The 56287-nt window shown below is 28.0% G+C and carries 62 protein-coding genes and 2 pseudogenes (2 of these 64 only partly in view); 37 read left to right on the forward strand and 27 right to left on the reverse strand.

From position 1 onward, the window contains the following. The 5 genes in view from fabD to recO are tightly spaced (each overlapping or abutting the next) and all read left to right on the forward strand, a layout consistent with a single transcriptional unit that may run on beyond the window. Positions 1-207 carry the end of an ACP S-malonyltransferase gene (fabD, locus tag CVOLT_RS00990; RefSeq protein ID WP_039665044.1) on the forward strand. 714 nt of this gene lie to the left of the window's left edge, so only the last 207 of its 921 coding nucleotides appear in the window; its start codon lies off the left edge, out of view; it ends in the stop codon at positions 205-207. After that, on the forward strand, positions 204-890 hold the full coding sequence (locus tag CVOLT_RS00995) for a 5'-methylthioadenosine / S-adenosylhomocysteine nucleosidase / 6-amino-6-deoxyfutalosine hydrolase (RefSeq protein WP_039665045.1): 687 nt from the start codon (positions 204-206) through the stop codon (positions 888-890). Before fabD ends, CVOLT_RS00995 begins: the two co-directional genes overlap by 4 nt. Further along, positions 887-1639, forward strand: coding sequence for a PP-loop family protein (locus CVOLT_RS01000; RefSeq protein WP_039665046.1), 753 nt, complete (start codon positions 887-889; stop codon positions 1637-1639). Before CVOLT_RS00995 ends, CVOLT_RS01000 begins: the two co-directional genes overlap by 4 nt. Beyond that, entirely contained in the window at positions 1632-2144 is a 513-nt protein-coding gene (locus CVOLT_RS01005; protein WP_039665047.1) for a cysteine hydrolase family protein, read from the forward strand. Before CVOLT_RS01000 ends, CVOLT_RS01005 begins: the two co-directional genes overlap by 8 nt. Beyond that, positions 2144-2758: a recombination protein RecO gene (recO, locus tag CVOLT_RS01010; RefSeq protein ID WP_039665048.1), complete on the forward strand. Its 615-nt coding sequence runs from the start codon at positions 2144-2146 to the stop codon at positions 2756-2758. The genes CVOLT_RS01005 and recO overlap by 1 nt, the downstream gene beginning before the upstream one ends. Here the strand turns inward: recO and CVOLT_RS01015 are convergent. Genes CVOLT_RS01015 through bamA form a run of 7 tightly spaced genes read right to left on the reverse strand, consistent with a single transcriptional unit; the run spans position 2742 to position 8949 of the window. After that, entirely contained in the window at positions 2742-3062 is a 321-nt protein-coding gene (locus tag CVOLT_RS01015; RefSeq protein WP_039665049.1) for a hypothetical protein, read from the reverse strand. The two genes, recO and CVOLT_RS01015, sit on opposite strands and share 17 nt — an antisense overlap. Before the next feature lie 60 nt (positions 3063-3122). Further along, positions 3123-4049 carry a tRNA dihydrouridine synthase gene (locus CVOLT_RS01020; RefSeq protein WP_039665050.1) on the reverse strand — a complete coding sequence of 309 codons (927 nt, stop codon included), beginning with the start codon at positions 4047-4049 and terminating at the stop codon, positions 3123-3125. Continuing rightward, entirely contained in the window at positions 4046-5029 is a 984-nt protein-coding gene (locus CVOLT_RS01025) for a hypothetical protein (protein ID WP_039665051.1), read from the reverse strand. The genes CVOLT_RS01020 and CVOLT_RS01025 overlap by 4 nt, the downstream gene beginning before the upstream one ends. Further along, on the reverse strand, positions 5026-5382 hold the full coding sequence (gene dksA / locus CVOLT_RS01030) for an RNA polymerase-binding protein DksA (protein ID WP_039665052.1): 357 nt from the start codon (positions 5380-5382) through the stop codon (positions 5026-5028). Before dksA ends, CVOLT_RS01025 begins: the two co-directional genes overlap by 4 nt. Before the next feature lie 8 nt (positions 5383-5390). Further along, on the reverse strand, positions 5391-5846 hold the full coding sequence (locus CVOLT_RS01035; protein ID WP_039665053.1) for a 23S rRNA (pseudouridine(1915)-N(3))-methyltransferase RlmH: 456 nt from the start codon (positions 5844-5846) through the stop codon (positions 5391-5393). Positions 5847-5848: 2 nt separating this feature from the next. After that, positions 5849-6691, reverse strand: coding sequence for an acetyl-CoA carboxylase, carboxyltransferase subunit beta (accD, locus tag CVOLT_RS01040; RefSeq protein ID WP_039665054.1), 843 nt, complete (start codon positions 6689-6691; stop codon positions 5849-5851). Positions 6692-6732: 41 nt separating this feature from the next. Next, a complete protein-coding gene (gene bamA, locus CVOLT_RS01045; protein WP_039665055.1) occupies positions 6733-8949 on the reverse strand; it encodes an outer membrane protein assembly factor BamA in 2217 nt (738 codons plus the stop codon). 80 nt (positions 8950-9029) lie between these two features. Here bamA and CVOLT_RS01050 point away from each other — a divergent pair, with 80 nt between their 5' ends. From CVOLT_RS01050 to CVOLT_RS01100, 12 genes and pseudogenes are all read left to right on the forward strand, one after another. Further along, a complete protein-coding gene (locus CVOLT_RS01050) occupies positions 9030-9857 on the forward strand; it encodes a chorismate mutase / prephenate dehydrogenase (RefSeq protein WP_039665056.1) in 828 nt (275 codons plus the stop codon). 84 nt (positions 9858-9941) lie between these two features. Beyond that, positions 9942-11321 (forward strand): peptidoglycan metallopeptidase Pgp6, encoded by a 1380-nt coding sequence (pgp6, locus tag CVOLT_RS01055; RefSeq protein WP_039665057.1) that lies wholly within the window; start codon positions 9942-9944, stop codon positions 11319-11321. A gap of 1 nt (position 11322) precedes the next feature. After that, on the forward strand, positions 11323-12207 hold the full coding sequence (gene lpxC, locus CVOLT_RS01060) for a UDP-3-O-acyl-N-acetylglucosamine deacetylase (RefSeq protein WP_039665058.1): 885 nt from the start codon (positions 11323-11325) through the stop codon (positions 12205-12207). Between the two features lie 41 nt (positions 12208-12248). Next, a complete protein-coding gene (locus CVOLT_RS01065) occupies positions 12249-12656 on the forward strand; it encodes a glycoprotease (RefSeq protein WP_039666220.1) in 408 nt (135 codons plus the stop codon). Between the two features lie 7 nt (positions 12657-12663). Further along, the gene (gene thrB / locus CVOLT_RS01070; protein ID WP_039665059.1) at positions 12664-13542 is read left to right on the forward strand and encodes a homoserine kinase; all 879 of its coding nucleotides are present in this window, start codon (positions 12664-12666) and stop codon (positions 13540-13542) included. Between the two features lie 24 nt (positions 13543-13566). Then, positions 13567-13833, forward strand: a complete 267-nt coding sequence (locus CVOLT_RS01075; protein WP_084059194.1) for a YlxR family protein — start codon at positions 13567-13569, stop codon at positions 13831-13833. Continuing rightward, positions 13814-16438, forward strand: a complete 2625-nt coding sequence (infB, locus tag CVOLT_RS01080) for a translation initiation factor IF-2 (RefSeq protein ID WP_039665061.1) — start codon at positions 13814-13816, stop codon at positions 16436-16438. The genes CVOLT_RS01075 and infB overlap by 20 nt, the downstream gene beginning before the upstream one ends. Then, positions 16435-16797 carry a 30S ribosome-binding factor RbfA gene (rbfA, locus tag CVOLT_RS01085; protein WP_039665062.1) on the forward strand — a complete coding sequence of 121 codons (363 nt, stop codon included), beginning with the start codon at positions 16435-16437 and terminating at the stop codon, positions 16795-16797. The genes infB and rbfA overlap by 4 nt, the downstream gene beginning before the upstream one ends. After that, a complete protein-coding gene (gene rimP, locus CVOLT_RS01090; protein ID WP_039665063.1) occupies positions 16787-17209 on the forward strand; it encodes a ribosome maturation factor RimP in 423 nt (140 codons plus the stop codon). Before rbfA ends, rimP begins: the two co-directional genes overlap by 11 nt. Before the next feature lie 145 nt (positions 17210-17354). Then, positions 17355-17552 (forward strand): annotated as a pseudogene (locus CVOLT_RS08195) (HTH-like domain-containing protein); the annotation flags it as partial. A gap of 111 nt (positions 17553-17663) precedes the next feature. Beyond that, positions 17664-19064, forward strand: a pseudogene (locus CVOLT_RS01095) (McrB family protein); the annotation flags it as partial. Beyond that, a complete protein-coding gene (locus tag CVOLT_RS01100; protein WP_039665064.1) occupies positions 19057-20376 on the forward strand; it encodes an McrBC 5-methylcytosine restriction system, component McrC in 1320 nt (439 codons plus the stop codon). The pseudogene CVOLT_RS01095 and the gene CVOLT_RS01100, both read left to right, overlap by 8 nt. 13 nt (positions 20377-20389) lie before the next feature. On the opposite strand, the gene CVOLT_RS01105 is transcribed toward CVOLT_RS01100, so the two are convergent. Continuing rightward, entirely contained in the window at positions 20390-22318 is a 1929-nt protein-coding gene (locus tag CVOLT_RS01105; protein ID WP_039665065.1) for a motility associated factor glycosyltransferase family protein, read from the reverse strand. A gap of 109 nt (positions 22319-22427) precedes the next feature. On the opposite strand from CVOLT_RS01105, the gene ribD reads away from it, so the two are divergent. Then, on the forward strand, positions 22428-23414 hold the full coding sequence (ribD, locus tag CVOLT_RS01110; RefSeq protein WP_039665066.1) for a bifunctional diaminohydroxyphosphoribosylaminopyrimidine deaminase/5-amino-6-(5-phosphoribosylamino)uracil reductase RibD: 987 nt from the start codon (positions 22428-22430) through the stop codon (positions 23412-23414). A gap of 14 nt (positions 23415-23428) precedes the next feature. On the opposite strand, the gene sppA is transcribed toward ribD, so the two are convergent. Together sppA and mqnF are read right to left on the reverse strand one after the other, a co-directional pair. Continuing rightward, positions 23429-24322 (reverse strand): signal peptide peptidase SppA, encoded by an 894-nt coding sequence (gene sppA / locus CVOLT_RS01115; protein WP_039665067.1) that lies wholly within the window; start codon positions 24320-24322, stop codon positions 23429-23431. Beyond that, positions 24310-25533 carry an aminofutalosine deaminase family hydrolase gene (mqnF, locus tag CVOLT_RS01120; protein ID WP_039665068.1) on the reverse strand — a complete coding sequence of 408 codons (1224 nt, stop codon included), beginning with the start codon at positions 25531-25533 and terminating at the stop codon, positions 24310-24312. Before mqnF ends, sppA begins: the two co-directional genes overlap by 13 nt. Before the next feature lie 88 nt (positions 25534-25621). Here mqnF and aroQ point away from each other — a divergent pair, with 88 nt between their 5' ends. Genes aroQ through mnmA form a run of 11 tightly spaced genes read left to right on the forward strand, consistent with a single transcriptional unit; the run spans position 25622 to position 34425 of the window. Beyond that, on the forward strand, positions 25622-26095 hold the full coding sequence (aroQ, locus tag CVOLT_RS01125; RefSeq protein WP_039665069.1) for a type II 3-dehydroquinate dehydratase: 474 nt from the start codon (positions 25622-25624) through the stop codon (positions 26093-26095). After that, positions 26092-27117: a M24 family metallopeptidase gene (locus CVOLT_RS01130; RefSeq protein WP_039665070.1), complete on the forward strand. Its 1026-nt coding sequence runs from the start codon at positions 26092-26094 to the stop codon at positions 27115-27117. Before aroQ ends, CVOLT_RS01130 begins: the two co-directional genes overlap by 4 nt. 1 nt (position 27118) lies before the next feature. After that, positions 27119-27592, forward strand: a complete 474-nt coding sequence (gene folK / locus CVOLT_RS01135) for a 2-amino-4-hydroxy-6-hydroxymethyldihydropteridine diphosphokinase (RefSeq protein ID WP_039665071.1) — start codon at positions 27119-27121, stop codon at positions 27590-27592. 8 nt (positions 27593-27600) lie between these two features. Next, positions 27601-28986 (forward strand): flagellar biosynthesis GTPase FlhF, encoded by a 1386-nt coding sequence (gene flhF / locus CVOLT_RS01140; protein ID WP_039665072.1) that lies wholly within the window; start codon positions 27601-27603, stop codon positions 28984-28986. Next, complete coding sequence (locus CVOLT_RS01145) at positions 28979-29842, forward strand: P-loop NTPase (RefSeq protein ID WP_039665073.1); 864 nt, start codon at positions 28979-28981, stop codon at positions 29840-29842. The genes flhF and CVOLT_RS01145 overlap by 8 nt, the downstream gene beginning before the upstream one ends. Positions 29843-29857: 15 nt before the next feature. Continuing rightward, positions 29858-30217, forward strand: coding sequence for a membrane protein (locus CVOLT_RS01150; RefSeq protein WP_039665074.1), 360 nt, complete (start codon positions 29858-29860; stop codon positions 30215-30217). Further along, a complete protein-coding gene (locus tag CVOLT_RS01155) occupies positions 30204-30890 on the forward strand; it encodes an RNA polymerase sigma factor FliA (protein ID WP_039665075.1) in 687 nt (228 codons plus the stop codon). Before CVOLT_RS01150 ends, CVOLT_RS01155 begins: the two co-directional genes overlap by 14 nt. Further along, complete coding sequence (fliM, locus tag CVOLT_RS01160; protein WP_039665076.1) at positions 30891-31979, forward strand: flagellar motor switch protein FliM; 1089 nt, start codon at positions 30891-30893, stop codon at positions 31977-31979. Continuing rightward, complete coding sequence (gene fliY, locus CVOLT_RS01165; RefSeq protein ID WP_039665077.1) at positions 31972-32820, forward strand: flagellar motor switch protein FliY; 849 nt, start codon at positions 31972-31974, stop codon at positions 32818-32820. Before fliM ends, fliY begins: the two co-directional genes overlap by 8 nt. Further along, complete coding sequence (locus CVOLT_RS01170) at positions 32817-33449, forward strand: LOG family protein (protein WP_039665078.1); 633 nt, start codon at positions 32817-32819, stop codon at positions 33447-33449. Before fliY ends, CVOLT_RS01170 begins: the two co-directional genes overlap by 4 nt. Continuing rightward, complete coding sequence (gene mnmA, locus CVOLT_RS01175; RefSeq protein WP_039665079.1) at positions 33412-34425, forward strand: tRNA 2-thiouridine(34) synthase MnmA; 1014 nt, start codon at positions 33412-33414, stop codon at positions 34423-34425. Before CVOLT_RS01170 ends, mnmA begins: the two co-directional genes overlap by 38 nt. A gap of 73 nt (positions 34426-34498) precedes the next feature. On the opposite strand, the gene CVOLT_RS01180 is transcribed toward mnmA, so the two are convergent. The 5 genes from CVOLT_RS01180 to CVOLT_RS01200 all read right to left on the reverse strand — a co-directional run bounded on the left by CVOLT_RS01180 (position 34499) and on the right by CVOLT_RS01200 (position 38586). After that, a complete protein-coding gene (locus CVOLT_RS01180) occupies positions 34499-34768 on the reverse strand; it encodes a hypothetical protein (RefSeq protein WP_039665080.1) in 270 nt (89 codons plus the stop codon). 198 nt (positions 34769-34966) lie between these two features. Beyond that, entirely contained in the window at positions 34967-35458 is a 492-nt protein-coding gene (locus CVOLT_RS01185) for a phosphatidylglycerophosphatase A family protein (RefSeq protein WP_039665081.1), read from the reverse strand. 2 nt (positions 35459-35460) lie between these two features. Beyond that, positions 35461-36621, reverse strand: coding sequence for an ATP sulfurylase (sulfate adenylyltransferase) (locus CVOLT_RS01190; RefSeq protein WP_039665082.1), 1161 nt, complete (start codon positions 36619-36621; stop codon positions 35461-35463). Continuing rightward, a complete protein-coding gene (locus CVOLT_RS01195; protein WP_039665083.1) occupies positions 36599-37474 on the reverse strand; it encodes a receiver domain protein in 876 nt (291 codons plus the stop codon). Before CVOLT_RS01195 ends, CVOLT_RS01190 begins: the two co-directional genes overlap by 23 nt. Then, positions 37471-38586 carry a bifunctional 2-C-methyl-D-erythritol 4-phosphate cytidylyltransferase/2-C-methyl-D-erythritol 2,4-cyclodiphosphate synthase gene (locus CVOLT_RS01200; RefSeq protein ID WP_039665084.1) on the reverse strand — a complete coding sequence of 372 codons (1116 nt, stop codon included), beginning with the start codon at positions 38584-38586 and terminating at the stop codon, positions 37471-37473. The genes CVOLT_RS01195 and CVOLT_RS01200 overlap by 4 nt, the downstream gene beginning before the upstream one ends. A 108-nt stretch (positions 38587-38694) precedes the next feature. On the opposite strand from CVOLT_RS01200, the gene CVOLT_RS01205 reads away from it, so the two are divergent. Both CVOLT_RS01205 and CVOLT_RS01210 read left to right on the forward strand, forming a co-directional pair. Continuing rightward, complete coding sequence (locus tag CVOLT_RS01205) at positions 38695-39798, forward strand: Mrp/NBP35 family ATP-binding protein (RefSeq protein ID WP_039665085.1); 1104 nt, start codon at positions 38695-38697, stop codon at positions 39796-39798. A gap of 11 nt (positions 39799-39809) precedes the next feature. Further along, entirely contained in the window at positions 39810-40970 is a 1161-nt protein-coding gene (locus CVOLT_RS01210) for a 2,3,4,5-tetrahydropyridine-2-carboxylate N-succinyltransferase (RefSeq protein ID WP_039665086.1), read from the forward strand. A gap of 10 nt (positions 40971-40980) precedes the next feature. Here the strand turns inward: CVOLT_RS01210 and CVOLT_RS01215 are convergent, their stop codons facing one another. From CVOLT_RS01215 to galU, 4 genes are all read right to left on the reverse strand, one after another. Continuing rightward, on the reverse strand, positions 40981-41550 hold the full coding sequence (locus CVOLT_RS01215; RefSeq protein WP_069106936.1) for an Mbeg1-like protein: 570 nt from the start codon (positions 41548-41550) through the stop codon (positions 40981-40983). A 320-nt stretch (positions 41551-41870) separates the two neighbouring features. Next, positions 41871-42320 (reverse strand): Dps family protein, encoded by a 450-nt coding sequence (locus CVOLT_RS01220; protein ID WP_039665087.1) that lies wholly within the window; start codon positions 42318-42320, stop codon positions 41871-41873. A 130-nt stretch (positions 42321-42450) separates the two neighbouring features. Beyond that, positions 42451-43674: a glucose-6-phosphate isomerase gene (locus CVOLT_RS01225; protein WP_039665088.1), complete on the reverse strand. Its 1224-nt coding sequence runs from the start codon at positions 43672-43674 to the stop codon at positions 42451-42453. After that, complete coding sequence (gene galU / locus CVOLT_RS01230; protein WP_039665089.1) at positions 43668-44492, reverse strand: UTP--glucose-1-phosphate uridylyltransferase GalU; 825 nt, start codon at positions 44490-44492, stop codon at positions 43668-43670. Before galU ends, CVOLT_RS01225 begins: the two co-directional genes overlap by 7 nt. Positions 44493-44566: 74 nt before the next feature. Here galU and CVOLT_RS01235 point away from each other — a divergent pair, with 74 nt between their 5' ends. Then, a complete protein-coding gene (locus CVOLT_RS01235) occupies positions 44567-45142 on the forward strand; it encodes an IMPACT family protein (protein WP_039665090.1) in 576 nt (191 codons plus the stop codon). A gap of 26 nt (positions 45143-45168) precedes the next feature. Here CVOLT_RS01235 and CVOLT_RS01240 read toward each other — a convergent pair whose 3' ends face one another. From CVOLT_RS01240 to CVOLT_RS01250, 3 genes are read right to left on the reverse strand one after another with little or no spacing between them, the layout of a single operon-like run. Further along, entirely contained in the window at positions 45169-45510 is a 342-nt protein-coding gene (locus CVOLT_RS01240) for a hypothetical protein (protein ID WP_039665091.1), read from the reverse strand. 50 nt (positions 45511-45560) lie between these two features. Continuing rightward, positions 45561-45893, reverse strand: coding sequence for a hypothetical protein (locus tag CVOLT_RS01245; protein ID WP_039665092.1), 333 nt, complete (start codon positions 45891-45893; stop codon positions 45561-45563). Then, complete coding sequence (locus CVOLT_RS01250) at positions 45890-47464, reverse strand: ABC-F family ATP-binding cassette domain-containing protein (protein ID WP_039665093.1); 1575 nt, start codon at positions 47462-47464, stop codon at positions 45890-45892. Before CVOLT_RS01250 ends, CVOLT_RS01245 begins: the two co-directional genes overlap by 4 nt. 53 nt (positions 47465-47517) lie before the next feature. Here CVOLT_RS01250 and CVOLT_RS01255 point away from each other — a divergent pair, with 53 nt between their 5' ends. The 4 genes from CVOLT_RS01255 to CVOLT_RS01270 all read left to right on the forward strand — a co-directional run bounded on the left by CVOLT_RS01255 (position 47518) and on the right by CVOLT_RS01270 (position 51153). Continuing rightward, positions 47518-48519 carry a nucleotidyl cyclase domain-containing protein gene (locus tag CVOLT_RS01255; protein WP_039665094.1) on the forward strand — a complete coding sequence of 334 codons (1002 nt, stop codon included), beginning with the start codon at positions 47518-47520 and terminating at the stop codon, positions 48517-48519. A gap of 11 nt (positions 48520-48530) precedes the next feature. After that, positions 48531-49895, forward strand: coding sequence for a phosphomannomutase/phosphoglucomutase (locus tag CVOLT_RS01260; RefSeq protein WP_039665095.1), 1365 nt, complete (start codon positions 48531-48533; stop codon positions 49893-49895). A 108-nt stretch (positions 49896-50003) separates the two neighbouring features. After that, positions 50004-50561, forward strand: a complete 558-nt coding sequence (locus CVOLT_RS01265; protein WP_039665096.1) for a bacteriohemerythrin — start codon at positions 50004-50006, stop codon at positions 50559-50561. 1 nt (position 50562) lies between these two features. Further along, entirely contained in the window at positions 50563-51153 is a 591-nt protein-coding gene (locus tag CVOLT_RS01270) for a bacteriohemerythrin (protein ID WP_039665097.1), read from the forward strand. Here the strand turns inward: CVOLT_RS01270 and tilS are convergent. From tilS to CVOLT_RS01295, 5 genes are all read right to left on the reverse strand, one after another. Continuing rightward, a complete protein-coding gene (gene tilS, locus CVOLT_RS01275; protein ID WP_039665098.1) occupies positions 51145-52119 on the reverse strand; it encodes a tRNA lysidine(34) synthetase TilS in 975 nt (324 codons plus the stop codon). The genes CVOLT_RS01270 and tilS overlap by 9 nt on opposite strands. Positions 52120-52136: 17 nt before the next feature. After that, a complete protein-coding gene (gene rimO, locus CVOLT_RS01280) occupies positions 52137-53453 on the reverse strand; it encodes a 30S ribosomal protein S12 methylthiotransferase RimO (RefSeq protein ID WP_039665099.1) in 1317 nt (438 codons plus the stop codon). 110 nt (positions 53454-53563) lie between these two features. Next, positions 53564-54895 (reverse strand): ANL family adenylate-forming protein, encoded by a 1332-nt coding sequence (locus CVOLT_RS01285; RefSeq protein WP_039665100.1) that lies wholly within the window; start codon positions 54893-54895, stop codon positions 53564-53566. Then, on the reverse strand, positions 54888-55610 hold the full coding sequence (locus CVOLT_RS01290; protein WP_039665101.1) for an SDR family NAD(P)-dependent oxidoreductase: 723 nt from the start codon (positions 55608-55610) through the stop codon (positions 54888-54890). The genes CVOLT_RS01285 and CVOLT_RS01290 overlap by 8 nt, the downstream gene beginning before the upstream one ends. After that, positions 55610-55906 carry a hypothetical protein gene (locus tag CVOLT_RS01295; protein ID WP_039665102.1) on the reverse strand — a complete coding sequence of 99 codons (297 nt, stop codon included), beginning with the start codon at positions 55904-55906 and terminating at the stop codon, positions 55610-55612. The genes CVOLT_RS01290 and CVOLT_RS01295 overlap by 1 nt, the downstream gene beginning before the upstream one ends. A gap of 63 nt (positions 55907-55969) precedes the next feature. Here CVOLT_RS01295 and CVOLT_RS07985 point away from each other — a divergent pair, with 63 nt between their 5' ends. Beyond that, positions 55970-56287, forward strand: partial view of a DUF8374 domain-containing protein gene (locus tag CVOLT_RS07985; RefSeq protein ID WP_052243143.1) — the start only. It continues 1263 nt past the right edge of the window; the window shows 318 of its 1581 coding nt (coding positions 1-318); its start codon is at positions 55970-55972; the stop codon falls past the right edge of the window.

Consider the following 56287-nt stretch of genomic DNA (forward strand, 5'->3'; position numbering starts at 1 on the left):
GATCAAGCTTTGCAATTATTAAGCGATCAACTGATTAAACCTGTGCTTTACAAACAAAGCATACAAAACATAGATGAAAAGATTGATTTTTATATAGAATTTGGTGCTAGTGTTTTAAAAGGATTAAATAAAAAAATTAGCCAAAAAGAAACATATGCTTTAAGTAAAATGCAAGATATAGACGAAGTATTAAAGGTTTTGAAATGAAAATTGCAATTTTAGGCGCTATGCCAGAAGAGATTACCCCTTTATTGGAAACTTTAAAAGATTATGAAACTATAAATTATGCTAATAATACTTATTATTTAGCAAAGTATAAAAATCATGACTTGGTTATTGCTTATTCTAAGATAGGTAAAGTAAATTCCACTCTTAGTGCTAGTATAATGATAGAAAAATTTAAAGCAGAAATCTTGCTTTTTACTGGTGTTGCAGGTGCGTTTAATCCAAATTTAGACATAGGTGATTTAATCTATGCTACAAAGTTAGCTCAATATGATTTAGATATAACTGCTTTTGGACATCCATTGGGTTATGTTCCTGGTAATGAAATTTTTATAAAAACAGATGAGAAATTAAATAATCTAGCTTTAGAAGTTGCAAAAGAATTAAATATTAAAATTCAATCAGGCATTATAGCCACTGGAGATGAATTTATTTGCGATGAAAACAAAAAAGCAAAAATAAGAGAGATTTTTAATGCTGATGCTTGTGAAATGGAAGGAGCTAGTGTAGCCTTAGTTTGTGATGCTTTAAAAATTCCTTGTCTTATATTAAGATCAATGAGCGATAAAGCTGGTGAAAAGGCTGAATTCGATTTTGATGAATTTGTAGAAAAATCAGCAAGAATTTCAGCTAATTTTGTATTAAAAATGTGCGATAAATTATGATAAATCTTAGCAAAAGACTCATTAGAGAAGTAGCTAAGGCTAATGCTAAATTTTCTCTTATAGAAGATAAAGATAAAGTTTTATTAGGGCTTAGTGGGGGTAAAGATTCTTTAGCTTTAGCCCATCTTTTATCGCGTATGCAAAAACATGCTCCTTTTAAATTTGAACTTAAAGCTGTAACTTTAAGCTATGGTATGGGGGAAGATTATACTAAGTTGCATAATCACTGCAAAGAATATGGCATAGATCATGAAGTGATTGATTCTAATATATATGAAATTTCTGGTGATACTATAAGAAAAAATTCTAGCTTTTGTAGTTATTTTTCTAGGATGCGAAGAGGTGCTTTATATACTTATGCGTTAGAAAATGGATACAATAAACTTGCTATAGCCCATCATTTAGATGATGCAGTGGAAAGTTTTTTTATGAATTTTATTTACAATGGATCTTTAAGAAGCCTAGCTCCAAAATACAAAAGCAAAAGAGGTATAGAGGTGATTAGACCTTTGATATTTGTAAGAGAAAGACAGCTTAGAGAAAATGCTATAAATAATGAGCTAGAAGTTATAGGTAATGAGTTTTGTCCTGGTATGAAACTTAGTGAAAAAAATGTTAAATTTCCACACGCTAGAGAAGAAGCAAAACAGCTTTTAGCAAATTTAGAAAAAGAAAACCCAAAATTATTTACTAGTTTAAAGACTGCATTTAGTAATATACATTTAAATAGTTTTTTTATAAATGAGTAAGCTTTTAGTTGTAGTAGATTATCAAAATGATTTTATAGATGGTAGTTTGGGTTTTGCTCAAGCTGCTAAAATCAAAGACAATATACTCTTTCTTTTGCAAAATCACCGAGGTGATATAGTTTTTACTTTCGATACACACGAAAAAGATTATTTAGACACTCAAGAAGGTAAAAATATCCCTGTTTATCATTGTTTAAAAGACACAAATGGCTGGAATATGCCAAAAGAATTTGATATATATTTAAAACATGCCAAACACATTTTTTATAAAAATACTTTTGGAAGTTTAGAATTTGCAAATTTTTTAAGAGCTAATTTTTATGAAAGTATTGAATTTTGCGGCTTGGTTTCGCATATTTGCGTTTTTAGCAATATTATTTTAGCTCAAAGTGCGAGTTGTAATTCTGAAATTTTATTACATCAAAAAGCTTGTGCAGGTTTTGATGAAAAATTAGAGCAAAGTGCTTTTGAAATCTTAAGATCTTATGGTGTGAAGATTGTATAATGCAAGGATATATTTTACACACTCAAAGTGTAAAAGATGAAGATTTAATTGTAAATATATTAAGCCCCAAACAAGTGGTTAAATCCTATCGTTTTTATGGAATGAGACATTCAAATATTTTAAATGGCTATAAGATAGATTTTGAATTAGAAGAAAGCTCAAGATTTTTGCCTAGATTAAAAGATGTTTTACATATTGGTTTTTCTTGGATTTTAGATAGAGAAAAAATGTTTTTTTGGCAAGAATTTATTAGACTTTTTTATTGGCACTTAAAAGATGTAGAAAATTTAGACTCTTTTTATTTTGAGCTTTTGGATGAGTGCGCTAAACGCTTTGAAAAGCAAGATTGTAAAAGAGTAATAGTAGATGCGTATTTGAAAATTTTAAATTATGAAGGTCGTTTACATAAAGAATTTGTCTGTTTTGCTTGTGATGAACAGATAATGCAAGATGTAGTTTTAATTAGAGCTTTTTTGCCAGCTCATAGTAAGTGTGTATTTGGTTATGAATTTAATCCTAGACATTTATGCCATTTTTATGAAAAACAAAATTCATCGCATATGTGCGATGAAGAAATTGATAAATTATATAAGATTATCAAAGAGGGGTTTTAAGAGTAATATCATACATTGTAATCGCCTCTTGTCTTAATCTTGCGATAATATCAACATTATTAGCGCAAGCATCTTTGAAAATATCTTCCTTGCTATTTTCTATACTTTTTAGCAACTTGCTAAGTTGATGTTGTGAATCTTGGATACAAGAACTAATGCATTTTGGCTTTTGTTCTTGTAAAATTTGTTCAAAATTTAAAGTTTGATTGTTGAGTTTTGAAGCATGTGCTGCAAGGTTGTTTGCACTTGTTCTAATCCCTTCTACTGCTTTACAAATTCCTTTTGAACTAATATGAGCTCCCATTAACCTTCCTTGTTTTATGGTATCTCTTCATTATATTGCTTGTCATTAAACAAGCAAAAATCATTCCTTATTGAAAAATTCTCTCATACAATCTCGCATAATTTGAGGGTCGTTAATGCGATTTACTTGATCTCTAAAATTTGAAGCATCTTCAAGTCCTTTGGAGTATTCATGTAAATGCTTTCTAAAAATACTAACACCTTGTTCTTTGTAGTGTTTTAACATTTCTTCAAAATGAGCAAAAATGATTTCATTTTTAGTTTTTTTATCTATTTTTACACCTTGCTTGATTTCATAAAAAATCCAAGGTTTGCCTATACTAGCTCTTCCTATCATTAATGCATCGCATTTAGTTTTGTTAAATACTTCTTGAGCATTTAAAGCATCTATATCGCCATTTGCAACTAAAGGAATTTTGATATTTTCTTTAGCTAGTGCTATGGCTTCATAATCAGCATTTCCGCTATACATTTGCTTTCTTGTTCGACCATGCATACTGATAAAATCAACCCCAGCATTTTCACAAGCTTTGGCTATACAGATAGGATCTTTTTTATCATACCCCAATCTTACTTTAACGCTTGTTGTTTTTTTCTTGCTTGTTTTTTTAATGAGTTCTAAAATTTTTTGCAATTTATCAAGATCTTGCAAAAGAGCACTTCCTGCGCATTGTTTTATGACCTTATTTACAGGGCAACCACAATTAAAATCAATTCCATCTATAAAATCAAAACGATTTAAGATTTCTACAGCTTGTTTAATGATTTTTTCATCTGATCCTGCAATTTGAACTATATAAGGATTTTCAAGTTCGGCTTTTTGTAGCATTTTTAAAGTTTTTTCACTTTCATACACTAAAGCATTCGAGCTGATCATCTCGCTAATTGTAACATCAGCTCCAAATTGCTTTACTAAATTACGCAAAGGTAAGTCAGAAAATCCAGCCATAGGAGCTAAAAATAAAGGTTTTTGCTTAAAATCAATCATTGTATCATTTTATCTAAATCAAATTTTTTATTATGTTCTTTTAAAAATAATACAAGTCTAAAATCTTTAAATTCTTGTTGATCATTGCCTAATTCACTCATTAATTCTTCATACATACCAAATTCAGCCAAAATATAGTAATATGCTCTAAAAGCTTGTGCGTGAGTATCTTTGATCTTTTTAAATAAAACTATTAAATTTTGAGGTTCTATTTTTTTACAAAGAATTTTTGCACTTTGTAAAAATATTTGCTCATTGATTTCATTCATACTTAGTAAAATTTCTATTTCAGCAAGTGAAAGTTCTAAATTTCCCAATTCATAGCGTTGAAAAAGGGTTAAAATATCTTCTTGAGTTTTTTGAATTTTTAAGCTTTTTATTTTACCATAAGGGGCTTGTTTTAAAATTTCTTTATAAGCACTAATGTCTAAATCATTGTTTAATTTTTCTTTATTTTTTAAGTATGAAAATGCATAATCATAGTCTTTGCTGAAGTGATTTTTCTCATTGAGTATGAAAATTTCATTATTATAATCTAATTTATATTTTTTAAGATCTACAAAAGATCCATTATAAATTTCATTTAAAATATCAATAATAATATCAATTTTTTCATTTTGCACTTTTTCTTTAAATACTAAAGTTTTGGTAATTTTTTCTATATCTTGGAATTCTTGGGTTTTAAATTTAACTTTAGCATTTTTTTTGAGTAATAAATTTTCGATTAAATTTTCATAGTTTTTACTATCTTTTATAAGATTTTTAAATTGCAAATGTTTTAAAAAGCCATAAAAACTCATATGTAAAAGTGCTAATATCATTAAAATAAAAGCAGGTAAAATAATCCATATACTAATAGGCAAAGTAAGTTCAAAAGTAGAAAGAGTAAAAGTATAATCACCTAAATTTAAATTATAAGCTAAAGCGGCGATGATTAAAAGATAAATCAAACTTGCAAAGAAAAACAATTTTACTTTCATATTTCTTTCCTTTTTTCTAAATTTTCACGACAATTAATACAATATTTTGCATGAGGTTTGACTTTCAATCTTTCAGGATGAATGTATTCCTCGCAATATTCGCAAATTCCATAGGTGTTGTTGTCTATTTTACTTAATGAAAGCTTAATTTCATTTAATTCTTTTTTTAAATTTTCATTTATAGTAAAATCAATGTGTGAGCTATTGTCAATTTGTTGCATATCTACTTCATCGCGTGGTTCGCTACTGTGGAGATTGTTGATATTAGTTATATTGCCTTGAAGCTCTTGTAAAATTTCTTCTTGTCTTTTTTCAAGAATATTTTTAAATTCTTCAAGTTGTAATTCTTGCATAAATGCTCCTATTTGTGGTATGGATGGTTTGTATTAATGCAAAATGCTCGATAAATTTGTTCTAAAAGCATTGTTTTTGCAAATTTATGTGCTAAGGTCATTTTGCTCAAAGCTATATTTATGTCCATTTGATCAAGAAAAGTTTTTTCAAAGCCATATGCTCCACCTATGAAAAAAGAAATTTCATTTTTATCTTGTAAAAACGAAGCAAATTCAGCACTTGTAAATTCTTTTCCTTTTTCATCCAAGGCTATACAAAAACCTTTCTTGTATGGATTTAAAGCTTGAGTGTAAGCTTTTTTTGCTTCATTGGCATTGGTGTTTTGTGCGTTGGCTATTTTGTTATTAAAAATACATATTTGGTTAAAATTTGCAAATTTTTTTATAAGCTTGGTGTAATGTTCATCAAACTTATAAAATTCATCATTATTGTTTTTTTGTATGCTAATAATTTGAATTTGCATTTTTAATTTTTAGAAAAAAATTTTAAAAAATCACCGATAAATTTTTTATGATCATTTCTTTCTACTATGGCATCGATTAAGCCATGTTCAAGTAAAAATTCAGCTCTTTGAAAACCTTCAGGTAAATCAGCTCCTATGGTTTGTTTAATAACTCTTGCACCAGCAAAGCCTACTAAAGCTCCAGGTTCAGCTATGATAATATCTCCAAGCCATGCAAAAGATGCGCTTACTCCACCCATAGTAGGATCGGTTAATACTGAAATAAAAGGCAATTTTTCTTCAGCTAAAAGTTTTAATGCCGCACTTGTTTTACTCATTTGCATTAAAGAGTAAGTGCTTTCTTGCATTCTAGCGCCACCACTAGCACTTACAATTACTACAGGAGTCTTTTTTTCTATCGCTCTTTCTATCGCTCTTAAAATTTTTTCACCCTCAACTGAACCTAAACTTCCACCCATAAAAGAAAAATCAAAAACAACAAGCTGAGTTTTTACCCCATCTATAGTGCATTCTCCGCTTATAAGAGCACTTTTTCTACCTGTTTTTTCTTCATTTTCTGCTAATCTTTTTTTATAAGATTTACTATCAACAAATTTTAAAGGATCTATAGCATGTAAATCTTTATCCATTTCTATAAAAGAGCCTTCATCACTTAGTAATTCTATGCGTTTTAATGGAGAAAGTCTCATGTGAAAATTGCATTTTGGGCAAACATTATAAGAAGTTTCTATTTCTTTATAGTACATTAGTGCATGACAAGAATTACATTTTACCCAGTGATTTGGTGCTTCATTTGGGGTTGCTTGTTTGCGTCTTATACTAGAAAAAATATCTAAAAAATTCATCATCTCTACCTAAAATAAAATTTCAAAATTATAACAAGATTTTAAAATCTTGCACCCAACATAAATTCAAATTCGCTTAAATCATCATTTGATTTAGTATTAAATGGTTTAGCAAAAACTAAATTTAAAGCCCCAAGTGGTGTTAGCCATTCAAAACCCACTCCGGTGCTCCATCTTTGAATTTGAGTGATCGAGCTTTCTCCTATAGTACCATAATCAAAAAAGACACTTCCTCTAAGTTTGATTCTATCAAATATAGGAAAACTAAGCTCTACAGAATTTGCAAATGCTATAGTTCCTCCAGTCTCATCTCCCCATGCATTTTTAGGACTAACACTTCTTCTATCAAAACCTCGAATCGTTCCTATACCACCTAGGTATAATTTTTCATTAATTGGTAAATATCCTTGATCCCATACCTTGTAAAAACTTGCTTTATAACGATAAATTAAATCCCAGCCTATATAATCTTCTAAACCTTGATAATAATTAAATTTACTAGTTGAGCTAATAAATTTTTGATCCCCACCTAATCCTGCATATTCTAAAGTAGTAGAAGCGATAAAACCAGATCTTGGTAAATAATAATCATCTGTATTGTTAAATACAATCGATGGAGCAATAGAACTTTTATAGCTTTTTCCTAATTTATAACCTTGATTGATCAAACGATCACTTAAATGATAAATATCACTTTGTTCAAGATTATAAGTAAGATCTACACTAGTGTATCTTCCTAAAGATTTACCTACGCTAATATCAAAACCATAATTTCTTTCATCATAGCTATCCCATTCAAAACGATCTGAATATAAAGATCCCCCAAGTGAATAATCACTATCATTAACTCTTGGATTTTTTAAAGCTACTCTTCCTGATAAAGTTTCATCGCCTTTATCGATGCTAACACTACCTTTCATACCAGAACCTAAAATGTTTGCATCAGATAAAGAAGCACTAAGTAAAATTCCATCACTTGTGCCATAGCCAATACCACCTGATATAGCTCCAGTTGAAGCTTCTTTAACTTCAACTATCAAGTCCATATGAGTATCATCAACTCTTTGTTCTTTGATATCTACATTTTCAAAATAAGCAGTTCTTCTTAATGCATTGCGTGAATCTATCAAATCTGTTCGGTTGTAAAGATTTCCTTCGGTTAGGTAAAGCTCTCTACGAATGACTCTATCGACTGTTTTTGTATTACCTGAAATTTCAACATTTCTTATATAAACTTTTTCATTCGGTATGACTTTAAAAATTATTATAGCTTCATGTTTTTCTTTGTCTTTTTGAATATCTGGTATAACTTGAGTATAAGCATAACCTAAATCAGCAGTTTTTGTTTCTATTGTTTTTATATCTTTTCTTAATTTTTCTATATTGACTTTTTTTCCTATGCTTAGCTCAAGATCTTTTGCTAATTTTTTATTTTCTTCCTCGCTAAAAACAGGATTGTAAATTTGAATATCTTTGACTTTATAAATTTCACCTTCGTTAATAAAATAGGTTAAATCAGCTTGGTAAGTATCAGTATAAGTTTTTAAAAATGCTGGAGATACGCTAACATCTAAATAACCTTCTTTTAAATATACATCAGAGATTCTTGAGCTATCGCTTTCTAAATCAAAAATTTTAAGTTTTCCATCATTAAATCCCCACATCCAACCTAACAATTCTCTTTGTTTGTTTGCAACAGCTGGTTCTATGTCTGAATAATCTAATTTTTTAGCTCCGCTTAAATGGATATTTTCTATGATAATATTTTCACCACGATTAACGATAAAAGTGACTTTTAAAGCATTAGAATTACTAAGTTTTTCATTTTTTGTTTCTACTACGGTATCATAAAAACCTTTGGCTTGATAGAAAAGTTTTATTTTTTCTATAGATTCTTTAATGGAATTTTCATCATATAAAAGGCCAGGTTTTAAGCCCACAAGATTTTCTATTTGTTTTCTATCATTACTTGCGATTCCTTGTATGTCTATTTTTCCAATAGAAGGCTTTTCAACTACTTTAAAAATAATCACTCCATTATTTTCTTCTACAACTATATCTTTAAAATAATTTCTGCTAAAAAGATTTTTAACAGCTGTGTCTATGCTTGCAGCACTAATTTTTTGTCCAATTTTTAATTTTGAAATCGCTAAAGCACTTTCTTTGGAAAGTTGAGATAAACCTTCAAATTTAATTTCTTTAATAGTAGATGCACAAAGTGAACTCGATAGTGCAAAAAATACAAACCATTTTTTCATTAGTAATTACCTAAAAAATTTATATACAAAAGCGTTATAATAGCAAAATATTTTTAATCAATAGTTTTTAAGGCGAAATTATGAAAGTAGGTATAGTTGGACTTGGTTTAATAGGTGGTTCTTTGGGTATTAGTTTAAGAGAAAATAAGCTTATTGATATAGTTTGTGGATATGATATTAATAAGGAATTTGAGCAAATTGCACTAGAAAAAAAATTAGTAGATAAAATAGTAGATTTTGAAAAAATTAAACAATGTGATGTGATTTTTTTAGCCATTCCTGTAGATGCAATTATTAGCATTTTAAAGGATTTAGAAGATGTTACTCAAGATTGCACTATTATTGAGCTTGGAAGTACAAAACAAGAGCTTATAAAAAATTTATCCATTAATTTAAAAAGTCATTTTATAGCAGCTCACCCTATGGCTGGGACTGAAAATAGTGGTCCAAATGCTGCGGTTAAAGATTTATATAAAAATGCAGTTTGCATACTCTGTGATATCGAAAATGCTACACATTTACACCAAAAAAGAGCTATAGAAATTTTTTCTGATTTAGGGATGAAATTAGTATTTATGGATAGTATATCTCATGATCATCATACAGCTATTATCTCTCATTTGCCACATGTAATTAGTTTTTCTTTGGCAAATTTTGTCATGAAAGAAGAAAATAAAAAAAATATAGCTCATCTTGGAGGTCCTTCTTTTAAAGATATGTGTAGAATTGCTAAGTCAAATCCAAAAATGTGGAGTGGAATTTTTCAACAAAATAAGCAAAATTTGTTAAATTGCATAGCTTTGTTTCAAAAAGAATTACAAGAATGTAAAGAAATGATAGAAAAAAGTGATGCTCATGAACTTCAAACTTGGATAAAAGATGCAAATAAATTAAGAGAAATTTTATAATTTTATCTACTAATTTACTCTTAATTTGCTATAGAATAATATATTGTATAGTAAAAATTAAATTTTTAAGAATTGAAGGTAGAAATGGTTTTTGCTCGTAAAAGATCAAATAAAAAATGGTTTTTCTTGGTATTTTTGGTGCTCATTGTTATAGTTGCTTTTGTTTTAAATACAGGATGGTTTGAAAGAGGAGCTCCTATTATAAAAACCAAATCAGATGTCATATATAGCAATTTAAATGATCCAATTACTATAGAAATTGATGATAAAATAACCCTAAAAGATGTAAAAGTAACTTTATTTAAAGACAATGAACTAAATGGCCAAATTTTAGTCAATGAAAAAGTTCAAGGAAAAAAGAAAAATATACGCTTTGATTTAAAACTTCCAAAATTAGCTTATAAAGAAAAAATAAATTCATATAAGCTTTTAATCGAAGCTAGCGATAATAGCTTTTGGAATCTTTTCTTGGGAAATATTGCCTCTAAAGAGATAAAAATCATAGTAGATACAAAAAATCCTACAGTAGATATTATAAATAATTCTTATCAGATAGAACAAGGTGGAGTAGGTAGTGTAGTATTTAAAGCAAGTGATGAAAATTTAGAAGATGTGTATATAACAACCGATAAAGATAGGATATTTAAAGTAATTCCTTTTGTTAAAGAAGGATATTATACAGCATTGATTCCTTGGGATGTTAAAGATGAAAATTTTAGAGCTTATGTTGTAGCTAAGGATAAAGCAGGAAATATCAATAAACAAAGAATTAGATACTATTTTGCTAATAAAAAATACCGAGTATCTAATATAAAATTAAGTGATAAATTTATAGATGGTAAAATTGAATTTTTAGCTCAAAAACATGCCCCAAAAGATAAAGAATTAACTAGACTTGAAAAATTTAAATTTGTCAATGAAGATTTAAGAAATTCTAATGAAGTATTGATACATGAAATTACAAGTAAAGTTCCAGATGGTATGATTAATAATTTCAAGATCAATCTTTTTATACCTTTAAAAAATGCTCAAAAAGTAGCTGATTATGCTGATCATAGATTTTATTCTTATAATAATGAACCTTTAAGTAATTCTTATCATATGGGGCTTGATTTAGCTAGTGTTAAAGAAGCTCCTATTGTTAGTAATAACGATGGTGAAGTTGTCTTTGTCCAAGAAAATGGAATTTATGGATTAAATATCATTGTTTATCATGGTTTTGGAATTTATACTCTTTATGGGCATTGTACTGATGTGAATGTGCATGTAGGAGATAAAGTCAAAGCAGGAGAGATTATAGGAACTACTGGAACTACAGGTTTAGCACTTGGAGATCATGTGCATTTTGGAGTCTTGGTTCAAGGAGTTGAGGTGCGTCCTGAGCAATGGCAGGATGCAAAATGGATAAGAGATAATATATATAATGTCTTAAATTCAAGTAAGAAAAAAATTTTGAGTGAATAAGATGAATCAAACAACTATAGCAAAGATTGTAAAAGGCGTAGGCATAGGCTTGCATAAAGGAGAACCAATTAGTATTCAACTAGAGCCATTAGAGGCAAATAGTGGCATAGTTTTTTATAGAAGTGATCTTGGAATTTCTTATGAAGCTAAACCTCAAAATGTTATTGATACAAAAATGGCCACAGTAATAGGAGATCAAAGAGGATATATTTCAACTATAGAGCATTTAATGAGTGCTATTAATGCTTATGGTATAGATAATATTCGTATTGTATTAAGCGCTAATGAGGCTCCTGTTATGGATGGTAGCAGTATAGGTTTTTGTATGATGCTTGATGAAGCGGGTTTAAAAGAGCTTGATGAGGTAAAGAAAATTTTAGTGATTAAAAAAACTATTGAAGTTAAAGAAGGTAATAAATTTGTTCGTTTAAGTCCTACAGATATGCCTATTATAAACTATACCATAGAATTTGATAATCCTATCATAGGAAAACAAAATTATTGTTTTGAATTTAGCAAGCAAAATTATATCGAGCAAATAGCAAGAGCTAGGACTTTTGGTTTTTTAAAAGATGTTCAAGCGTTAAGAGCTATGAATTTAGGTCTTGGTGGAAGTTTGGAAAATGCTGTTGTAATTGATGATAATCGTATTTTAAATCCTGAAGGTTTGCGTTTTAAAGATGAGTTTGTGCGTCATAAAATTTTAGATGCCATTGGAGATTTGACTTTGCTTGGATATAGAGTTTTTGGAGATTATACTTCCTATGCAGGTTCGCATAAACTTAATCATCTTTTAACAAAAGAATTATTAAAAGATTCTAGTGCATATGAAGTAGTAAGCTTAGAAAAAAGCACTCAAAAAGTCTATGAAAAGGTTTTTGCATAAAAAAGATTACTTTGCTTTTAAATGCTATTTCTAAGCCTTTAATGCTTGGAATTTATGAAAATGAGAATTTGCTAGAGCTTATTGAAAATGATTTAAAAGTAAGTGAAATTTTACCCAAAATAATGCAAGAAATACTTTTGAAATATGAGCTTGAAAAATTAATTTATGTTCATGGACCAGGTTCGTATATGGGTATTAAGATTAGCTATGTATCGTTTAAAACTTTAGCTATTGTTAAAAATATACCTTTGTTAGCCATAAATGCTTTTGAGTTAAATAATAACGAGCCAATACCAGCTAATAAACATTTGTGTTTTGTAAAAAATGAAAAAGGTGATATTTGCTTACAAAAAGCACAAGCTGGGAAATTTTTTATGCCGCAAAGTTTGAAAAATTTAAATTTGAGTGAGGATAATACTCCTTTTTATGTCTTAGACGCAATTAATTGAGGTTTAAATGAAAATTTTAGTTCCTGCTACAAGTGCCAATTTAGGTCCAGGGTTTGATTGTCTAGGTTTAAGTTTAAGATATTTTAATCAAACCATAGTAGAAAAATCAAAATTTTTTAGTATTAGCGTGCATGGAGAAGGTGAAAATAATATATACCTTAAAAAAAATAATACTTTTGTTAATATTTTTAATGAAATTTATCAAAGATTAAGCGGTAAAAAAGAAAATTTTCGTTTTATTTTTTACAATAAAATTCCTTTATCAAGAGGTATGGGGAGTTCTTCTGCTGTTATTGTAGCAGCTATTGCTTGTGCTTATGGTATGAGTGGTTTTAAGATAGATAAAAATACCATTTTAAACGAAGCTTTAAAATTTGAAAATCATCCAGATAATATAGCTCCAGCTACACTTGGTGGTTTTGTGTGCTCGATAGTACAAAATGATAAAGTTTTAGCCATTAAAAAAAATATAGATAAAGATTTAAAAGCTATCATTACCATACCAAATGTGCCTATGAATACTCAAAAATCAAGATCAGTTTTAGCAAAAAAAATCAATTTTAGTGAAGGGGTTTTTAATCTTTGTCATTCTTCATTTTTAACCGCATGTTTTTTAGAAAAAAAATATGATTTATTAAAATATGCTAGTTTGGATAAGCTTCATCAAGAACAAAGAATGAAAATTTTGCCTGATTTATTTGAAGTACAAAAAATTTCTTTGCAAAATAATGCCCTTATGAGCACACTTTCAGGCTCAGGCTCAAGCTTTTTTACCTTAGCTTATAATGATGATGCAAAAAATATTCAAGAAAAGCTTAAAAATAAATTTGGTAACTTTCGAGTTAAGCTTTTGGATTTTGACAATGAAGGCTTTAAAATTTGCTAAAAATTTAAAAAAAAAGATATAATTTTGAAAAATCATATACCCATTAGAATGTGCATTGCATGCAAAGGTCGTTTCGAGAAACAAAGTTTATACCAATTTCAAATTAAAAACTCTCAAATTATTACAAAAGTAGAATTTGGAAGAAGTTTGTATATTTGCAATTTGTGTTTAAATAAAGATGACAAGACCTTGCAAAAAACTTTTTTAAAAGTTAGTAAGGGTAGTTTTGGTGGTAGTGTAAAACAGCAGGAATTAAAGGAGATATTTTTTAATGGCAGATGTAAAGATTAGCGAGATAGCTCAAGAATTAGGATACTCAAGCAAAGAGATCATAGAAAAAGCAGTTGAAATGGGCTTAGAAGATATAAAATCACCCAATAAGAAAGTATCTTCTGAAATAGCAGTAGCTATATATGAGTATGTTCAATCTGGTAAAATTTTAGATGTGGTTAAAAAAATGCAAAAACCTAAAAAAGAAAGCACTACAAAAAAAACCATCAAAAAAGAAGAAGAACCCAAAAAACAAGAGAAAAAAACTAGCAAAAAAGAACCCAAAACTAGTACTAAAATCCCTCAAATAAAAGAAGAAAAAGTAGCAACAATTGCAAATCCTATCAAAGAAGAAATTACCCAAAAAGAAAAAGAAGAAATTAAATTAGAAGAAAAATTAGGTTCAAATTTGAATTTAGCTAAACGAAGAGGTTTGGTTATTGTTAAAAAGAAAAAAGAAGAAGTTAAAGAAAATTTAGCCCAAAAAGAAGAAAAGCCAACTCAAAATACTCAAGGTTTAAGTTTGAGTATGATTTTTTCTAATTCTGATGAGAATTTAAAGAAAAAGAAAAAAGAAAAAAAACCTCATCATCCAGTTGCAAGTAAAAAAGAAAATACTACCAAAATGGATCTTTTAGGCGATAAAGATTTTGCTGAAATTTCATTAGATGATGAAGATGAAGTGGTTTTACCTGATTTTAGTGTTCAAGAGCAACAAAAACCAAGTGCAAATTTAAACAAAAAACAACCAAGTGTTTTAAGACAATCTTTAAATAATTCTATCAATCCTTTTGGCGAAGGTGGAATTCAAAGAAGAAGTCGTAAAAAACCACCTAAAAAGATAGAAAAAAAAGAAAGTGAAGCTATAACAAGTGTTAATATACCTAAAGAAATTCGCGTTTATGAATTTGCTGATAAAATAGGCAAAAATACAGGTGAGATCATTTCAAAGCTTTTTATGCTAGGACTTATGACTACTAAGAATGATTTCTTAGATGAGGCTGCTATAGAAATTTTAGCTGAAGAATTTGGTATAGAGATTAATATAATAGACGAAGCAAATGAATTTGACTATGTAAAAGATTATGATGAAAATCAAGTAGAAGAAAATTTAAGCCAAAGAGCACCAGTTATTACTATTATGGGACATGTTGATCATGGTAAAACTTCTTTACTTGATTTTATAAGAAAATCTCGTATCGCAAGTGGTGAAGCAGGTGGCATAACTCAGCATGTTGGTGCTTATATGGTAGAAAAAAATGGAAGAAAAATAACCTTTATAGATACTCCAGGTCATGAAGCTTTTACAGCTATGCGTGCAAGAGGAGCTAGTATAACAGATATTGTTATTATAGTTGTTGCAGCTGATGATGGAGTAAAACCACAAACCAAAGAAGCTATAAATCACGCAAAAGCTGCTAATGTGCCTATAATCATAGCAATAAATAAAATGGATAAAGAAAATGCAAATCCAGATATGGTAAAAACTCAGCTTGCTGAAATGGAAATAATGCCAGTAGAATGGGGTGGATCTTATGAATTTGTCCCTGTTTCAGCTAAAAAAGGTGATGGTATAGAAGATTTGCTTGAGATAGTTTTACTCCAAGCTGATATTTTAGAATTAAAAGCAAATCCTAAAACTAAAGCAAAAGCTAGTATCATAGAATCTTCAGTTCAAAAAGGTAGAGGTCCTGTAGCTACTATAATAGTTCAAAATGGAACTTTAAAAGTTGGAGATACTATGGTAGCTGGTGTTGCTTATGGTAAAGTTCGTGCTATGAGTGATGATCAAGGAAAACCTTTAAAAGAAATAAAACCAGGTGAATGTGGAGTTATCATAGGACTTAGTGAAGTAGCTGATGCAGGTGAAACTTTAATAGTTGTAGATAGTGATAAACAAGCAAGAGAATATGCAAATAAACGCCATGAGTATAATCGCCAAAAAGAACTTAGCAAATCAACAAAAGTAAGTATAGATGAACTTGGAGATAAGATTAAAGAAGGAAGTTTAAAAGCATTGCCTGTAATTTTAAAAGCCGATGTTCAAGGATCTTTAGAGGCGCTTAAGGCTAGTTTAGAAAAACTTAGAAATGATGAAATTAAAGTAAATATTATACATAGCGGAGTAGGTGGCATAACGCAAAGCGATATAGAGCTTGCAAGTGCTAGTGAAAATTCTATTATCATAGGTTTTAATATACGCCCAACTGGAGAGATTAAAGAGCGTGCTAAAGATAAGGGTGTAGAAATAAAAACTTATAATGTAATTTATAATTTATTAGACGATGTTAAAGCTTTACTTGGTGGTATGATGAGTCCTATCATCTCAGAAGAGCAACTTGGCCAAGCTGAAATTCGTCAAGTTATAAATGTGCCAAAACTAGGTCAAATAGCAGGATGTATGGTAACAGAAGGCACTATAAATCGTGGAGCTAAGATAAGACTTATTAGAGAAGGTGTTGTAGTATATGAGGGCAATGTAAGCTCACTTAAACGCTTTAAAGATGATGTAAAAGAAGTAGCAAAAGGCTATGAATGTGGTGTAGGTATAGAAGGATGTAATGATATGAGAGTGGGTGATTATATAGAAAGCTATAAAGAAGTTGAGGAAAAAGTAAGCTTATGAATCCATCAGAGATTAAAAAGCTTCGCACAGAAAGCATTTTAAAAGAGCTTATACCTGAAGCTTTATCAAATTTAGATAATGCAAATTTAAAAAATTTATGCGTTGTTGATGTGGAGTGTAAAAAAGGTAGATATGATGCCTTTGTATATTTAGATAAGATGTTTTTTAATACTCATGAACAAGAAATTATATTAAATCAGCTTAAAAAAGCTTCAAAAGCTTTGCAAAATTATTGTATGAGTGAGCAAGGATGGTATAGATGTCCGAATTTTCATTTTAAATTTGATGATAGATTAGAGTATCAAAACCATATGGATGCACTTTTTGAAAAGATAAAAAAGGAAAGAAATGAATCTTGAAGCTTTGTGCAAAGAAGTCGGACTTAGTTTTTATGATGATGAGTTGGTAAGTGAAAATGGTAAAAAAATTTATAGAATTTATGTGCAAAAAGAAGGTGGTGTAAGGCTTGATGATTGTGCTAAGTTAAGTGAAATTTTATCACCTATTTTTGATGTAGAACCGCCTATAAATGGAGAATATTTTTTAGAAGTTTCAAGCTGTGGGCTTGAGAGAAAATTAAGCAAATTAGATCATTTTGCAAAAAGTATAAATGAACTCGTAAAAATCACTACAAATGAAAAAGAAAAAATCGAGGCAAAAATACTTTCTGTTGAAAATGAAAATATAATTTTAGAAAACTTAGAAACTCAAGAAAAAACTACTATAAATTTTAATGATATAAAAAAAGCTAAAACTTTTGTGCAGTGGTGATAAATTAAAATATAAATATTTACCAAATTAATATATAACAACTTATTAATTTATTATATAAACTATAATTTTTTCAATTGTCTATAAATAGACATAATGTTTAGTTTTTAAGTGCTGAAGCTATTTTTTAACTTAAGGAGCGATAATGACCACAGAAGAATTAGGTTTAAAATTAAAGGATATGTATGAAAATGCACCCAAAGGAAATAAAGTTACTTATATTCATTATTTTGGTATTAAATTTGCAGAAGAAATTAGAAAAAATAGTCTCAATGAAATTGTTAAATATGCAAATATACCTGAAAGTTATGCAACTGAAATAGCAAAGGCTATTTCTTTAGCTGATGTGTTAAATCAAAACAATATAATCCAATATAATCACAATGGTTATAAAAATAAAACAAATCAAAATATTCCAAGGTTAAATCAAATTCTTTATGGGCCTCCAGGGACAGGAAAAACTTATCATACTATAGATAGAGCTTTAGAAATTTTAGGCGAAAATTTAGAAAATAGATATGATAAAAAAGCGAAATTTGACGAGTATGTAAAAAATGGACAAATAGTTTTTACTACTTTTCATCAAAGTTATGGATATGAAGAATTTGTAGAAGGTATAAAACCTATAATAGATAATGATGAAAATTCTCAAGAAGTAAAATATGATATAAAAGATGGAATTTTTAAAAATCTTTGTAAAAAAGCTTTGGAAAATAGAGATAGTATAAAAAGTTTTAATTTTTATATAAATGATTTGAAAGAAAAAGCGAAAGAAGATAGCAATAATCCAGAAAAATATTTTAAATTGCCAAATACAAAATATTCTATTCAATATAGAGGTGGAAAAACATTTAGAATTAAATTTGATGATATGAGTAAAAATCATAAAGATTATCCGGTAAATATAGATAATATAGAAAAATTATATAAAACTTCTAGTGTAGATGAAATATATAATTTAGCGTATGTTAGAGCTATATTAAATTATTTAAAATCGCAAGGTTTAAGAGATTATGAAGAAAAAGATGAAAAAACAAATTTACCTTACATAATCATCATAGATGAGATTAATCGTGGTAATGTAAGTAAGATTTTCGGTGAGCTTATAACCTTAATAGAGCCTAGTAAAAGGATAGGTGAGCCAGAAGAGTTAAAGGTGAGATTGCCTTATAGTGGTGAAGAATTTGGAGTGCCTAAAAATGTTTATATCATAGGGACTATGAATACAGCCGATAGAAGCATCACTTCACTTGATACAGCTTTAAGAAGACGCTTTGAATTTGTAGAGATGATGCCAAACTTCATCTTGCTTAATAATATTTTTGTTTGTAAGGATGTAAAAAATCCTAATAAAGACGAATATTATCTAGGTGAAGATGCTAAAACAGAAGGTTACGCTGAAATACTTCAAAATATTTTAATAAGTATAAACAAAAGAATTGAATTTTTACTAGATAGAGAAAAAACTATAGGACATGCGTTTTTTATAAGTGAAGCTGTTAAATTTGATAAAAATAATTGGATTAAGCCTGATGAATATGAAAAAGATTGGTATGTTTTGAGTATTTCAAAATTAAAAAGTATTTTTCAAAACAAAATAATTCCACTTTTGCAAGAGTATTTTTACAATGATTATGCATTGATAAATATGGTTTTAAATGATAATGGTATGATTTTTGAAAATAAAAAAGATGATAAATATCTTCAAAAAATAAAAAATCTAGATAGTGTTGATAGCGAGAGAAGTATTTACAATATTGTTTCATTTGATGATGAAATTTGGGATAAAATAGAAATATATCAAGCAATTTATGATGATAAAATAGCAAATAGATTAAAAAACGAAAATGAATAGCACTTTTTCCATCATAGAACACCAAGCTTTTTCTAAAGAAGATTTAAAAGAAATTTTCAAAGAAAAGGCTGAAATTTTTTATGAAGAATTAGAAAATTTTGCCAAAGATAATGAAAATTTTTTAGGATTTAAAAATAAAAATACCTTAAAAGCTAAAAATTATGTTGGCATTATACAAACAAAAAGCGGTGTTTTAGAAATTTTACCAAAATGCACGGATTTAGATAGTTATAAAGAAGATGATTCTTCAAGTCACGATAAAGAAAAACTAAAAAAATACTACAAATTGGATAATACACCTAAAAATTATGATTTTTATGGAGAAAATTTTAAATTTAATCCTAAAATTCTTTTAATCAATATGCTAAAAACTTTAAAAAATTCTCCATTTAAAAAATCTCAAATTTCATCTTTGCAAATTTCTAAAATGCCTTTGTTTGAGATTTTCATTAAGATGTTTTTAGATGAGTTTGATAGTGTTATTACAAAAGGTTTAAAAAGAGATTATGTAAGTGTTGAAGAAAATAGAGCTTTTTTGAAAGGAAAGCTGCTTTTTAATGAAAATATTAAACAAAATTTAGTCCATAAAGAAAGATTTTTTACCCAAAGTGATGAATTTATTTTGGATATAGCTCCAAATCGTTTGATAAAATCAACACTAAATTTTTTAAAATCAAAAACAACTATGTATAAATTCAAAATCACAAAAGCTTTGCAAATGCTAGATGAGGTGGAATTTTCTACAAATTATGCAAAAGACTTTGATTATAAAATTTCAAGACATTTTGATTATTATGAAAATATACTTTCTTGGTGTAAAATTTTTTTACAAAATCAAAGCTTTACACCTTATAAAGGTCAAAAAGAAGCTTTTGCCTTGCTTTTTCCTATGGAGAAAATCTTTGAAGATTATGTAGCTTATATGTTTAAATTTGCAAATCCAAATAAAAATATCAAAACTCAAAGTAGTGGGAAGTATTTAATCTCAAAAAATGGCGAAAATTGTTTTATGCTAAAGCCTGATTTGTATATAGAAGATGAAATGATTTTAGATACCAAATGGAAAATTCCAGATCAAAATAGTGAAGATAAAAAGCATGGCATAGCACAGAGTGATTTGTATCAAATGTTTGCTTATGCTTGTAAATTTAAGATAAATGATATAAAGCTTGTTTATCCACTTTGTGAAAGAACAAATGAGCTAAAAAACAGAATAAAAGAATTAGAATTTAAAGCAAATGATCATTTATACTTTGAAAGTGAAAAATGTGGTATAAAGGTGCAAATATTTTTTGCACCTTTACCTTTTTGAAATTTTCTAAACCCTACCCCAAATCCTTAAAATATAATTTAACTTTTTTTATTTTTTGAACATATTGATGTAAATTTTGATTTTCAAGTTCTTTTTCTAAATTGATAATATTTTTTTCTAAAGTAATCTTTAATGCTTTTATGTGATCCTTTAACATTAAAATCCATTCTAAATGCTCTTTAATCCAAAGTAAGGTTTTGTTAAAAGCATCTTCTTTTGTTTTAGGATTTAATACATAAATTCGAGCTAAGTTGAGTTCAAATTGGGTATTTAGAGGATTTATAAGTTCTTTTAAAATTAAAATTTTTTCTATTTTACTTTTAAAATAATCTAATTGTTCTATAACATTTTTAAAATTTTTCTCATCATTGCTTAAAAAAATTAAAGTGTTATAAAGATGCAAGCATTCTTTTTCTAAAGTATTACAAATTTTTATAGCTTTATACACTTTATAAAACGCTTTTAACATTAATTCTTTTTGTTTATTTTGATTTAATTTTTCAAGTTTTACAAAAGGCTTATTAAGTTTTTTTGTTAGTAATTGTTCGCATATTTGTTTGAAAGGTTTTTCTATGGTTCCTTTTATCCTAGCTCCACCTTCGGTGCAATTATAGGTTGTGGTATTTAGATATGTTTTTGCATTAAATACAGCTTCTTCTATTTGTGTTTTAAAAAGCATCCAGATTTCATTTGTAAAAACTTTATCTTGCCCACCATAGGCTATGGTAGTTAAATGATATGAAATATCTTTTGGATCATAGGTGTCATATTGTCCATAATAATACTCTTTAGGATGAGAAGAACCATCTTTTGCATAAGCTAAGTCTTGTCCTATAAAAATGATGTTTTTGTGTTCTAAATGTAGAGCTAGAAAATAAGCCATTGTCGCAACGCTTTGTCCCATATTCATATAGCCAAAGTCGTGTAATCCTATAAAATGAGTAAAAAAAGTATAATATGTAGCCGGAATTATTTTTCTATTATTTGCATTAAGATATTGAAAAGTATTAGGATGGGTTAAAGATTTTAATACAAACAACACATCCTTATCTAATTCTTTAAAATCATTATTAAAAAATTCAGAAGTTTCTTTAACTCTTTCCAAAGATAAAACATAATCAGGTTTTATACCTTCTTTAGCTAAGATAGGATAAGCACTATCAGCACAAAATATACTAGCATAATTAGTATATTGTTTTAACAAAGGAAGTTGTTTGATCAAAGAAGGTCCAGTTGAAACTATAATAGCCATATCGCTTAATTTTTTTCTTTTTAAACATAATTGTTTAAAAGAATAATTACTAATAATTTTAGGTAAATTATAGATAAAATTTTCTATTCCCATTAAAGAGTCTTGGGAATCATTTCCATACCTATAAATTGATCTTTTAATATGAAGTTGCATATTAGAATTAGTGTTTAAAATATCTTCTTGATATTTTTCATAATAATCACAATGAATATCTAAAAAATACACACGCAAGAAATTAAAAAAAGGACTATTAGAGCAAATTTCATTATATGAGTTGATATTAATTATATTGGTATCCAAAACAATCAAAGCACCATTTTTTAATTCTTCACTAAAGTCTATATAATGAAAACTTAAATAAATAAATTCTAATTCTTTTTCAAAAACAACAATCTTTTGTCTGTTTTTATTTTGCAAAAGAGCTTTGTATAAAATTCCATTTCCAAATCCATAAAAATAAAGCACAGGATATAAAAGATATTTATCATTGTATAAATTTAATTTTTCATTTAATTGCAAAAGCACATCTTCATAAAGCCTATACCCCCCCCCATTATGGATAAAATTAATATCTAATGCATCATTTCCTACTATAACTTTAAAATTATTCTTTTTAAAATTTTGTAATTTTTCTTTTAGTTTTACATTTTGTAAAGCTTGGATATTTTTTTCAAATAAAGCTTTTTGCATGGGGTTCCTTATTAAAATTATTTTTTATTCTATCAAATTTCAACTTGTGAATAAATTGTATATAAAAATATTTTTGCTATATTTTTAAAATAAAACGATAGAAGGTAGTATGACTCACGATTTTTATATGAATTTGGCTATTGATGAGGCTTGGAAATATCAATTTTTAACTTATCCAAACCCTGCCGTGGGCTGTGTGATTTTGGATAAAAATGGTAAAATTTTAAGCATAGAAGCACACAAAAAAGCAGGCAAGGCTCATGCAGAGCTTGAGGCTGTAAGCATAGCTTTGCAAAAACTAAATCCAAATTTAAACCTACCAAAAAATCCAAATGATTTGCATGAATTTATTTGCAAAAATCATCAAAATTTATTCAAAGATGCCATTGCTTATGTGAGTTTAGAACCTTGCAATCATCAAGGAAAAACTCCACCTTGTGCAAAACTTTTTAGTGAGCTTGGATTTAAAAAAGTTTTTATTGCCATAGAAGATGAACACCAAATAGCAAGTGGTGGAGCAAAGTTTTTAAAACAAAATGGCATAGAAGTTCAAATAGGTATATGTAAACAAAGGGCTAAAGATCTTTTAAAGCCTTTTTTAAAATGGCAAAAATCAAGTTTTAAATTTTTTAAACTTGCTCTTTCGCTAAATGGTTCAGCATATGGAAAAATAGTAAGTTCTAATGCAAGTAGAAGCTATGTTCATGCTGTGCGTTCAAAGCTTGATTTATTGGTGATAGGTGGTGAAACCATAAGGCATGATAGACCTATTTTGGATGCAAGATTAGCTCAAGCTAAAGCACCTAATTTATGTATATTAAGCCATCAAAATTTAGATGAGTTTGATAAAACTATACCTTTATTTGGTGTGCCAAATAGAAAGATTTTTTCAAGCATTCCTAATGAAGCTAAATTTGTTATGTATGAAGGTGGAGAGAATTTTTTAAAAGCTTTCAAAGATGAAATGGATATGTTTTTGATTTTTTCAAGTTCAAATTTAAATACTTTTGAAAATGTCAAGCTAGATATGAAATTAAAACCTTTATACAAAGGCTTTTTAGAAAATGATACTTATGGAATTTATGAAAAATACTAAAACCTTTTTTGGTTTTAGTAAATTTTTTGCGAGTTTAGTTGGGTGAAAATTTGCGTTAAGGTATTTGCAAAAAAACTTGCACTTTGTTCTTCTAATCTTTTTAAGAATTTATCTATAGCATCTTCTTTTTGCCAGATAGGATTTTTTACTTTGGCTAATTTTTCTAATTCTTTTTTAGCAAGTTCATAGTTTCCCACTTTATCAATTAATTTTAATTTTAAAGCTTCATCAGCTAAAAATACTTTTGCATCAGCCCAAATTTGTGTTTGATTTAGATCTAAATCGCGATTTTTAGCTACAAAATTTGTAAATAGCATATAGCTTTGATCGGCTAAATTTTGTAAAAATTCTTTTTCTTTTTCGCTCCATTGTCGCATGAAAGTTCCAGCTTCTTTGTATGTTCCAGCTTTTATGGTTTGATCGCTTATGCCTATTTTTTGAGCTAACTCGCTTGCATTAAAACCTTGCATAATCACCCCAATAGACCCTACAAAACTAGCAGGATTAGCAATGATGGTATTGGCTCCTACAGCACTTAAATAACTTCCGCTAGCTATGGTTCCACCAGCATATGCTATGACAGGTTTTTTAGCTTTTAAATCTTGTATAGCTAAGGCTATTTCCATACTTGGAGCAAATGCTCCACCAGGACTATCGATGTAAAATAATACTCCTTTTATAGCTTCATCATCTTTGAGTTTATAAATTTGCTCTAAAAGATTACTCGCATCGCTAATTTCGCCTTTTAAGTTGATTTGAGCTAAATTGGCATTAGAAAGTTTTGTATTTTCAGAGCTTGGAGAAAGGATTAAAAAAACTATAAATAAAAACACAAAAGTCTTAAAATAAGTGTTTATAAAAGAGATGATTTTGCCTATGCCTTTAAAAAATGATTTTATAATTTGCATTCTTTTCCTTCGATAAATATTTTTGAAACTTCTTTACTTTGTAGGATAAATTGCAAAGGAAGTTGCTCTAAATTAGCACTATTTGGTAGTTTAAAAATACTAAAATCAGCAATTTTACCTTTTTTGATTTCTCCTAAATTTAAATCTAAAGCTTTAGCGGCTTTATTTGTTGCCATTAAAAGCAATATTTTAGCAAATTTTTCTAATTCAAAATCACTATGGATTAATAAATTTGCTCGCATTTCATCTAGTATGCTTAGTGATACATTTGAGCTTAAACCATCACTTCCAAGGTGTATGTTAATACCTTTTTTTAAATTTTGTTTTAAATTAAATGTTTTTTTGCTTAATAATCTATTTGACATCACACAATGAGTGATTGAGTGTAAATTTTTATCCAAATTTTCAAATTCTTTTAAATATACACAATGGGTAAATAAAGTTCTGTGACCTTCAAAAAGTTTTAAAAAACTTGCAGGAGTATAAAAAGGTTTTGGGTTTTTGGTGAATTTGGCTAAACTTTTTTTAAATTTTCCTTTTTGAAAGCGTAGCCAATTGTTTTCATGATTGCTTTCTAGAAAATGAGTGCAAACTAAGTGTTTATTTTTTTTAGCGATATTGAGTGCAAATTGAGCAAGTTTAGGATGCGTAGAATATGGAGAATGTATAGATATAGCAGGGATAAATTTGGAGCTTTTAAATTTTAAGCTATCGTTGTATCTTTTTAAAAATTCTTCTTCTTTTTCTTTTATAAAAGTTTCATTTGATCCTAAAATTTCATTAAAAAATATGATTCTTGCTTGAGATTTTACACAAGATGTTAAATCGGTGCCAAAACTTGATATTTCTCCTATAGTGCTTGTGCCACTTTTTAGCATTTGTTGAATGTTTTTTAAGATTAAATTTTCTTTAGCTTTTTGGCTTAAATCAAAGCGATTTGTAAAAATACTTTCTAGCCAAGCTAAAAAATCTCCAAATACTAAATTTCCATTATTTGCACTATATTCTAAATGCGTATGAGGATTGATAAAAGCAGGTAAAAGAATAGAGTTTTTATCTATATCAATAAGCCTTGCTTGAGGATAATTTTTTTGTAAATTTTCTAAAGTATCTATTTGTAAAATTTTTTCATCAAATAGCAAAGCTTGATCTTTTAATATACTAAAATCATCATCGCAAACAAAAATCATTTTAGGGGCTATTATATACATGTATTATCCTTAATAAAAGGGAAATTGTAGCTAAAATTTAGCTTTAAAATGTTATAATATAGTAAATTTTGCTAAAAAGGTTTGAAGAATGAAAGTTATGGTTATACAAGGTCCAAATGTAAATATGCTAGGCATTAGAGAAACTCATATTTATGGCAATATGAAAATGGACGATATCCATGAACAAATGAAAATGGCTGCACAACAATCCAATGTTGAAATTGAATTTTTTCAAAGCAATTTTGAGGGAGAATTGGTGGATAAAATTCAAGAATGCATGGGAAGTGTTGATGGTATAATTATCAATGCAGCTGCTTACTCGCACACTTCTATAGCGATTCGCGATGCAATTGCAGCGATTAATTTACCTGTGATTGAAGTGCATATTAGCAATACTTATAGAAGAGAAGAATTTAGACAAAAAAGCATGATAGCACCAGTTTGTGCAGGTAGTATTATAGGTTTTGGTCCTTTTGGTTATCATATGGCGTTAATGGGACTTTTTCAAATTTTTGAAAGAATTAATGCTCACAAAGCAGCACAAGCTCAACAAAATCAATGAATTATATTTTAAAAAACGAGAATGCGCTTTTTTATGAGTGCGGATATTCTTGCGATAATGCTTTGTTTTTAAAATTAGAAAATGAAGCATTTTTTATTACTGATGCTAGATATGTATTTGAAGCAAAAGAATTTGTAAAAAATGCTCAAGTTGTATTAGCTCAAGATTTATTTGCTAAGGCAAGAGAATTATTAACAAATAATGCTATTAAAAAAATAAGTTTTGATCTAAAAGATTTCACTTGTTTTGATTTTAAAGAGCTTAGTAAAGATAGCACTATAGAATTTGAAGAAAAATTAGACTTAAGCAAAAACAAACGCATTATAAAAACTGCTCAAGAATTAGAAATTTTACAAAAGAGCGTGAATTTTGGGAAAGAATGCTTTGATGAATTTGCTAAATTTATTAGCAAAGAAGGGCATGGTAAAAGCGAAAAAGAGCTTTGGTTTAAAGCATGTGAAATTTTTCAAAAAAAAGGAAAATTAGGACTTTCGTTTTCTCCTATTGTGGCGATTAATGAAAATGCAGCCAAGGCTCATGCTTTACCAAGTGAGAAAAAATTAGAATTTGGAGATTTGTTATTAGTTGATGCTGGGGTGGTGTATCAAAGGTATTGTTCTGATCGTACTAGAACAGCTTGTTTTGATGAGAATGGAATAATTTTTGACAAAGATAAGCCTAATTTTAAAGACAAAGAAATAGCACAAATTTATGAAGTAGTTAAACAAGCTCAACTTAAAGCCATAGAAAAAGCGCGTGTTGGCATGAAGGCAAGTGAGCTTGATTTTATAGCTAGAGAAGTTATAAAAAATGCAGGCTTTGAGAAAGAATTTATACATAGTTTAGGTCATGGAGTAGGGCTTGATATACACGAGCTTCCAAACATTAGCCCAAGAAGTAATTTGGAGTTAAAAGAAGGAATGGTTTTTACTATCGAGCCTGGAATTTATATCCAAGATAAACTAGGAATTAGAATCGAAGATATGGTTTATCTGACTAAAGAAAAGGCGGTGGTATTGTAATTTGTTAATTAAAGGAGCTAGAAGGATAGAAAAAAATCGTTTTTTTCCTTTTTATTCGAATGAAAAAAAAAGAGGAAAATACATAGCCATTATAGGTTTAGGAAGCAATATAGAAGATGAAAAAAAACGCTTTTTGGCTTTTTTTAGACTTTTAATGCAAGATAGACGCTTGCAAGTGTTGCAAACCTCGCCATTTTTGATAAATAAAGCCTTTGGTTTTGAAGATCAAAAAGACTTTACTAATGCTGTGATGATAGTAAGCACTAGCTTGCATGCAAGAGCACTTTTAAAAGTTTTGTTTTTTTATGAGTTTAAATTCAAAAGAAAAAGAACTTTTAAAAATGCTCCTAGAACGCTGGATTTGGATTTGTTATATTTTTCAAAGAAAGCAAGAAAAGATGAGTATTGCACAGTGCCTCATATAGGGGTAAATGATAGAATTAGTGTAACTTTGCCTTTGGGCTTGTTAAGATAAGGAAAAACATGGGACAATTAATTCATACTTTTACGGTTGAAAGCACAGATGAGATTATACCTAAGGTAAAACAAGATTATGGTGATAAAGCTTTAATTGTAACTAATAAACAAATTAGACCAAAAACAATTAATCAAAAACCTTTATATGAAGTAATTGTAGCGATAGAAGAAGCTGATTATGAAGAGCATTTAAGACAAAATAACAAACCCCTGCCACCTAAGAAAAAACCAAGTATAGCTAATTTTCCTGAGTCAAAAATTCAAACTCCTTTACAAGAAGATGAAAAAAAAGAAGAAGATGTAGTGCTAGATTTTTCTTCAAAAGCAAAGCAAAAACCTATCAATCCTTACACTAGTAGTGATAAAAAAGATGATAATTTTTTAAATTTAAAAAATAAACTTTCTCAAGTTAGTTCAGAAATTAGCAAGGTTTCTAATTATCAGGATTTTTCTATGCCAAGTAATGCAAATTATGATAAAAAGATTGAAGCATTTGAAAAACAAATGAATAAGCTTAATGATAAAATGAATTTACTTGTAGATATGATGTGGGATGATAAAGCAGATTTGCGCAAAGAACTTGTCATACCACCTGAATTTGCAAGTATTTATAAACAAGCTAAGGCAAGTGGTATGCAAGAAGCTCATTTAGAAGCGATTATGAAAGCTACTATTGAAAATATGCCAAGCACTATGAAAGCAAATCAAGAAGCAGTTCAAAGATATTTTTACTCACTTTTAAGAAATATGCTTCCTTGTCGTTTAGAAAATGAAATAAAAAAGCAAAAAATTATGATGTTAGTGGGGCCAACAGGAGTAGGAAAAACAACTACTTTAGCAAAGCTAGCTTTTCGTTATGCTTATGGAGATAGACGCTATAAAACAGGGATTATTACGCTAGATACTTATAGAATTGGGGCAGTAGAGCAGCTTTTTCAATATGCTAAGATGATGAAATTACCTATTATTGATAGTATTGAGCCATCTGATTTAGATGATGCTATAAGAAGTTTAAATACTTGTGAGGTGATTTTAGTAGATACAACAGGAAATTCTCAGTACGATAAAGCAAAACTTGAAAAAACTAAAGAATTTTTATCGCATTCTAATGCGCAAATTGATGTAAATTTAGTCCTTTCGGCTAATACAAAATATGAAGATTTGCTAGAAACTTATAATAATTTTTCATTTTTAAATATAGATACTTTAATCATTACTAAATTTGATGAAACAAAGGTTTTTGGAAATGTTTTTTCATTATTATATGAAACTAACACTCCAATGAGCTTTTTTTCTATAGGACAAGAAGTTCCTGATGATATAGAAATGGCTAGTAGTGACTTTTTAGTGCGTTGTGTATTAGAGGGTTTTAAAAGGGATGAAAATGAGTAATCAAGCAGAAAAATTAAAAGATTTAATAAAAGATGAAAGAACTAGTACTAAACAAACTCATTTTATTGCTGTAACTAGTGGCAAAGGTGGTGTTGGTAAAAGTACTTTTAGTGCAAATTTAGGAAATATTTTATCTAAAAATGGCTACAAAGTAGGGCTTTTTGATGCAGATATTGGGCTTGCAAATTTAGATGTGATTTTAAATGTGCGTGTGGAAAAAAATCTTTTACATGTTTTAAAGGGTGAGTGCTCATTAGAAGATATTTTAATTGAGGTTAAGCCAAATTTGTGGCTTATTCCCGGTGAAAGTGGAGATGAGATTTTAAAATATAATGATAAAAATATTTATGAGAGATTTTTAAACCAAACTAGCATTTTGGATGATTTAGATTTTTTAATCATTGATACAGGAGCAGGTATTGGTGGAAATATAGGTAATTTTTTGGAAATGTCAGATGAGGTTATAGTGATTACCGTTCCTGATCCTGCTGCTATCACTGATGCTTATGCGACTATAAAAACCACTTCAAAAACTAAAGAAAATTTATTAATGGTATTTAATGTAGTCAAAAATGAAAGTGAAGCTTTAAGAATTTTTGATAATATTAAAAAAGTAGCAAGTATCAATATAAAACACAATTTAGATTTGGAATTTTTAGGCTTTTTAGCTCAAAGTAAAGATATAAGTTCAAGTATTAAAAAACGAACTTTATTTAGTGATGAAGATACTAATGCAAGCGATGAGCTCAAAGCTATAGCTTCTAAGCTTTTGTATAGGTTGGAACAAAAAGTGCTTAAAAATATAGGTGATAAAAGCATTATGAGCTTTTTCAAAAAGCTTTTGGATCGTTTTTAGGATTGAAGGAAATTTATGAGACCAGATAATTTTGTAGCTTTTTTTACAGTTTGTGGTTTTTTTATAGGTTTGATGTTTACGATAGTTAATATAAAAGATGCTATAGAAATAGTAGTATATACTTGTTTAATTACCTTTGTTTTTTATGTTTTGATACATATTGTTATTATGGTGTTTGTGGATATTCATAAAATTGGTGGTAGACATTTTAATAAAGAAAAATACGAAACAGAAAATAATAAATTCATCGCAGAATTAGCTGCTAGAGAAAAGAAAATGGATTATTTATTAGAAAAACTTCAAGAAGAAAGAGAAGATCTTAAAAAGCTTGAAACTTCTAATAAACGAAAAAGTGTGAAACATGCAGCCGCATAATGCCTACGCTTCAGCATTAAAAAAAGAACAAGATGATTTAGTAATCTCTTATATGCCTGCTTTAAGAGCTATGGCATTTAGACTAAAAGAGCGTTTGCCAGCAAATATTGATGTGAATGATTTAATTAGCATTGGTGTTGAAGAGATGATTAAACTTTCACGCCGTTATGATAAAGAGCAAAATGATAATTTTTGGGGTTTTGCAAGAAAAAGAGTTAATGGAGCTATGCTTGATTATCTAAGAAGCCTTGATGTAATGAGTCGAAGTAATAGAAAAATTATCAAAGAAATTGATGCTATAATTGATGAATTTTATCAAGAAAATGAAAAAGAACCAGATGATGAATATTTAGCACAAAGACTTAATTTAGAGGTAGAAAAAGTTAAAGAAGCAAGAGCTGCACACGCGATTTCACTTGTAATGCCTTTAGATGAGCAATTAAATTGTTTTAATGATAGTAATATCATAGAGCAAATTGAAAAAGAAGAATTGATAGAAAAAATCAATGCTGTTTTGGAAGAATTTAAAGAAAGAGAAAAATTAGTTATACAACTTTATTATTATGAAGAATTAAATTTAAAAGAAATTGCTGAAGTGTTAGAGATTAGCGAGTCTAGAATTTCACAAATTCACAAACGCTTATTAAAGAAAATTCGTGAGAGGTTAGCTTAGATGGCTGAGATACTTTCCCAAGAAGAAATTGATGCTTTATTAGAAGTTGTTGATGATGATAGCGATGATAGTGCTGCTTCTTCTAAACTTGAAGAATTAGAAGATAAAAGAGATATAGTTGTTTATGATTTTAAGCGTCCTAATAGGGTTTCAAAAGAACAACTTCGCTCTATTAAAGGTATACACGATAAACTTGCAAGAAATTTAGCTTCTCAAATTTCTTCTATGATGAGAAGTATCGTTGAGATTAAACTACACTCAGTGGATCAAATGACTTATGGTGAATTTTTAATGTCTTTGCCATCTCCAACTAGTTTTAATGTTTTTTCTATAAAACCTCTTGATGGAAACTGCGTATTGGAAATAAATCCAAGCATAGCTTTTCCTATGATAGATAGACTTTTAGGTGGGCAAGGTGATAGCTTTGATACTTTAAGAGAATTAACAGAAATTGAGCTTAATTTACTTGATTCTATTTTGCGTATTATCATGCAAAGACTTAAAGAAAGTTGGATGAATGTGAGTGAAATTTATCCAAGCGTAGAAGCAAAAGAGTCTAGTCCAAATGTTGTGCAAATTGTTTCGCAAAATGAAATTGTCATTATGGTGGTAATGGAAATTATCATAGGAAATTCAAGCGGTATGGTAAATATTTGTTATCCTGTTGTGCATTTAGAAAGTATTTTAAGCCGTCTTGCAAATCGTGATATAATGATGGGTGAAACAAGTGCTAAAAAATCAAGAAATAAAGAATTAAAAACCTTAATAGGTCGTGCAGAAGTTATATATGAAGCAATGCTGGGTAAAACTTTTATCAATGTGAGTGAATTTTTAGAGTTAAAACAAGGTGATATCTTAAAACTTGATAGAAGTGCAGATGATAAAGCTTTAGTAGCTATAGATAAAAAAGAAGTATTTTTAGCTCAAGTTGGTCTTCATAGGTTTAGAAAATCAATTAAAATTCTAGAACTCATTAAAACAGATAAAGATGAGATCAAAGAAATGCTTGAAAGATATGAAGATGAAAGAAGAGCAAAAGCAAATTCTTATGATGAGAATGAAGAAGTAGAGGAGGATGAAGATGATTAATAATTTTTTGAGTATATTTGTAAATGAATGTATCAGCACTATTGAAGGTTTGACAGGCAAAAGTGCTGAATTTAGCGAGTATTATGAGTATGATGTAAGTGCTCAAGACTCTATGACTCCTCCTTTAGTTAGTGCTACTTTTATAGTAAATGATGATATGAAAATCAAAGTTTTAGCAAGTGCTGTTTTAATGAGTGCCATTGGTGAATGGATGATGGGCGAAGAAGAAATTTCTAAAAACAGCGAATTAAACGAAGATGAAATGGATGCAGCAAAAGAAGCTATACAAAATATCATCTCAGCATTTTCTACTACTTTAGGTGCTCAAAAAGAAATTCCTAAAATGGAATTTAGTTTAGAAAATTGTGAATTTGTAGCAGATAGTTTAGAACTTGGTGGTTTTCATAAATTATATTTATACAATGTAAAAATTGCAGATTTAGAAGAAAAAGTTTCTCTTGTATTTGATGAAAAAATTTACAAAGTTTTAACTAAAGCAGATTTAGAAGAAGTGGTAGCAAATTCATCTAATTCCACAGATGGAACACAAGATCATAAAATTTTAGCTAATGTAGAAGAGCTAAAAAATATTGGTTTGATTATGGATGTGCGTTTGCCTATAAGAGTGCGTATAGGTAGTAAAAAAATGCTTTTAAAAGATGTTTTGACTATGGATATTGGCTCAGTTATCGAACTTGATCAACTTGCAAATGATCCTTTAGAAATTTTAATAGGCGATAAAAAAATTGCTTATGGTGAAGTTGTAATTGTAGATGGAAATTTTGGTGTGCAGATTACTGAGATTGGCTCTAAAAAAGAAAGATTAGAACAATTAAGATGAAAGAAATCATTGAGGATATAAAATATTTAGATGAGTTAAAAAAATTATCAAAAGCTATAACTTTTTTTGGTTCAGCAAGATTAGCTCAAGATAATGAATATAGCATTCTTGCTTCTAAATTAGCTCAAGAATTAGCAAATTTAGGATATTGTATAGTTAGTGGCGGTGGAGCAGGGATTATGCAAGCTGCTAATTATGGTGCGATGCAAAGTAGCAATTCTCATTTAAAATCCATAGGATTTAATATACATTTACCATTTGAGCAAAAAGCAAATGAGTTTTTAGAGTATAATATAACTTTTAAGAGCTTAGCCATTCGCAAAATGGCTCTTATTCAAAAGAGTTTTGCTTTTGTGATTTTCCCAGGCGGCTTTGGAACATTGGATGAATTTTTTGAAATTCTTACCCTTAAACAGCTTGAATTTAAAAAAGGTGTTCCTATTATTCTAGTTGGGCAAAAATTTTGGCAACCTCTTGATAAATTTATTAAAACTTCTTTGTTAGAGCTTAATGTTATATCCAAAAACGATGAGTTAAAATATAGTATAAGCGATGATTTAAGTGAGATTATAAAAATAATAAAGGACAATGATGAAAATTCTTGTTGCAATGAGCGGGGGTGTAGATAGTACTGTTACTGCTTATAAATTAAAACAAGCTGGTCATGAGGTGCAAGGTTGTTATATGAAACTTCATGGTAAGCCAAATTATCATGAAGAAAATATCAAAAAAGTTGAAAAAGTTGCTAATTTTTTGGGTATTAAATATCATATTTTAGACTTGCAAGAAGATTTTAAAAAGCAAGTTTATATGCCTTTTGTGGATACTTATAAAGAAGGAAAAACCCCAAATCCTTGTGCTTTGTGTAATCGTTTTATAAAACTTGGAAAATTATTAGAATTTGCTAAAAGTTTAGGTTGTGAAAAACTTGCAACGGGTCATTATGCAAGGATAGAAAATAATTTAATTAAATGTGCTTTTGATGAAAGTAAAGATCAAAGTTATTTTTTAGCAAGTGCTGATAAAGATGCTTTAAAATATTTGATATTTCCACTTGGGGATATGAAGAAAGAAGATGTTAAAAAATTTGCTTCTACTATAGAAGTACTAAAATCTTTTGCTACTCAAAAAGAAAGCTCTGAAATTTGTTTTGTGGAAGATACCTATGTGCAAGTTTTAGATCAATTTATGGATACTAAAATTCCTGGAATTGTTAGAGATAGTAGTGGTAAAGAAGTAGGAAAACACGAAGGTTATATGCACTATACCATAGGAAAAAGACGAGGTTTTGAAGTAAAGGGTGCGCATGAGCCACATTTTGTGCTAAAAATTGATCCTAGTAAAAATGAAATTATAGTAGGCAAAAAAGAAGAACTTAAAGTAAGCAGTTTTGAGTTAAAAAATATTAATTTATTTGTCGAACAAAAACAAATTGAATGTGGTGTAAAAATTCGCTATAGAAGCAAAATGACTCCTTGTATTCTTACCATTGAAGATGATAAGATCAAAGTAGAATTAAAAGAAGCAATTTATGGCGTTGCTAGTGGTCAAATGGCTGTGTTTTATGATAAAGATTTGGTTTTAGCAAGTGGATTTATTAAATAGTTAAAAATTAGCAGATGAAAATCTATTAAAATATTAACGCGATTTTTTAAAATCTCGTTAATATTATTTTATTTTATTCAGTCATATCAACAATTGCTCCACTATTTTCACATCTTTCTTTATTCCATTTTCTTGTATCGCATGCTCCATAAACTATTTTATGTTTATTTAAATCTCCATTTTTATAATTGATATAAACAACATCTCCATATTCTATTTCACCTCTTGCGACATCATCTAACAAACCATCTTGTTCTATTTTAATCTCTTCAAAATCTTCAGCTACTTCAAGATGTCTTTCTTTTAAAGCATTTAAATCAACATCTTTAAGACTTTTTATCACAACATTAGCATCTATCTTTTTTTAAAGTTTTAATGAATAAATCATAACCGCCTTTAGAACCTCTACTTGGATCATATTTATAATCTACTCCATTAGCACACGCAATAAAGAAACTAATGCTAAAGCACCAAACATTGTTTTCTTAATCATTTTATATCTTTTCTTATATATTATTTATCATCAAAATAAATTTAATTTTTAAAATATCTCCATAATGCTTATATCAAACCATAAAAGATCAAATTTAAGTAAAATTCCATAAATGACTGCACTAAACAATCCTGCAAAAATTCCTGCCAAAACATCATCTAGCATTACGCCTAAACCACCTTTGGTTTTTTTATCGATTTTGCCTATGATGGAAGGTTTGGTAATATCAAAAAATCTAAACAATACAAAAGAAAGTAAGAATGTAAAAACACTCTGCCCGCAAATTGCTAAGGCTAAAAATACTCCTATAACCTCGTCTATAACGATGTGTTTATCATCGTGTTTGCCTGTTTGTTTTTCATATTGATCTATGATTTTAATAGAGATCAAAAAAAGTAAAATCGCAAGTAAAATTAAAGTTCCTATGCCAAGATATCTTAGTATAAAAAAAGCAGGGATGAGTGCTGCTATAGTTCCAAAGGTTCCTGGAGCTTTACTTACACTACCTGAGTAAAAAAAAGTTAAAAATAATTTTTGCATTTTCACACCATATAAGACATTTGATGGAGTTTTATAAGTTGTTCGTAAAATTCTTTATCGCTTCTGTATTCTAAAATTCCATGCGTTGGGAATAAATTGCTATAAATATTTTGTTTATTATGAAAGCGATTTGGAAAAAGCTCTGATAAAATCAAAGCAGAAATTTCTCTTCTTATAAAAACTGCTGGTGGAATGATACCAAGTCTTAGTAAATTTTTTAAAGAATCCCCGTGGTATTTCATATGATGATGAGCTCCATGTGGGCATGATTTAGTACTTACTATCATTTTACATTCATCACAAAATACAAATTCAGGAAGTATGGTTACTTCTATATTATAATCTTTTGCAAAATCATCAAGCACGGTAAAAGCTCTATTTTGATTAAAAAACATTCCAAGTCCAGCATGATTTTGCCCTACAAAAAGTTTATTACAATTAAAACTTTTGGCTAAAGCACATTCTAAAATAGGATTTAAATGAGAAGCAAAAATTTTTATATTATGCAAAGGTATGAGTAAAACTCTTGAAGAAGGTAAATAATTTTGAGCAAATACATCAAAGCAACGCTTTTTTAAATTTAAACTCAAACCATTATTTTCATAAGATTCTATAAGGAAAATGATGACTAAATCAGATTGCTCTATGGCCCATCTTAAAATTCTCTCATGTGCTCTATGGAAAGGATCAAAGCTTGAAACTATGGCTGTAATGTTAGAAGGATTGAGTCTTTTTTTGATTTTTTCAAAATTTTCTTTGAGGGTTTTAATGCGGTTTTGATAAATTTCAAATTCACCGCTAATACAAATTTCGCCAAAATCTTCAATCAAGCAAGTATTAGGTCTAAAAATATCATTAGTATTTTTATCATTTTCAAATTTACTCTCTAATATGATGTGTCCTACCACTTGATCATTGCAAATAAATTCTAGTTTATCTTGAGTTTTTGCATGTTCTAGGGTTTTTTTGTTTATACTAGATGGAGCAAAGGTCAAAGCATAAGGAATTTTATGCTGATTTACCATTTTTGTTTTTAAAAATTCATCTCTTTGTTCTTGGTTCATTAACCTAGTAAAAGATCCAAAAATCCCTTCTTTGATAAAACATAAAACTTCGTATTCTTCTTCTGAGATTATAATGCTATTTTTTCTTGCTGATGCCATATTTTTTCCTTTTTTCCCATAAAGATTTTCTTGAAATTCCTAACTTTTTAGACAAATCAGTATCCGGAAAGACATTTTGATAACTTACTATAATATGTTTAACATAATCATCAATAGTCAAAATTCCATTAGTCTCAAAGTTTTTTTCTTCGGTCTCAAGCTCTAAAATAGGAATTTCTTTATGCTCTAAGCTTGTATTAGTATGTATGATGATGGATTTTTTTATTGCTAAATTTAAAACTTTTTCTTTTTCAGATGGTTTTAAATTTTGAAAATTAACCAAATAATACAAAGCATTATCTTTTAAAATTTTATCAATATTTTGGGGATGAGAAAGATCTAAATATATGCTAGCAATATTATTTTCATTAGAAAAATTAAATACAAAACAATCTGCGTAGTTTTGGTTGTTTGTTTTTAAAATAAGTGGTAGTTTTATTTTTTTATAGTCAAAACTAGGAAGTTTTATGGTTTCAAATTTATGTTTTAAATATGATTTATAAGTATGATTTAAAATACTCATTTTTTTAAAATCTTGAAAGTGTTTGATCTTTCTTGTTAGTTCTTCTATCATAAAAGGTTTTTGTATATAATCGCTCGCTCCTGCTTTAAGCGGTGATAAAACAGTATCTGAGCTTATATAAGAAATCAATAATATCACAATTTTATGCTTAAAAGTCTCTACTATGTGTTCAAAATTTGCAATACTAGTTGATAACAAAATAATCTCATAATCATGATTTGAAAGCTCATTTACGCTTGTGATAATATCGCATTCATATCCTATGGAATTTAATTTTGATCCTATACTTTGAGCTAAATAAAATTCATTTTCTACGATTAATACTTTCATTGTTTCATCCAATCATAATATTTTAAATTTGCACTAGCTAAGACGGCTATGCCTTCTTTTCTGCCTATAAAACCTAAATGTTCAGTAGTGGTAGCTTTGATATTGATTTTATTTGGCGTAGTTTTTAAAAATTTAGCGATATTAAAAGCAATATCATCTTTAAATTCTTTCATTTTTGGAGTTTGAGCTATGATGGTTATATCAGCATTTACAAGTTCAAACCCATAATTTTGCACCATATTGTAAGCATTTTGTAATAAAAGCATAGAATCTGCGTTTTTATATTGCATGTCATTATCTGGGAAAAGTTCTCCAATATCTCCAAGTCCAGCAGCTCCTAAAAGCGCATCAATTAACGCATGAGCTAATACATCTCCATCAGAATGAGCTTTAAGTCCCATACTAGGATGAATTTTAATCCCTCCTAAAAGCAAAGCCCTTTCTTCTCCAAATTCATGCACATCAAAACCATTACCATTAAATATATCTTGTGAAGGTTTTGGAAGATTTAAGCTCAATAAATCCTCTTTATAGGTGATTTTTTTAGCCATTTCATCGCCTTGGATATACCATATTTTTCCACCAAGTGATTGAATGGCTGTGCTATCATCAGTAAAATCCAAATTTGCTTGCAATGCTTTTTTGAGCATACTTGTTTTAGAAAGTTGAGGAGTTTGTATGAGTTTGATTTTATCCCTTTGGATGCAATTTTCTCCATAAATAGTAGTATCACTTACTTTTAATACAGGGCTTATACAATCTGCTTTATCGTAATTTTCAAGAAGATTGTTAAATAAATTTTTGCTAATTAAAACTCTAGCAACATCACTGACTAAGACATACTCACTTTGGATTAATTCTAAAGCATTAAGTAAAGATTTAGCTCTTGTATTGCCACCTTGAACAAATTTATATTCTGGAGCAAATTTTTTCATATAAGAAATATTACCAGAAGTAACAACTACTTGTTTAAAAGGGTAAAAAGAGCTAAGATTTTTGGTTGCATATAACCATAAAGGCAGATCACCTAATCTTAAAAATTGTTTTTTTACAGGGAGATTGAATCTTGTTGATTCCCCAGCAGATAGCATAATCAAGGAAATATCTAACATCTGTTACACCTTAATTTTTATAAATGTTACGATATTATACATCATAAAAGCCAAAATTAATATTTATACTAGTAGAATTATTTTTTTAAACAATTAAGGAGAACAATTGTGAGAGAAAAAATAGAAGAAAGATTAAAACAAGTCATATATCCAGGTTTTAAAAAAGATATTGTAAGTTTTAATTTTGTAAAGCAAATTGAAGTTAATAACCAAAAAGCACATATTGTAGTTGAAATTGTCTCAGCTAATGCTCAAGTTGCACAAGAATTAAGACTTAATATTGCTAATGTTTTAAAGGATTTAAATTTAGAACTTGAACTAGAAATCATCCAACCAAAAATTCCAGAAGAAAAAAGCAATTCAAGAAGTGGTAAAAATATTACTCCACAGATTAAAAATTTTATTATGATTTCTAGCGGTAAAGGCGGAGTTGGTAAAAGCACTACTACTTTAAATTTAGCAATTTCTTTAGCTAAAATGGGCAAAAGAGTTGGACTTTTAGATGCTGATATTTATGGACCAAATATACCAAGAATGCTAGGAGAAAATAAAAGTAAGCCCGAAATTGTAGGACAAAAAATTCGTCCTATTTTATCGCATGGGGTTTATATGATGAGTATGGGTGTATTGATAGAAGAAGGAAAGGGCTTGATGTGGCGTGGAGCTATGATAATGAAAGCTATTGAGCAGTTATTAGCTGATGTGTTGTGGCCTGAGCTTGATGTTTTATTACTTGATATGCCTCCAGGAACAGGTGATGCGCAAATTACTTTAGCTCAAAGTGTGCCAGTTAGTGCAGGTGTATGTGTAAGCACTCCACAAGTGGTATCTTTAGATGATAGCAAAAGAGCACTTGATATGTTTGAAAAATTACATATCCCAATAGCAGGAATTATAGAAAATATGAGTGGATTTTTATGCCCTGATAATAATAAAGAATATGATATTTTTGGTAAAGGCACCACTGAAGAAATGGCAAAAGCATATAAATGTGAAGTTTTAGCTCAAATTCCTATAGAAATGAGTGTTAGAGAAGGTGGAGATAATGGAAAACCTGTGAGTTTTTATTTGCCTGAAAGTCTTAGTTCAAAAAGATATTTACAAGCTGCTGAAAAAATTTGGGAATTTATAGAAAGGGTTAATCAAGAAGGTAAGGTTGATAACGCAGCTATACAACCTATAATGAATGGCAAGAGTGCTTGCTCACAATAAAGGAGGAAAAAATGATTGAAAGTAAGGAAGAATTTTTAGATTTAGTAAAACAAATTGAACAAAGACTTAATTATAAAAAACCAAAAGCTTTTGGTATAGCAAGACTTGATTTAAGTCAGGTAGATTCTAGCAAAAAACTTCAAGCTTCTTTTGCTTTTGTAAATTATGAGCAAAATTATGCAGCAGCAGCCATTATGTTAGAAGCTTTTTTTAGAAGAGGCGTAGAAGTTGATTTTAATGATAGTGAATTTGTAGCTACGCTAATAAAAGAAGATTTGGATTTTGCATTAGAATGCTTTGCACCATTTTTAGAAGAACAAGGTCATAAAAATATCGATGTAATCAAAGCTGTAAAAGAAAATTTTAAAGAAAATGAATTTGTATTTGTAGCTATGTTTGAAGATCAAGCGCCAAAAACTTTAGAAAATGTGTATTTAAAGCTTTATTTACTCTCAGGCAAAAAAGTACCTTTGAGAAGTTTAAATTTAACAGGAGCTTTTGGGCTTTTACCAAATGTTGCTTGGAGTGATAATAATCCAATCGATTTGGATTTTTTAAGAGAAAATGAAATTATTTTAAAAATGAGTAAAAAATATCCTAAAATTGATTATGTAGATAAATTTCCAAGATTTTTAGCTCATATTATACCTGAGGATAATACTAGAATTTTAGAAAGTTCAAAAGTAAGAATGGGTGCAGCATTAGCTGCTGGAACTACTATAATGCCTGGAGCTGCTTATGTGAATTTTAATGCAGGAACAACTGGAGCTTGTATGGTAGAAGGGCGTATTAGTTCTTCAGCTGTTGTAGGTGAGGGTAGTGATGTAGGAGGTGGTGCTTCTATACTTGGAGTTTTAAGTGGTACAAGTGGAAACGCTATTAGTATAGGTAAAACTTGTCTTTTAGGTGCAAATTCAGTTACTGGAATTCCTTTAGGAGATAATTGTATAGTAGATGCTGGTATAGCCGTTTTAGAAGGAACGAAGTTTGCATTGAAAAATAAAGAAGAATTACAAAAAATTAATCCTGAATTTAAATTTGATAAAGACATATATAAAGGTTTAGAACTAGCTGGTTTAAATGGACTTCATTTTAGACAAGATTCTATTAGTGGAGCAATGATAGTAGCTTTTAATAAAAAGGCTGTAAAACTTAATGAAGATTTGCATTAATTCTTAGCCCTTATGGGTTAAGAATTTTAAAAAATTCATCTAGTTTGTAAATGCAAACGCTAGGATGATGTTTGATACTTCCTATATGCAATAAAATTTCTTCACTATCTTTTTCATAAAGTTTTTGTACAAAATTAAAATTCCACCACTTGTAAGTGTTAAAATTTAAATTATGAGTAGTGTTTATATGAAAATTTATATAAGAATGAGTTTGAAAATTTTGTTTTAAACCAGGTGTTTGAAAGGCATAGACTTCTTGTATTGCTTTAGGAAAAGTTCTTGCAAAAATTTGAGCTAAATATCCGCCTAAAGAATGTCCTATGATTATGAGATTTTCATCAATAGTGTATTTTTGTTTTAAGTTATTGTAAAAATGATGCATAGATTGAATTTGACCTTTAGGTTTTTTGTTAAGCAAAATTAAAAAATCACTATAAAAATCTTTAACATCAAAACATAAAGGATTTAAATCACTTCCTGCAAAAGCTAAAATGTAGTTTTTTCTTTTTTTATCATAAATAAAACTAGCTCTAAAGCCCATTTTAGATTGTGGATGTTTTTCATTGATATGCTCAAGTATTTCATAATTTTTTACAAATTTTAAAGCTAAAAAACATTATTTAAACCACCTACAGGAATTTTTTCATATTTATAAAAAGGATTGGTTAAAGCTTTTAAGATGGCTTTGCGTTTTTAAAAACCTTCTTTTTTCAAATTTTGGTTTAAAAATACATTAGCACAACAAGCTACCAAGCTATAATCATATAATTTTTGTAATAAATCAATATTTTTTTTAAAATGATTTTGCAATGCAAATAAAAGTAGTTTTTCTTGAGAGTTTAATTTGTTTTTTGACTTAAAGAGATGAAGCTTTGTAAGTCAAAAAACATTGTAAAATCCTTACATAGAGCAAGTGTTTTGAATGGTTGAATTTAACATCCAAAGTGTTTTTTCATATTTTGCGATATTTTCTTGAGCAAAAGCTGCTGTAGTAGTATCGCTAGCTTTTTCAGCCACTTCGTTTAATTTTTTAAATTCACCCAAAAGATATTTATAATCTTCTCTTATAAGTTCTAATACTTCTACTGGAGTAAAGCAATCTTTTTGAATTTTTGGTGTTTTAGCTTCACTTAATAACTTATCTGGACACACTATAGCTTTTTCTCCAAGTTGTAAAACCCTTTCTGCACAACTATCAAATAATTCAGCCATTTCTTCGTAAGCTTTTTCAGTGTATTCATGGATTGAAAAAAATTGAAGTCCTTTTACATTCCAATGATAATTATGAAATTTAATCCATAAACTATGAGCATCTGCTTGTAATTGTAATAATTGTTTGCTAACTGACATATTGTCTCCTTTTTTTAGTTTTTTGAATATTATAACACAAAATTCTTAAATAATAATTATTATTAATTAATAATTTTATATTATAAAATATCAATATTCCATTATACTCTTTTTTTAAAAGAATGCAAATTTATTTGCTAAGCATATTTTTTAGTATAAGTTTTCCCACTTCAACTCCGGGTTGATCATAGGTATTGATTCCAAGCATTATTCCACAAGCTGAGGTAAAAAGTTCATAATAATACATCAAATATCCACAATGCCAAGCATCTAATTTTTCTAATTCAATTATATCTACGCTTAAATTTTCAGAGATTAAAGCTTGAGCTGTAGCATCACATTGCGCATTTAAAAGATCGTGTAAATTGATATCGTTGGTAAAATCACAACTTTGTAGGTGATTTAAACTTATATTTGGAATGTTAGGTGATTTTTTACTATCTTTTATTTTTAAAAAGGTAATTGTTTTATCTTTAGGTCCATCCATAATAAGCTGTAAAAAACTATGCTGATCTCTAGCGCCAATAAGAGCAATAGGAGTTAATCCTATGCGTTTAAAGCCTTGTTTTTTGCCTAAACTTTCAGCAATTAATTGTACATACCATTCATTAAAAGCTTTAAAAGCATCTCCATAAGAAAACAATACATTAATATGAGCATTTTTATGAGTACAATAATGATATGCTTTTTGCAAAATATGAGTTTCTTTTTTTTCAAAAAAATCAACAAAACAAGCTCTTGCTCCTTCTAATAGTGCTTTTGTATCATAATTACAAAAAGTTAAAGGAACTATACCAATAGCTGATAAAACACTAAATCTACCACCAACATTTTGAGGAATAAAAAAACATTTTATATTTAACTCATCGCCAAGTTTATGGAGTTTTGAATTTAAGTCTGTAATGAAAACAAAATTTTCACTTAAATTTTTATGCTCTAAATTAAAATAAGCTATGATAAGTTTAAATAAAGAAATAACTTCTATGGTAGTCCCTGATTTACTCGCGATGATAAATAAAGTTTTTTTGATATCAAGTTTTTTCATGATATTGGTAAAAGTATGAGAAGAAGTATTGTCAATGATGAAAAGCTCTTTTTCTTCCTCATGATCAAATAAAAGTTCTTTTAAAGCTTTTACCCCGCAACTTGATCCGCCCATACCAACTAAAACAATACTTTTAATATGCGTTTTATTTTTAATAAATTCTTTACTTTGTGAAATTAATTCAAAACTAGTATTTACAAGATGATAATATCCTATATCCCCACTTTTTAGCTCATCATTCATTCTATTTGCATAAGCGCTAATGTTTTGTAAATCTTGAGTTTTAAAAAATAAAGTATTATTTAACATTGATTTTTCTTATAAAAATAATTCGTTGCTTCTACAAAGCCCTCCACGCTACCACAATCAAATCTTTTTCCTTTAAATTTATACGCTAAGACCATATTGTTTGTAGCTTGTGCTAATAATGCATCAGTAAGTTGAATTTCTCCATTTTTACCCGCTTTTGTATTTTCTAATATGCCAAAAATATCAGGTGTTAAAATATATCTTCCTATGATAGCTAAGTTACTTGGTGCATCTTTAGGATCTGGTTTTTCTATCATAGAATTTACCATGATTAAATCATCTTCAACGCTATTTCCCGCAATTACTCCATAATTTTGCACTTGATCATGCTCTACTTCCATAACAGCAACAACTGAACAGCGATATTTTTCATAAATTTTTACCATTTGAGCCATTACATTAACACCATCTTCATTTACGCATAAATCATCAGCTAAAATCACCCCAAAAGCTTCATCTTGCACTAAAGGTTTTGCTTTTAATACAGCATCACCTAAGCCTTTCATTTCATTTTGTCTTGTAAAAGTAAAAGTGCAACGATTAATTAGTGTTCTAATTTCGCTTAAAAGATATTCTTTTTTAGTACCTGCGATTTGATGTTCAAGTTCGTAAGATATATCAAAATAATCTTCTAAAGCTCTTTTGCCCCTACCCGTTACAAAGCCCATTGTTTCCATACCAGCTTCTAAAGCCTCATCAACTCCATAGTGAATTAAAGGTTTAGTTAAAATCGGCAATAATTCTTTGGGCAAAGTTTTAGTAGCAGGTAAAAATCTAGTTCCATAGCCAGCAGCAGGGAAAATACAAGTTTGAAGCATATAAATTCCTTAAAATTTTATAAGTTGTTTTGATTATAATTTTATTAATAATTATAGCAAATTATAAGGCAAAAATGAAAACAATTGATCAAATTTATCATGCTCAAGTTGATATTAAAAAATCAAATTTTTTAGCTTTTTTGTGTCCGTTTGAAAATTTTAAGATTTTATTAAAAGAATTAAAAAATGATCATCCAAAGGCAGTGCATTTTGTATATGCATATAGATATTTAAATGAATTTAATCAAATAGTTGAAGATAAAAGTGATGATGGTGAACCAAAAGGAAGTTCTGCCATGCCTTGTTTGAATGTTTTAAGGGGAGCTTTGTTGATAAATTGTGCCATTATAGTGGTGAGATATTTTGGCGGGATTAAACTTGGTGTTGGAGGATTAGTAAGAGCTTATAGCGAAGCTACAAATTTAGCTATTTTAAATGCACAACTTATAGAATTTGAATTAAAAAAAGTTACCAATATAAAAATACCTTTTGCATTATATGCTAGATTTGAGCATTTTTTAAATAAAAATAATATTGTTTTTGAAAAAGAATTTACTTATCAAGTTGCGTTAAAAATTTGGCTTAATGAAAAAGAGGAAAAAGAATTTAAAATTTTCATAAAAGAGTATGAATTTAAAGATGTTTTCTAAAGTAAGCCTTTTTGGCTTACTTTGTATTATAAAGAATTTAAAAGATCTTTTACCATATCTTTTGGTTCGTCTTTAGTTGCTGCTTGAGCATTTGCTTGAGAAGGTATTTCGTTGTTTTGACCTCTAAAGCGATAATTGTAAATATTTGACATATTAGAGCTATAAATTCCGCTACTGCTAAATTGATCTTGACCCATAGCTTTTGAAAAAAACTCATCAAAATTAGCATTTTGTCCATCAAGGTTTTCATTTGTTTTTTGATGAAGTAAGGATGTAAAATCCTCGCTAGTACCTTGAGTGCTTTTATAGTTACTATTTTGACTATAACCATATTCTCTAACCGATACATTGTCGTGGTTAACCTGCATGTGTTCTCCTTTTCAAAATATTACAAAGAAAAACAAGCAAAAATCATTCCTTAATCACCATGTGTTGGATGATATTCAGCATCTATTTCATTGTTTTTAATAAATTCTTCTCTTGCTTTTTGACATCTTTCATCTCTTAATTTTCTATAAGCATTTCTACTTTCTAATTCTTTTTCATTTAAGGGACGATCTTCTAAAAAAGAAATATGAAAATATGTATCATCTTTTTTACTAAATTTTTCATAAAATTCTACATAGTCAAAATAATCTTTTTCACTTTGAAAATCAACACTCTCTTCAACATAAATTGTAGGTCCAAATCCTTTATGATTTTGTGTAAAATGTCCAAAACCTGCTGCGTATTTTATTTGAAATGAATTCATTCTAAACCTCCTAAAAATTCATCATAACTTCCTTTAAAATCTGTCAATTTTCCATCTTCTAAAAGCCAAATTCTATTTGCAAAGGCACTGATTAATTCTCTATCGTGACTTATGCAAATTACACAACCTTTAAAATTATACAAAGCTTCACCTAGTGCTATAATGCTTTCTAAATCCAAATGGTTATTTGGTTCATCTAAAAGCAAGAAATTCCCACGCTCTAGCATAAGTTTTGAAAGCATTAAGCGGTGTTTTTCACCCCCACTTAAACTCAAAGCTTTTTTTTCTTGATCACTTCCGCTAAAAAGCATTCTTCCAAGACATTTACGAATTTCATCTAAATCTTTAAATTTTTCACTCATTAGCCACTCATAAAGCTTTAAATCTTCATTGATTAAATTAGTAGTATCTTGGGCAAAATATCCCATTTCTATGGTAGCACCTAGATGTATATGACCATTATCAGGTTCTAATTTTGAAGCAATGATTTTAGCTAAAGTGCTTTTGCCTACACCATTTGCTCCGATTAATGCTATTTTATCTCCTTTTTCAAGTTTTAAATTTAAATTTTCAAACAAAACTTTATCATAAGTTTTACTGATACCTTTTAATTCTAAAACTTCATTTCCTATCTCCCTGTTGGTTCTAAAAACTATGCTAGGATCACGCCTACTTGAGGTTTTAATTTCTTCTAGTTCAAGTTTTTCTAAAGCTTTGGCCCTGCTTGTAGCTTGTTTAGCCTTTGATGCGTTTGCACTAAAACGGCGTATGAAATTTTCTAGCTCTTCTCTTTCTTTTAGAGTTTTATCGCGTTTGAGTTCAGCTTGTTTAGCAAGCAAGGTTGAGGCCATATACCAATCATCATAATTTCCTGCAAAATCGCGTATTTGTTTAAAATCAACATCTAAAATTCTTGTGCAAACTTTATTTAAAAAATGCCTATCGTGGCTGATTACTACTAAGGTTCCTTCATGTCTTAAAAGTTCATTTTCAAGCCAAGAAATTGCTTCTAAATCAAGGTTATTTGTAGGCTCATCTAAAAATAAAATATCCGCACCTAAAAATAAAACTTGAGCTAGTAATACCTTAAATTTGTCAGCACTTTGCAAGGTACTCATTAAGGCGTTAAAATCTTTGATATTTAAAGAGCTTAAAATTTTTTCACATCTAAGCTCACAATCATAGTTTGGATCCTCTTCTGCTGTGATAATTTCAAGTTCGCTTAATCTATCATTGATTTCATCGGTAAATTCTTCGCTCATATAAAGTTTTTCTTTTTCTTTTAGTGCATCGTATAATCTTTTATTTGCACACATTACCGCATCTTTTATAGTGTAATTTTCAAAGGCAAATTGATCTTGACCTAAAACAGCGATTTTTAAATTTGGATCTATACAAATTTCTCCACTACTTGATTCTATTTGGCCTGAGAGAATTTTTAAAAAGGTTGATTTTCCTGCGCCGTTTGCTCCTATAAGTCCATATCTTTCACCACGATTTAATTTTAAATTTACATCTTCAAATAAAAGTTGATTTGCAAAACGCATCGTAAGATTTTTAACTTCTACCATTAATATCCTTGCAATATTTTTGCTATAATTTTAACAAAAAAAGGTTTATTGTTTTGGATTTTTCTTATTTGCTATTAAAAACTCTTCCAAGTGTTACTTTAGTATTAAATATTTTAGCTTTATTTTTAGCTTATTTTTTCAAGCAAAATAAAATTTTTTTCTTGCTTTTGTTGATTTTATGTGCTAGGGCTTTATCTTTGGTAGCTAGTGAATACCAAGCACATTTGTTTATTTCTATATTTTTACCATTTTCTTTTGTGCTTTTTGTCTTTTTACAAGATAGCAAACTTGTATTTGAAAAGATAAATTTGGTTAAAATTGCTTATATAGCTTTTATGATTTTGCTTGCTTTTTTACTTAGTACAAATACAAATTTTAACGCAAATATAGCAAGTGAAATTTTCAATTTTCCTTCGTATTTTTTTAAACCTATTAGCGAGCTTAGTTTTTGCGTTTTTTGGGTAGGATTTTTGTTTTTATTGTTTTCTTATTTGAAAAACAATGATTTTCATTTTTTACTAGCTTATATGGGCTTAAGTGTGCAGTTTTTGTTTTATAATAATATTGATTTAGGATATTATGAATTTGCTTCTTTGGTTTTTATAGTATTTTTAGCTTACAAAGCCTATAAAATAGCTTTTTTTGACACTCTTACAAATTTACCTAATTTAAAAGCGTTAAGAAGATATTCTCAAGGACTTGAAAATTTTCATTTAGCAGTGATTGAACTTAAAAATCTTAATGAAATTTATCATCAAAATGGCATTTTTGCGCAAGAATATATTTTGCATTCTTTTGCAAAAATTTTAAAAAAAGCACTACATGCTAGAATTTTTAAAGATGATAAGGATTATTTTATCATCGTGTTTGAAAATGAAAATGTAGCTTTTATACAAAGTAAATTACAAATGCTTGAAAATTTTGTGCAAAAATATGATTTTGAATTCAAAGAACAACGCGTTAAATTAGAAATCAAACTTTGTTTATCCAATGAAAATGATAATATAGAAAATTCTATCAAACAAGCCAAATTAGAATTAAAAAAACAAAAATAAAAGGAAATAAAATGTTAGATTTAATTTTTAGAGAATACGACATCAGAGGGCTTTTTCCAAGTGAATTAAATGAAAAAAGTGTTAAGGCTATAGGCTATGTTTTAGGTTTAGTTATGAAAGAGAAAAATTGCAAAAAAGTTAGCATAGGATATGATGCAAGATATAGTGCCAATGAACTTTTTAATTATTTAGTAAGTGGATTAAACAAGGCCAATTTGCAAATTTTTGACATAGGTTTGGCGCCAACTCCTGTTGGGTATTTTAGTTTGTTTTTTGATGAGATTTTTGATGCAAATATTATGATAACAGGTTCTCATAATCCTAAAGAATATAATGGTTTTAAAATTACCATACAAAAACAAAGTTTTTTTGGAGAGAATTTAAAAGCTCTTTCTAAGAAAGTGCAAGAATATTTAAATTTAACAATAGAAGATAATTTTACATGCGAAAAATATGATGTAAAAAATTTGTATATAGATTTTTTGGCTAAGCAATTTGATCATTTGAAAAACTATAAAGAAAAAATCATCATAGATTGTGCTAATGGAGCTACTGGTGTGATTATAAAGCCTTTAGTAGAAAAATTAGGTTTAAATGCGCAAATTTTGTTTGAAAATCCAGATGGAAATTTCCCAAATCACGCTCCTGATCCAACAGAAATTGAAAATTTACACGCACTACAAAATGCTTTAAAAGAAGATGAAAATGCCAAGATGGGCTTTGCTTTTGATGGAGATGGAGATCGTTTGGTAGTAGCTAGTAAAGATTATGTGTTTAAAGGAGATGAACTTTGTTATTTATTTGCTAAAAATATTGACAATCCTAGGGTTTTGGGCGAGGTTAAATGCTCTAAAAATCTTTTTGATGAGGTAGCTAAATTTGGTTTTATTATGATGGGTAAAACAGGACATTCTAACATCAAAGCAATGATGAAAGAGTATAATATTGACCTAGCAGCAGAACTTAGTGGGCATATTTTCTTTAAAGATAGATATTTTGGTTATGATGATGGAATTTATGCATTTTTAAGAACCTTAGAACTTTTAGCTAAAAATTATGATTTCCAAACAATGCTTAATCAATTACCAAAATTATATTCTAGTGAAGAAATAAAACTAAAAGTAAGTGAAGAAAACAAATTTAAAATCATAGAAAAATTTAAAGAAAAAGTAAAAGCCAATGCCTTTGAAAATGTGCTTGAGTGCAATGAAATTGATGGAATAAGAATTATTTTTAAAGATGGATGGGTGCTTTTGCGTGCTTCAAATACAAGTCCATATCTTATCATGCGAAGTGAAGCTACGACTTTAGAATTTAAAGATTTTTTAGAAACAAAGGCAAAAGAATTATTTTATGAAATTTTGAATTTAGAATAATATTAATTAAATAAATATTTAAAAATTTTTTTATATAAAAATTCATATAATACAATTTTATTATTTAAACTAATAGATAATAAAATATTATTATTAAAAGAATTTTTTATGATAAAGTGGTCAAACGAATATAGTGTTGATAATGAAACTATAGATAAGCAACATAAGAATTTATTTGAGATTGCACAAAAAGCTTATTTTATGGTAGATCGCCATGTAAGTGTATCTGATATAAAACTTGTTTTAATTGAGCTTTTTGAGTATATAAAAATTCATTTTAAATATGAAGAAGAATATATGGAAGCAATAGGCTATCCAGATTTAACTCAGCATAAAAAAATTCATAAAGAAATCACTTCTTCTTTGATTGATTTGGTTAAAAATATAAAAACAATTAATGATTTAAAAGAAAAATTAAATATTATTATTGAAAAATGGCTTGTAGAGCATATTTTGACAGAAGATATGAAATATCATCGATACGAAGAACAAAATCGAAGTTATCAGCTAGAAATAGACAATACAAGTAAAAAAGATTCTAATCAGCATATTATTTATGTTTGTGATTGTAAAAATCATAAAATTCCTTATGATGTGCATTTAACAATATGTAATGGAAAAAAATATATTTGCAAAATATGTAAAAAAGAATTGGTAGAGTTATAGGATGGATACATTTCCTATATGGAGTGATAAATTTAGCATAGATGAACCCAATATAGATTTACAACATCAAACTCTTTTTGACCTAGCAAATAAAGCAGCTAAACTACTAAATAGACATATATATAAAATAGAAATTAAAGAATTGCTAACTGAATTTTTTGATTATATGAAAATACATTTTAAAGATGAAGAAGATTACATGTCTTCTATAAATTATCCATATTTACTAGAACACAAAGCTATGCATAAAAAAATTATTAAAGAAATGAGTGTTTTGTTAAATGAATGTAATACCACTAATGATTTAAAAGAAAGATTATATGAAATAGTTTCGATATGGTTATTAGAGCATATTGTAGAACATGATATGATGATAAATATATGGAAAAAAAGTAATTTAAAAATAGAAGAAAAGAAAAATATTGTTGAAGAAAAAATATTTGATTATGTGTGTGGATGTGAAAATTTCACTCATAAAGTAGATTATGGAATACATATTAAAATTAAATATCTTAATGCATTATATAAATGTAAAAAATGCTTTAAAGAACTTGTTTATGCAGCTCAAGATAATAATGAAGAATTAAAATGAATCCAACGCTTGGTTTAATTCTTTTAAACTAATATCTTTTAAAAAGCAAAATGCTCTTAGTAATTTTGGAATTTTCATTTTTCTGCAATTTTCTCTAAATTCTTTTGGAATTTTTTCACACTTAATAAAAGGAAAAATTAAAGCTTTATCATACATATAAACTATGGCTATTTTATGAGAAATTACTCCATCGTGTTTTAAAGCTTCTTGGCGTTGTTTGGTGCTTAAAAGTATTCCTAAATGTTTAAAGCATTTAGCAATGATATTTTCTTGTTTTAAACATATGTAAATTCCATGAAAGATTTTAAAATTATCATCAAAAAACGATAAATCATTTTGCAAGTATTTAAAACTATTTTTTATACCTTTTTCAAATTTAAGCAAAAATTCATTTGCATAATTAATTCTTATATGATTTCTAAAATATTTCTCATTATCATTGCTTTCATCGTGAAAATATTTGATTTTTTTATCATCTAAAAATTTTAAAATTTCTTTTTTTGAAGTTTCTATTAAAGGTCTAACTATAGTAAAATTTTTCCTTTTTTCAATATCCTTAAAACCTAAAAGCTCAAAAAGTCCAGCACCTTTGCTAAATTGCATTAAAAACCACTCAAATTTATCATTTAAATTATGCGCTAAAATCAAATTTTTATATCCATATTTAAAACAAATTTCATCAAAAAATTCATAACGCACAACTCTTGCATTTGCTTCAAAATTTTTTTCTATTTTAGGTGCTATTTTTATATAAATTTTTTTATTATATTTTTTTGCCAATTCTTTAGCACTTTGCTCTTCTATATCACTACTTAAACGAGTTTTATAATTTATCAAAGCAAGATTAAATTCTATATTTTGCTCTAAAAGCATAAAAAACAAAGCACTAGAATCACTTCCATGAGAAAAAGCTAATAAATTTTTTTCATTTTTTAATAAATTTAAATATTTATCATCTATAAACATTTTAATTCACAAACTAATTATTTATCAACCTTTTTCAAAGTCTTAGCAATAAGCTTTTTATCTACACTTTCAAGCACTTCACACTCATAAAGTTCACCCATTATCAAATCACCACATTCACTTTCATTTATGAGAATTTCTCCATCTATATTTCTATCCCAGCAAATATCCTTAGCTGCTATAAAAAATTCCCCTTCGCTACTTTGACCTTCGCAAAATGCATTAATTTTTTTACCTATTTGTTTATTTAAACTTTGCTCTATAGCTTCATCTACTATTTTTTCTATAACTTTTAATCTAGAATTTATAATCTTACTTGGAACTTGCTCCATATCAAAAGCAACAGTATCTTCTTCTTTAGAATAAGCAAAAACGCTAATCCTATCAAATTTAAATTCTTTTAAAAACTCACAAAGTTCGTTAAAATCTTCATTACTCTCGCCTGGATGGCCAACTATAAAACCTGTTCTTAAAAAAGAATCTTTTGCATTTTTCATTAAATTTAAAAGCTCTAAAAGCCTCTTTTTATCACTTCCTCTTTTCATAATTTTAAGCATTTTATCGCTTATATGCTGTAAAGGCATATCAAAATAATTTACAAAAATTTTAGAATTTATAATCTTTTCTATCAAAGCTTTAGTGGTACTAGTTGGATAAAGATATAAAATTCTAGCCGCTTTTATACCTTTGACATTTTCAATAGCATCTATAAGTTTTATAAGTCCATCTTTAATACCAAGATCAAGCATATAAGAACTACTATCTTGAGCGATGAAAGAAAAATCTTTATAACCTTTATCAACAAGAGTTTTAACTTCATTTACTATGCTTTCTAAGGATCTAGATTTTAATTTACCTTTAAAGGTTGGTATAGCACAAAATGAGCATTTTTGATTACAGCCTTCAGATATTTTTATAAATGCATGATAATTTGATCCTGTTATGACACGCTTTGTGTTTGCATCTTGCAAATAAGTAGAATTTGAAAAAACATTAGTTTTTTTAAGTATCATTTCATCTATTTTTTCATAATCACCCACACCACTAAACAAATCTACTTCAGGCAATTCTTTCATCAATTCTTCTTTATAACGCTGCATTAAACAGCCAGTTACAACCAATAAAGAATCTTTTTTTCTTTGCTCATGTAAATTTAAAATAGCTTCTATGCTTTCTTTTTTAGCACTTTCTATAAAACCACAAGTATTTACTATCAAAACATCAGCAATGCTTGGCTCATCACAAATTTCATAATTGCTTAATCTCCCAAGCATTATCTCGCTATCTACTAAATTTTTATTACACCCTAAAGACATTAAAAAAAGTTTTGGCATTTTTATCACTTTAAATTTTATTTTTTTGCTAAAATTACAATTTATGATTATATCAAAAATTAGAGAGATTATTTATGGATGATTACAAATAATACAGATGGGTAAATATATTACTTTCTCACTTTTTTAAATCTTTCACTAACTTCTAAACTTTCTACTATATCAACTTTTGTTGGAATTTTATATGAAGCTAATTTATCTTTGCAAAAGAGTCTAATTTCTTTTTTAAGCTCTAAAGAATTTATATTTTTTTCTTTAGTTAAAACAACCTTTAAGCATACACTTTGTCCAGTTAGTGGATTACTTTGTCCATATACTAAACAATCTTGTATGAAAGGAATTTGAAAAATAATACCTTCAACTTCTTGAGGTAAAACTTTTTCTCCACCAACATTTATAATTTCTTTGTTTCTTCCTACAATTTTAATATATTCTTCACCATTTTCATTTATTACTTCAACTAAATCTCCGCTAGCAAAATATCCATCATCTGTAAAAACAGAATTATCAGCATTTAAATAACCCAAACTTTGAGTATTGCTTTTAAGATATAATTCACCTTCTATGATTTTATATTCAACATTTTCTAATTTAATAAAATCTTTATAGCTTTTAGTTTGAGTTATACCAACTTCACTAGTGCCAAATGTTTGATGAAATTTTACTTTTGGAAATTCTTGTTTTAATTTATCAAGTAATGTCTCTGGCATTTTTTCTGTTCCATAAGTAATCAATCTTAAAGAACTAAAATCATAATTATTCATAACATTAAAAGCTAGCATTAAACTTAATAAAGAAGGAGAAGCTGGTAATAACGATATCTTATATTTTTCTATATTTTCAGCTAAATATTCTACATTCTTTCTATCTTTAATAGCTACTCCGCAAGCATTCATACTAAGACAATTAAAAAGAGTATTTAATCCACCTATATGATCAAACATTAAAAAAAGCAAAATATTAATATTTTTTGTTTTTTTATTTAAATACGAAGATGTAATTTTATCTAAATCATGAATTATTGCTTTAGGTTTTCCAGTGCTTCCACTAGAAAATAAAATTAAACCTGGTTTATTTTCTTTAATTAATCTATCTACTAAAGGATGGTTTATGCTATCATCATTTTTTAAAATAATTTCTCCATTATTAAATACAAGATCGCATCTAACTTCTTTAAGTTTATTTTCTATTTCTTTTTTATCTACAAACGGTATTATTATTTTATTTAATTCTATACAAGCTAACAATAAACTTATACTTTCAAAATCGTAATCACCTATAATGCCGATTATATTAGCAGTAGTAGAATTTAATAAATTTATATTTTTAAGAACATTTTCACTTAATTGCGAATAAGTATATATAATATTTTCATAAATCAAAGCATTATTATCTTTATTTGAAAATATTTTTCTTAAAAAAATATTTTTAAAATTATGCATTTACTCCGCCTAAATATATTATTTGTCCTGTTATAAAATCACTTTTTTCATCTATAAAAAAATTAATTGTATTAACTACATCATTAAAATTTCCAAATCTTTTTATAGCTTGTTGATTTAACAAATCTTGTATTTTATTTTCTGGAACATTTTTTATCAAGTCAGTTGGAACTGGAGTTGGTCCTATAGCATTACAAGTTATTCCAAAAGAACTTAATTCTTTTGCACAAACTTGAGTTAAATTACAAATTGCTGCTTTAGATGCTGCATATATAGCTTCTCCTTCTAATCTTAAAGGTGCTGCTACTGTGCTAAAATTTACTATTCTATACGGCATAGAAATAGTTTCTTTTTTATAAGTTTGACTCATAATTTTAGCTACTTCTCTAATAAATAAAAAACTACCAAAAACATTTGTATTAAAAATATTTTGCAGAGTTTTTAGCGGCGTTGTTAATATATGATTCATAGAAGCAATACCAGCATTATTGATTAAAATATCTATTTTTCCAAATTCTTTTTTAATATTTCTAATCATATTTACTACAAGTTTTTCATCACAAACATCTAATTCAAAATGTCTATAATCTTTATGTTCTATACTAGATTTTCCTCTTGAACATCCACAAACTATATGATTATTATTTAAATAGTACTCACTAAGTTCTTTTCCTATGCCTTTTCTAGTTCCAGTAATTATAATTATTTTTTGCATTATTGTTCTTGTAATTTTTTTTCTATAAATTCAGCTAATGTTTTAACATCTTTAAATGGAGAATTTCTAGAACTCATCATTTTTTCATCCGCTAAAATAATCTCTTTATTAAACTCTTCGCTCAAAATACTTTCTAAATCAGATATTAAGCTAACTAAAGCTAGGGAATCTAAACAACCACCAAGACCACTATATAATTTAGTTTCTAAACTGACATTTTTTAATTCATTCACCTCATATATATCAGATAAATTTATTAATGTGCTAATTAGTATATGTTGAATTTTGTTATCCATAAAAATAATCTCCTTTTATTTTAATAAAATATTATATATAATTTATATTAAAAAGGAATTATGATGAATACAATTGTTTTGTTAGGCGCCAGCAACTCACTAATGCCAAATAGATTAAGAGCTGGATTGTCTCAAAAAAATATTAATTTAATAAATTTATCCAAAGGTGGTTGTGGCTCATCATTTCAAATTTATAATTTAATAAAAAATAAGAATATAATTAAAAAAGCAAATCTAATCATATTAGAGTCGAATATAGTTGATATAAATTTAGTCAGTAGAAGCGGGATGAACTATTTAAAAATATTAAACAATATAGAAATTTTATTTAGTCATCTTTCTTACATAAATACAAAAATTTTAATATTAATCTTACCATTT

The sequence above is a fragment of the Campylobacter volucris genome (genome assembly GCF_008245045.1).
GTDB classification, from domain to species: Bacteria; Campylobacterota; Campylobacteria; order Campylobacterales; family Campylobacteraceae; genus Campylobacter_D; species Campylobacter_D volucris.

What these genes read in the sequence shown, in the direction of transcription:
- accD (WP_039665054.1), bottom strand. Translation starts at nt 6,691, where the DNA reads ATGAATTTTTTAGATATTTTTTCTAGTATAAGACGCAAACAAGCAACC.
- rbfA (WP_039665062.1), top strand. Translation starts at nt 16,435, where the DNA reads ATGAATCCATCAGAGATTAAAAAGCTTCGCACAGAAAGCATTTTAAAA.
- pgp6 (WP_039665057.1), top strand. Translation starts at nt 9,942, where the DNA reads ATGGTTTTTGCTCGTAAAAGATCAAATAAAAAATGGTTTTTCTTGGTA.
- CVOLT_RS01295 (WP_039665102.1), bottom strand. Translation starts at nt 55,906, where the DNA reads ATGGATAACAAAATTCAACATATACTAATTAGCACATTAATAAATTTA.
- CVOLT_RS01290 (WP_039665101.1), bottom strand. Translation starts at nt 55,610, where the DNA reads ATGCAAAAAATAATTATAATTACTGGAACTAGAAAAGGCATAGGAAAA.
- CVOLT_RS01270 (WP_039665097.1), top strand. Translation starts at nt 50,563, where the DNA reads ATGGATACATTTCCTATATGGAGTGATAAATTTAGCATAGATGAACCC.
- CVOLT_RS01245 (WP_039665092.1), bottom strand. Translation starts at nt 45,893, where the DNA reads ATGAATTCATTTCAAATAAAATACGCAGCAGGTTTTGGACATTTTACA.
- CVOLT_RS01000 (WP_039665046.1), top strand. Translation starts at nt 887, where the DNA reads ATGATAAATCTTAGCAAAAGACTCATTAGAGAAGTAGCTAAGGCTAAT.
- CVOLT_RS00995 (WP_039665045.1), top strand. Translation starts at nt 204, where the DNA reads ATGAAAATTGCAATTTTAGGCGCTATGCCAGAAGAGATTACCCCTTTA.
- mnmA (WP_039665079.1), top strand. Translation starts at nt 33,412, where the DNA reads ATGAAAATTCTTGTTGCAATGAGCGGGGGTGTAGATAGTACTGTTACT.
- CVOLT_RS01200 (WP_039665084.1), bottom strand. Translation starts at nt 38,586, where the DNA reads ATGTTAGATATTTCCTTGATTATGCTATCTGCTGGGGAATCAACAAGA.
- dksA (WP_039665052.1), bottom strand. Translation starts at nt 5,382, where the DNA reads ATGCAAGAATTACAACTTGAAGAATTTAAAAATATTCTTGAAAAAAGA.
- CVOLT_RS01100 (WP_039665064.1), top strand. Translation starts at nt 19,057, where the DNA reads ATGAATAGCACTTTTTCCATCATAGAACACCAAGCTTTTTCTAAAGAA.
- recO (WP_039665048.1), top strand. Translation starts at nt 2,144, where the DNA reads ATGCAAGGATATATTTTACACACTCAAAGTGTAAAAGATGAAGATTTA.
- fliY (WP_039665077.1), top strand. Translation starts at nt 31,972, where the DNA reads ATGATTAATAATTTTTTGAGTATATTTGTAAATGAATGTATCAGCACT.
- mqnF (WP_039665068.1), bottom strand. Translation starts at nt 25,533, where the DNA reads ATGTATATAATAGCCCCTAAAATGATTTTTGTTTGCGATGATGATTTT.
- rimP (WP_039665063.1), top strand. Translation starts at nt 16,787, where the DNA reads ATGAATCTTGAAGCTTTGTGCAAAGAAGTCGGACTTAGTTTTTATGAT.
- CVOLT_RS01020 (WP_039665050.1), bottom strand. Translation starts at nt 4,049, where the DNA reads ATGATTGATTTTAAGCAAAAACCTTTATTTTTAGCTCCTATGGCTGGA.
- CVOLT_RS01265 (WP_039665096.1), top strand. Translation starts at nt 50,004, where the DNA reads ATGATAAAGTGGTCAAACGAATATAGTGTTGATAATGAAACTATAGAT.
- CVOLT_RS01235 (WP_039665090.1), top strand. Translation starts at nt 44,567, where the DNA reads ATGAAAACAATTGATCAAATTTATCATGCTCAAGTTGATATTAAAAAA.
- CVOLT_RS01285 (WP_039665100.1), bottom strand. Translation starts at nt 54,895, where the DNA reads ATGCATAATTTTAAAAATATTTTTTTAAGAAAAATATTTTCAAATAAA.
- lpxC (WP_039665058.1), top strand. Translation starts at nt 11,323, where the DNA reads ATGAATCAAACAACTATAGCAAAGATTGTAAAAGGCGTAGGCATAGGC.
- CVOLT_RS01225 (WP_039665088.1), bottom strand. Translation starts at nt 43,674, where the DNA reads ATGTTAAATAATACTTTATTTTTTAAAACTCAAGATTTACAAAACATT.
- CVOLT_RS01065 (WP_039666220.1), top strand. Translation starts at nt 12,249, where the DNA reads ATGCTTGGAATTTATGAAAATGAGAATTTGCTAGAGCTTATTGAAAAT.
- tilS (WP_039665098.1), bottom strand. Translation starts at nt 52,119, where the DNA reads ATGTTTATAGATGATAAATATTTAAATTTATTAAAAAATGAAAAAAAT.
- CVOLT_RS01185 (WP_039665081.1), bottom strand. Translation starts at nt 35,458, where the DNA reads ATGCAAAAATTATTTTTAACTTTTTTTTACTCAGGTAGTGTAAGTAAA.
- CVOLT_RS01220 (WP_039665087.1), bottom strand. Translation starts at nt 42,320, where the DNA reads ATGTCAGTTAGCAAACAATTATTACAATTACAAGCAGATGCTCATAGT.
- CVOLT_RS01015 (WP_039665049.1), bottom strand. Translation starts at nt 3,062, where the DNA reads ATGGGAGCTCATATTAGTTCAAAAGGAATTTGTAAAGCAGTAGAAGGG.
- CVOLT_RS01250 (WP_039665093.1), bottom strand. Translation starts at nt 47,464, where the DNA reads ATGGTAGAAGTTAAAAATCTTACGATGCGTTTTGCAAATCAACTTTTA.
- CVOLT_RS01210 (WP_039665086.1), top strand. Translation starts at nt 39,810, where the DNA reads ATGATTGAAAGTAAGGAAGAATTTTTAGATTTAGTAAAACAAATTGAA.
- ribD (WP_039665066.1), top strand. Translation starts at nt 22,428, where the DNA reads ATGACTCACGATTTTTATATGAATTTGGCTATTGATGAGGCTTGGAAA.
- CVOLT_RS01025 (WP_039665051.1), bottom strand. Translation starts at nt 5,029, where the DNA reads ATGAAAGTAAAATTGTTTTTCTTTGCAAGTTTGATTTATCTTTTAATC.
- CVOLT_RS01260 (WP_039665095.1), top strand. Translation starts at nt 48,531, where the DNA reads ATGTTAGATTTAATTTTTAGAGAATACGACATCAGAGGGCTTTTTCCA.
- CVOLT_RS01190 (WP_039665082.1), bottom strand. Translation starts at nt 36,621, where the DNA reads ATGGCATCAGCAAGAAAAAATAGCATTATAATCTCAGAAGAAGAATAC.
- rimO (WP_039665099.1), bottom strand. Translation starts at nt 53,453, where the DNA reads ATGCCAAAACTTTTTTTAATGTCTTTAGGGTGTAATAAAAATTTAGTA.
- CVOLT_RS01145 (WP_039665073.1), top strand. Translation starts at nt 28,979, where the DNA reads ATGAGTAATCAAGCAGAAAAATTAAAAGATTTAATAAAAGATGAAAGA.
- flhF (WP_039665072.1), top strand. Translation starts at nt 27,601, where the DNA reads ATGGGACAATTAATTCATACTTTTACGGTTGAAAGCACAGATGAGATT.
- CVOLT_RS01105 (WP_039665065.1), bottom strand. Translation starts at nt 22,318, where the DNA reads ATGCAAAAAGCTTTATTTGAAAAAAATATCCAAGCTTTACAAAATGTA.
- fliM (WP_039665076.1), top strand. Translation starts at nt 30,891, where the DNA reads ATGGCTGAGATACTTTCCCAAGAAGAAATTGATGCTTTATTAGAAGTT.
- CVOLT_RS01155 (WP_039665075.1), top strand. Translation starts at nt 30,204, where the DNA reads ATGCAGCCGCATAATGCCTACGCTTCAGCATTAAAAAAAGAACAAGAT.
- thrB (WP_039665059.1), top strand. Translation starts at nt 12,664, where the DNA reads ATGAAAATTTTAGTTCCTGCTACAAGTGCCAATTTAGGTCCAGGGTTT.
- CVOLT_RS01130 (WP_039665070.1), top strand. Translation starts at nt 26,092, where the DNA reads ATGAATTATATTTTAAAAAACGAGAATGCGCTTTTTTATGAGTGCGGA.
- galU (WP_039665089.1), bottom strand. Translation starts at nt 44,492, where the DNA reads ATGCTTCAAACTTGTATTTTCCCTGCTGCTGGCTATGGAACTAGATTT.
- bamA (WP_039665055.1), bottom strand. Translation starts at nt 8,949, where the DNA reads ATGAAAAAATGGTTTGTATTTTTTGCACTATCGAGTTCACTTTGTGCA.
- CVOLT_RS01005 (WP_039665047.1), top strand. Translation starts at nt 1,632, where the DNA reads ATGAGTAAGCTTTTAGTTGTAGTAGATTATCAAAATGATTTTATAGAT.
- CVOLT_RS01150 (WP_039665074.1), top strand. Translation starts at nt 29,858, where the DNA reads ATGAGACCAGATAATTTTGTAGCTTTTTTTACAGTTTGTGGTTTTTTT.
- CVOLT_RS01050 (WP_039665056.1), top strand. Translation starts at nt 9,030, where the DNA reads ATGAAAGTAGGTATAGTTGGACTTGGTTTAATAGGTGGTTCTTTGGGT.
- CVOLT_RS01195 (WP_039665083.1), bottom strand. Translation starts at nt 37,474, where the DNA reads ATGAAAGTATTAATCGTAGAAAATGAATTTTATTTAGCTCAAAGTATA.
- aroQ (WP_039665069.1), top strand. Translation starts at nt 25,622, where the DNA reads ATGAAAGTTATGGTTATACAAGGTCCAAATGTAAATATGCTAGGCATT.
- infB (WP_039665061.1), top strand. Translation starts at nt 13,814, where the DNA reads ATGGCAGATGTAAAGATTAGCGAGATAGCTCAAGAATTAGGATACTCA.
- CVOLT_RS01240 (WP_039665091.1), bottom strand. Translation starts at nt 45,510, where the DNA reads ATGCAGGTTAACCACGACAATGTATCGGTTAGAGAATATGGTTATAGT.
- CVOLT_RS01170 (WP_039665078.1), top strand. Translation starts at nt 32,817, where the DNA reads ATGAAAGAAATCATTGAGGATATAAAATATTTAGATGAGTTAAAAAAA.
- sppA (WP_039665067.1), bottom strand. Translation starts at nt 24,322, where the DNA reads ATGCAAATTATAAAATCATTTTTTAAAGGCATAGGCAAAATCATCTCT.
- CVOLT_RS01035 (WP_039665053.1), bottom strand. Translation starts at nt 5,846, where the DNA reads ATGCAAATTCAAATTATTAGCATACAAAAAAACAATAATGATGAATTT.